General features: G+C 74.0%; 49 protein-coding genes (2 of these 49 only partly in view). 31 read left to right on the forward strand and 18 right to left on the reverse strand.

Annotated features, from left to right (window positions below; all coding sequences use genetic code 11):
• The 7 genes from ACF1BN_RS33110 to adhE form a co-directional block, all read left to right on the forward strand.
• Window positions 1-529: the 3' portion of an amino acid ABC transporter permease gene (locus ACF1BN_RS33110; protein ID WP_392335281.1), read on the forward strand. It extends 377 nt beyond the left edge of the window; the window shows 529 of its 906 coding nt (coding positions 378-906); the start codon falls outside the window, past its left edge; it ends in the stop codon at window positions 527-529.
• A complete protein-coding gene (locus tag ACF1BN_RS33115) occupies window positions 526-1320 on the forward strand; it encodes an amino acid ABC transporter ATP-binding protein (RefSeq protein ID WP_392335282.1) in 795 nt (264 codons plus the stop codon). Before ACF1BN_RS33110 ends, ACF1BN_RS33115 begins: the two co-directional genes overlap by 4 nt.
• Window positions 1321-1352: 32 nt before the next feature.
• On the forward strand, window positions 1353-2321 hold the full coding sequence (locus ACF1BN_RS33120) for an ABC transporter substrate-binding protein (RefSeq protein WP_392335283.1): 969 nt from the start codon (window positions 1353-1355) through the stop codon (window positions 2319-2321).
• Between the two features lie 44 nt (window positions 2322-2365).
• On the forward strand, window positions 2366-3391 hold the full coding sequence (locus tag ACF1BN_RS33125; protein ID WP_392335284.1) for an LLM class flavin-dependent oxidoreductase: 1026 nt from the start codon (window positions 2366-2368) through the stop codon (window positions 3389-3391).
• A complete protein-coding gene (locus ACF1BN_RS33130) occupies window positions 3388-4707 on the forward strand; it encodes an NtaA/DmoA family FMN-dependent monooxygenase (protein ID WP_392335285.1) in 1320 nt (439 codons plus the stop codon). The genes ACF1BN_RS33125 and ACF1BN_RS33130 overlap by 4 nt, the downstream gene beginning before the upstream one ends.
• Window positions 4704-5516 carry a DUF1684 domain-containing protein gene (locus tag ACF1BN_RS33135; protein WP_392335286.1) on the forward strand — a complete coding sequence of 271 codons (813 nt, stop codon included), beginning with the start codon at window positions 4704-4706 and terminating at the stop codon, window positions 5514-5516. Before ACF1BN_RS33130 ends, ACF1BN_RS33135 begins: the two co-directional genes overlap by 4 nt.
• A 189-nt stretch (window positions 5517-5705) precedes the next feature.
• The gene (adhE, locus tag ACF1BN_RS33140) at window positions 5706-8300 is read left to right on the forward strand and encodes a bifunctional acetaldehyde-CoA/alcohol dehydrogenase (protein ID WP_392335287.1); all 2595 of its coding nucleotides are present in this window, start codon (window positions 5706-5708) and stop codon (window positions 8298-8300) included.
• A 155-nt stretch (window positions 8301-8455) separates the two neighbouring features.
• On the opposite strand, the gene ACF1BN_RS33145 is transcribed toward adhE, so the two are convergent.
• Window positions 8456-9493, reverse strand: a complete 1038-nt coding sequence (locus ACF1BN_RS33145; protein WP_392335288.1) for a DUF3533 domain-containing protein — start codon at window positions 9491-9493, stop codon at window positions 8456-8458.
• Window positions 9494-9681: 188 nt separating this feature from the next.
• On the opposite strand from ACF1BN_RS33145, the gene ACF1BN_RS33150 reads away from it, so the two are divergent.
• The 3 genes from ACF1BN_RS33150 to ACF1BN_RS33160 all read left to right on the forward strand — a co-directional run bounded on the left by ACF1BN_RS33150 (window position 9682) and on the right by ACF1BN_RS33160 (window position 15143).
• A complete protein-coding gene (locus ACF1BN_RS33150; protein WP_392335289.1) occupies window positions 9682-13140 on the forward strand; it encodes a DNA polymerase III subunit alpha in 3459 nt (1152 codons plus the stop codon).
• Window positions 13137-14111, forward strand: a complete 975-nt coding sequence (locus tag ACF1BN_RS33155; RefSeq protein WP_392335290.1) for a hypothetical protein — start codon at window positions 13137-13139, stop codon at window positions 14109-14111. The genes ACF1BN_RS33150 and ACF1BN_RS33155 overlap by 4 nt, the downstream gene beginning before the upstream one ends.
• A gap of 168 nt (window positions 14112-14279) precedes the next feature.
• Window positions 14280-15143: an esterase/lipase family protein gene (locus tag ACF1BN_RS33160; protein WP_392335291.1), complete on the forward strand. Its 864-nt coding sequence runs from the start codon at window positions 14280-14282 to the stop codon at window positions 15141-15143.
• A gap of 88 nt (window positions 15144-15231) precedes the next feature.
• Here the strand turns inward: ACF1BN_RS33160 and ACF1BN_RS33165 are convergent, their stop codons facing one another.
• The gene (locus ACF1BN_RS33165; protein ID WP_392335292.1) at window positions 15232-16281 is read right to left on the reverse strand and encodes a lytic polysaccharide monooxygenase; all 1050 of its coding nucleotides are present in this window, start codon (window positions 16279-16281) and stop codon (window positions 15232-15234) included.
• A gap of 153 nt (window positions 16282-16434) precedes the next feature.
• A complete protein-coding gene (locus ACF1BN_RS33170) occupies window positions 16435-17103 on the reverse strand; it encodes a response regulator (protein ID WP_392335293.1) in 669 nt (222 codons plus the stop codon).
• 149 nt (window positions 17104-17252) lie between these two features.
• On the opposite strand from ACF1BN_RS33170, the gene ACF1BN_RS33175 reads away from it, so the two are divergent.
• The 4 genes from ACF1BN_RS33175 to ACF1BN_RS33190 all read left to right on the forward strand — a co-directional run bounded on the left by ACF1BN_RS33175 (window position 17253) and on the right by ACF1BN_RS33190 (window position 20950).
• The gene (locus ACF1BN_RS33175) at window positions 17253-18236 is read left to right on the forward strand and encodes a Bug family tripartite tricarboxylate transporter substrate binding protein (RefSeq protein ID WP_392335294.1); all 984 of its coding nucleotides are present in this window, start codon (window positions 17253-17255) and stop codon (window positions 18234-18236) included.
• A 113-nt stretch (window positions 18237-18349) separates the two neighbouring features.
• Window positions 18350-18859, forward strand: a complete 510-nt coding sequence (locus ACF1BN_RS33180; protein ID WP_392335332.1) for a tripartite tricarboxylate transporter TctB family protein — start codon at window positions 18350-18352, stop codon at window positions 18857-18859.
• Window positions 18860-18862: 3 nt separating this feature from the next.
• The gene (locus ACF1BN_RS33185; protein WP_392335295.1) at window positions 18863-20356 is read left to right on the forward strand and encodes a tripartite tricarboxylate transporter permease; all 1494 of its coding nucleotides are present in this window, start codon (window positions 18863-18865) and stop codon (window positions 20354-20356) included.
• Between the two features lie 144 nt (window positions 20357-20500).
• A complete protein-coding gene (locus ACF1BN_RS33190) occupies window positions 20501-20950 on the forward strand; it encodes a DUF6299 family protein (protein ID WP_392335296.1) in 450 nt (149 codons plus the stop codon).
• A gap of 101 nt (window positions 20951-21051) precedes the next feature.
• On the opposite strand, the gene ACF1BN_RS33195 is transcribed toward ACF1BN_RS33190, so the two are convergent.
• Window positions 21052-21549 (reverse strand): DUF402 domain-containing protein, encoded by a 498-nt coding sequence (locus tag ACF1BN_RS33195; protein WP_392335297.1) that lies wholly within the window; start codon window positions 21547-21549, stop codon window positions 21052-21054.
• Window positions 21530-22450, reverse strand: a complete 921-nt coding sequence (locus ACF1BN_RS33200) for a GNAT family N-acetyltransferase (protein WP_392335298.1) — start codon at window positions 22448-22450, stop codon at window positions 21530-21532. The genes ACF1BN_RS33195 and ACF1BN_RS33200 overlap by 20 nt, the downstream gene beginning before the upstream one ends.
• A gap of 73 nt (window positions 22451-22523) precedes the next feature.
• On the opposite strand from ACF1BN_RS33200, the gene ACF1BN_RS33205 reads away from it, so the two are divergent.
• Window positions 22524-22901, forward strand: coding sequence for a GntR family transcriptional regulator (locus tag ACF1BN_RS33205; RefSeq protein ID WP_392335299.1), 378 nt, complete (start codon window positions 22524-22526; stop codon window positions 22899-22901).
• Window positions 22902-22944: 43 nt separating this feature from the next.
• Here the strand turns inward: ACF1BN_RS33205 and ACF1BN_RS33210 are convergent, their stop codons facing one another.
• The 4 genes from ACF1BN_RS33210 to ACF1BN_RS33225 all read right to left on the reverse strand — a co-directional run bounded on the left by ACF1BN_RS33210 (window position 22945) and on the right by ACF1BN_RS33225 (window position 26807).
• Entirely contained in the window at window positions 22945-24054 is a 1110-nt protein-coding gene (locus ACF1BN_RS33210; protein WP_392335300.1) for a DUF5925 domain-containing protein, read from the reverse strand.
• Between the two features lie 73 nt (window positions 24055-24127).
• On the reverse strand, window positions 24128-24892 hold the full coding sequence (locus tag ACF1BN_RS33215) for a polysaccharide deacetylase family protein (protein WP_392335333.1): 765 nt from the start codon (window positions 24890-24892) through the stop codon (window positions 24128-24130).
• A 29-nt stretch (window positions 24893-24921) separates the two neighbouring features.
• Entirely contained in the window at window positions 24922-25974 is a 1053-nt protein-coding gene (locus ACF1BN_RS33220) for a glycosyltransferase family 2 protein (RefSeq protein WP_392335301.1), read from the reverse strand.
• Window positions 25971-26807 carry a glycosyltransferase family 2 protein gene (locus ACF1BN_RS33225; protein ID WP_392335302.1) on the reverse strand — a complete coding sequence of 279 codons (837 nt, stop codon included), beginning with the start codon at window positions 26805-26807 and terminating at the stop codon, window positions 25971-25973. Before ACF1BN_RS33225 ends, ACF1BN_RS33220 begins: the two co-directional genes overlap by 4 nt.
• 629 nt (window positions 26808-27436) lie before the next feature.
• On the opposite strand from ACF1BN_RS33225, the gene ACF1BN_RS33230 reads away from it, so the two are divergent.
• Complete coding sequence (locus ACF1BN_RS33230) at window positions 27437-28243, forward strand: SGNH/GDSL hydrolase family protein (RefSeq protein WP_392335303.1); 807 nt, start codon at window positions 27437-27439, stop codon at window positions 28241-28243.
• Here ACF1BN_RS33230 and ACF1BN_RS33235 read toward each other — a convergent pair.
• Window positions 28227-29237, reverse strand: a complete 1011-nt coding sequence (locus ACF1BN_RS33235) for a hypothetical protein (RefSeq protein WP_392335304.1) — start codon at window positions 29235-29237, stop codon at window positions 28227-28229. The genes ACF1BN_RS33230 and ACF1BN_RS33235 overlap by 17 nt on opposite strands.
• A gap of 297 nt (window positions 29238-29534) precedes the next feature.
• Between ACF1BN_RS33235 and ACF1BN_RS33240 the strand changes: the two genes are divergently transcribed.
• Complete coding sequence (locus ACF1BN_RS33240) at window positions 29535-29807, forward strand: hypothetical protein (protein ID WP_376597463.1); 273 nt, start codon at window positions 29535-29537, stop codon at window positions 29805-29807.
• 129 nt (window positions 29808-29936) lie between these two features.
• Here the strand turns inward: ACF1BN_RS33240 and ACF1BN_RS33245 are convergent, their stop codons facing one another.
• From ACF1BN_RS33245 to hmgA, 4 genes are all read right to left on the reverse strand, one after another.
• Complete coding sequence (locus ACF1BN_RS33245) at window positions 29937-31133, reverse strand: CaiB/BaiF CoA transferase family protein (RefSeq protein ID WP_392335305.1); 1197 nt, start codon at window positions 31131-31133, stop codon at window positions 29937-29939.
• 370 nt (window positions 31134-31503) lie between these two features.
• Window positions 31504-32703, reverse strand: a complete 1200-nt coding sequence (locus tag ACF1BN_RS33250) for a type ISP restriction/modification enzyme (protein WP_392335306.1) — start codon at window positions 32701-32703, stop codon at window positions 31504-31506.
• 198 nt (window positions 32704-32901) lie between these two features.
• On the reverse strand, window positions 32902-33651 hold the full coding sequence (locus ACF1BN_RS33255) for a GntR family transcriptional regulator (RefSeq protein WP_392335307.1): 750 nt from the start codon (window positions 33649-33651) through the stop codon (window positions 32902-32904).
• 45 nt (window positions 33652-33696) lie between these two features.
• Complete coding sequence (gene hmgA, locus ACF1BN_RS33260) at window positions 33697-35010, reverse strand: homogentisate 1,2-dioxygenase (RefSeq protein WP_392335308.1); 1314 nt, start codon at window positions 35008-35010, stop codon at window positions 33697-33699.
• Window positions 35011-35175: 165 nt separating this feature from the next.
• Between hmgA and ACF1BN_RS33265 the strand changes: the two genes are divergently transcribed.
• The 10 genes from ACF1BN_RS33265 to ACF1BN_RS33310 all read left to right on the forward strand — a co-directional run bounded on the left by ACF1BN_RS33265 (window position 35176) and on the right by ACF1BN_RS33310 (window position 48915).
• Window positions 35176-37254 (forward strand): right-handed parallel beta-helix repeat-containing protein, encoded by a 2079-nt coding sequence (locus tag ACF1BN_RS33265; RefSeq protein ID WP_392335309.1) that lies wholly within the window; start codon window positions 35176-35178, stop codon window positions 37252-37254.
• Between the two features lie 305 nt (window positions 37255-37559).
• Window positions 37560-38384 carry a hypothetical protein gene (locus ACF1BN_RS33270; RefSeq protein WP_392335334.1) on the forward strand — a complete coding sequence of 275 codons (825 nt, stop codon included), beginning with the start codon at window positions 37560-37562 and terminating at the stop codon, window positions 38382-38384.
• Window positions 38381-39664 (forward strand): hypothetical protein, encoded by a 1284-nt coding sequence (locus ACF1BN_RS33275; RefSeq protein WP_392335310.1) that lies wholly within the window; start codon window positions 38381-38383, stop codon window positions 39662-39664. Before ACF1BN_RS33270 ends, ACF1BN_RS33275 begins: the two co-directional genes overlap by 4 nt.
• A gap of 19 nt (window positions 39665-39683) precedes the next feature.
• Entirely contained in the window at window positions 39684-40331 is a 648-nt protein-coding gene (locus tag ACF1BN_RS33280) for a TetR family transcriptional regulator (protein ID WP_392335311.1), read from the forward strand.
• 111 nt (window positions 40332-40442) lie between these two features.
• Window positions 40443-42659 (forward strand): molybdopterin oxidoreductase family protein, encoded by a 2217-nt coding sequence (locus ACF1BN_RS33285; protein WP_392335312.1) that lies wholly within the window; start codon window positions 40443-40445, stop codon window positions 42657-42659.
• A gap of 118 nt (window positions 42660-42777) precedes the next feature.
• Window positions 42778-44253 carry a CitMHS family transporter gene (locus ACF1BN_RS33290; protein WP_392335313.1) on the forward strand — a complete coding sequence of 492 codons (1476 nt, stop codon included), beginning with the start codon at window positions 42778-42780 and terminating at the stop codon, window positions 44251-44253.
• A gap of 124 nt (window positions 44254-44377) precedes the next feature.
• On the forward strand, window positions 44378-45274 hold the full coding sequence (locus tag ACF1BN_RS33295; RefSeq protein WP_392335314.1) for a hypothetical protein: 897 nt from the start codon (window positions 44378-44380) through the stop codon (window positions 45272-45274).
• Window positions 45275-45329: 55 nt separating this feature from the next.
• Window positions 45330-46127 (forward strand): class F sortase, encoded by a 798-nt coding sequence (locus tag ACF1BN_RS33300; RefSeq protein WP_392335315.1) that lies wholly within the window; start codon window positions 45330-45332, stop codon window positions 46125-46127.
• Window positions 46128-46412: 285 nt separating this feature from the next.
• Window positions 46413-47804: an aldehyde dehydrogenase family protein gene (locus ACF1BN_RS33305; protein WP_392335316.1), complete on the forward strand. Its 1392-nt coding sequence runs from the start codon at window positions 46413-46415 to the stop codon at window positions 47802-47804.
• Window positions 47805-47835: 31 nt separating this feature from the next.
• A complete protein-coding gene (locus tag ACF1BN_RS33310) occupies window positions 47836-48915 on the forward strand; it encodes a Zn-dependent alcohol dehydrogenase (protein ID WP_392335317.1) in 1080 nt (359 codons plus the stop codon).
• Window positions 48916-49098: 183 nt separating this feature from the next.
• Here ACF1BN_RS33310 and ACF1BN_RS33315 read toward each other — a convergent pair whose 3' ends face one another.
• Window positions 49099-50037 (reverse strand): DMT family transporter, encoded by a 939-nt coding sequence (locus tag ACF1BN_RS33315; protein WP_392335318.1) that lies wholly within the window; start codon window positions 50035-50037, stop codon window positions 49099-49101.
• Between the two features lie 344 nt (window positions 50038-50381).
• On the opposite strand from ACF1BN_RS33315, the gene ACF1BN_RS33320 reads away from it, so the two are divergent.
• A complete protein-coding gene (locus ACF1BN_RS33320) occupies window positions 50382-51002 on the forward strand; it encodes a TetR/AcrR family transcriptional regulator (protein WP_392335335.1) in 621 nt (206 codons plus the stop codon).
• Here the strand turns inward: ACF1BN_RS33320 and ACF1BN_RS33325 are convergent.
• The 3 genes from ACF1BN_RS33325 to ACF1BN_RS33335 form a co-directional block, all read right to left on the reverse strand.
• On the reverse strand, window positions 50952-51950 hold the full coding sequence (locus ACF1BN_RS33325; RefSeq protein WP_392335319.1) for a DMT family transporter: 999 nt from the start codon (window positions 51948-51950) through the stop codon (window positions 50952-50954). The genes ACF1BN_RS33320 and ACF1BN_RS33325 overlap by 51 nt on opposite strands.
• Window positions 51951-52155: 205 nt before the next feature.
• Window positions 52156-52851 (reverse strand): ArsR/SmtB family transcription factor, encoded by a 696-nt coding sequence (locus tag ACF1BN_RS33330; RefSeq protein ID WP_392335320.1) that lies wholly within the window; start codon window positions 52849-52851, stop codon window positions 52156-52158.
• An 18-nt stretch (window positions 52852-52869) separates the two neighbouring features.
• The gene (locus ACF1BN_RS33335; protein WP_392335321.1) at window positions 52870-53535 is read right to left on the reverse strand and encodes a TetR/AcrR family transcriptional regulator; all 666 of its coding nucleotides are present in this window, start codon (window positions 53533-53535) and stop codon (window positions 52870-52872) included.
• Between the two features lie 98 nt (window positions 53536-53633).
• Here ACF1BN_RS33335 and ACF1BN_RS33340 point away from each other — a divergent pair, with 98 nt between their 5' ends.
• From ACF1BN_RS33340 to ACF1BN_RS33350, 3 genes are all read left to right on the forward strand, one after another.
• Window positions 53634-54785, forward strand: a complete 1152-nt coding sequence (locus tag ACF1BN_RS33340) for an acyl-CoA dehydrogenase family protein (protein WP_392335322.1) — start codon at window positions 53634-53636, stop codon at window positions 54783-54785.
• Window positions 54786-55058: 273 nt separating this feature from the next.
• Window positions 55059-55349: a YiaA/YiaB family inner membrane protein gene (locus ACF1BN_RS33345; RefSeq protein ID WP_392335323.1), complete on the forward strand. Its 291-nt coding sequence runs from the start codon at window positions 55059-55061 to the stop codon at window positions 55347-55349.
• A 98-nt stretch (window positions 55350-55447) separates the two neighbouring features.
• Window positions 55448-55927, forward strand: partial view of a TetR/AcrR family transcriptional regulator gene (locus tag ACF1BN_RS33350; protein ID WP_392335324.1) — the 5' portion only. It continues 153 nt past the right edge of the window; 480 of the gene's 633 nt are visible here — the first part of the coding sequence; the start codon lies at window positions 55448-55450; its stop codon lies off the right edge, out of view.

Consider the following 55927-nt stretch of genomic DNA (forward strand, 5'->3'; position numbering starts at 1 on the left):
CTCCATCCCGCTCATCGTCCAGCTCCTCTTCTGGTTCAACCTCGCCTACCTGTACGAGGAGCTGAGCATCGGCATCCCGTTCGGGCCCGGATTCGTCTCCTTCGACACCGTGGGCCTGGTCGGCGCCATGAGCGCGGCCGTCCTCGGCCTCGCCCTCCACCAGGCCGCCTACGCCGCCGAGATCGTCCGCGGCGGGGTCCTCGCCGTCGACGGCGGACAGCTGGAGGCCGCCGCCTCGCTCGGCATCCCGCGGCTGCGCCGACTGCGCCGGATCGTGCTGCCGCAGGCCATGCGGTCGATCCTGCCCAACGCCGCCAACGAGATCGTCTCCCTCTTCAAGGGCACCTCGATCGTCTCCGTCATGGCCATCGGCGAGCTCTTCTACCAGGTCCAGGTCGTCTACGGCCGCACCGGCCGGGTGGTGCCCCTGCTGATGGTCGCCACCGTCTGGTACGTGCTGCTGACCACCGCGCTCTCCGTCGTCCAGCACTACGTCGAACGCCACTACGCGAAGGGGAGCACCCGATGAGTGCCGCCACCGCCACCCCGCCCGCCGCCCCCGTCCCCAAGGTCGAACTCCGTGCCGTCCGGAAGAGCTTCGGCACCACCGAGGTGCTCCGCGGCATCGACCTCGACGTCGCCGCCGGCGAGGTCACCGTCGTCCTCGGCCCCTCCGGCTCGGGCAAGTCCACCCTGCTGCGCACCATCAACCACCTGGAGAAGGTCGACGGCGGCACGGTCAGCGTCGACGGCGCCCTCGTCGGCTACCGCCGCTCCGGGAACAAGCTGTACGAGCTGCGCGAGCGCGAGGTGCTGCGGCAGCGCACCCGGATCGGCTTCGTCTTCCAGAACTTCCACCTCTTCCCGCACCTCACCGTGCTGGAGAACATCACCGAGGCGCCCGTCTCGGCGCTCGGCCGCCCCCGCCGGGCCGCCGAGGAAGCGGCCAGGAAGCTGCTCGCCCGGGTCGGCCTCGCCGACAAGGAGACGGCGTACCCCAAGCAGCTCTCCGGCGGGCAGCAGCAGCGGGTGGCGATCGCCCGCGCCCTGGCCCTCGAACCCGGCCTGCTCCTCTTCGACGAGCCGACCTCGGCGCTCGACCCCGAACTGGTCGGCGAGGTCCTCGACGTCATCCGGGACCTGGCCGCGGCCGGCACCACCATGATCGTCGTCACGCACGAGATCGGCTTCGCCCGTGAGGTCGCCGACACCGTGGTCTTCATGGACGAGGGCCGGATCGTCGAGCGGGGCACGCCCGCCGAGGTCCTCGACAACCCCGCGCACGAGCGCACCCGCGCCTTCCTCTCCAAGGTCCTCTGACCAACCACCCCTTCCGGAAAAGGAGTTCCGCCATGCCTGTCCGCCGTACCCTCCTCGCCGTCGTCACGCTCACCGCCCTCGGGGCCCTCACCGCCTGCGGCTCGGGCGACCCCGCCACCGAGATCAAGCCGGAGGGCAAGCAGGGGAAGGGCGTGAACCTCGGCCCGGACCAGCAGCGGATCCGCGCCGACAAGGTGGACGCCGTCGCCGCCAAGCTGCCCGAGGCCGTCCGGAAGAGAGGCACCCTCGTCGTCGGGGTCAGCGCCGGCGGCTACCCGCCGCTCAACTTCTACGCCACCGACGACAAGACCCTCATCGGCGTGGAGACCGACCTCGCCACCCTGGTCGCCGACACCCTCGGCCTGGAGGCCGACTTCCAGGCGGTCTCCTGGGAGAACCTCTTCGTCGGCCTCGACAGCGGCAAGTTCGACGCGGCCTTCTCCAACGTGACGGTGACCGAGGAGCGCAAGGACAAGTACGACTTCGCCACCTACCGCCTCGACGACCTCGCCTTCGAGGCGAAGAAGGGCTCCGGCTGGACGGTGAAGGGCCCCGAGGACGTCGCGGGCAGGACGATCGCGGTCGGCTCCGGCACCAACCAGGAGAAGATCCTCGTCGACTGGTCGAAGGAGAACGAGAAGGCCGGGCGCGAGGGCGTCGACATCAAGTACTTCCAGAACCCCACCGACTACTACCTCGCCCTCCAGTCCGGCCGCATCGACGGCTACCTGGGCCCCAACCCGGCCGTCGCCTACCACGTGACCTCCGCCGGACAGAGCGAGGTGGTGGGGAAGTTCTCCGGGGCGGGCGCCGGGCTCCAGGGCAAGATCGCCGCCACCACGAAGAAGGACAGCGGCCTCGTCGAGGCGTACGCCGCCGCGCTCGACCACGTCATCGCCGACGGCTCCTACGCGAAGGTCCTGGAGCGCTGGGGCCTGTCCACCGAGGCCGTCACGAAGTCCGAGATCAACCCGCCCGGCCTGCCCCGGACCGCGAACTGACCACCCGTCGCACCACGACGCCACCACCGCATCGAGGACCCCGTATGACGACCGGAGTACGACCGCTCCACCTGGCTGCCGAACTCGCCCCCCTCCCCGCGCCCGCCGGCGCCGGGTCGCGCACCGTCGCCGGGACGGTGGCGCTCGCCCGCCTCGCCGAGGACGCCGGGCTCGACTTCCTCACCCATGACGACTCCTTCGCCCGGCCCGGCCTCGACGCGCTCGCCGTGCTCGCCCGGATCGCGCCCGAGACCCGCGCGGTCGGCCTGGTGCCGACCGTCACCACCACCCACACCGAGCCCTTCCACGTCCAGGCCGCGGTCGCCACCCTCGACTGGGTGAGCCGGGGCCGGGCGGGCTGGCGGGTCGCCGTCTCGCCGGGCGAGGCCGAGGCGCGGCTCTTCGGCCGCCGCTCCGCCCCGGCCGCCGACGCGCTCTGGCAGGAGGCGGGCGAGACCGCCGAGGCGGCCCGCCTGCTGTGGGACAGCTGGGAGGACGACGCCGAGATCCGGGACGTGCCCACCGGCCGCTTCGTCGACCGCCACAAGCTGCACCACGTCGGCTTCGAGGGCGCCACCTTCTCCGTCAAGGGCCCCTCGATCGTGCCCCGGCCCCCGCAGGGCAACCCGGTCGTCGTGGTGGACGCCACCCGCCCGGCCGCCCGGGAGACCGCCGCACGCCACGCCGACGTGGCGCTCGTCCGGGCCTCCTCGCCCGAGGAGGCGGCCGGCCTCCGGGCCGAACTGCACCGGGCCGCCCGGGCGCACGGCCGCGATCCGGGGCTGCTGCGGGTGCTGCTGACCCTCACCGCCGACCTGGACGCCCATCCGGGAGGGCCCGCCGCGCTGGCCGGGCTCGTCGCCGACTGGCACGGCGGCGGCGCCGTCGACGGCCTGCACCTCGTCCCCGCCGACCCCGGGCGCGACCTGCCCCGGTTCGCCGCCGAGGTCGCCGGGCCGCTGCGGGACCGGGGCCTGTTCCGTACCGCCTACGAGGGCATCACGCTCCGCGACCACCTCGGGCTGCCCCGGCCCGTCAGCCAGTACGCCCCGAAGGGAGCCGACGCGTGACCGAGTCCCGTCCGGCCAGGAAGCAGATCCACCTCGCCGCGCACTTCCCCGGCGTCAACTCCACCACCGTGTGGTCCGATCCGCGCTCCGGCTCCCAGATCGACTTCTCCTCCTTCGAGCACCTCGCGCGGACGGCCGAGCGCGGACTCTTCGACTTCTTCTTCCTCGCCGAGGGCCTGCGGCTGCGCGAGTACGGCGGGCGGATCCACGACCTCGACGTGGTCGGGCGGCCCGAGTCGATCACCGTCCTGAACGCGCTCGCCGCCGTCACCGACCGGCTCGGCCTGGCCGCCACCGTCAGCTCCACCTTCAACGAGCCCTACGAGCTGGCCCGCCGGCTCGCCTCCCTCGACCACCTCAGCGGCGGCCGGGCGGCCTGGAACGTCGTCACCTCCTCCGACGCGTTCACCGGCGAGAACTTCCGGCGCGGCGGCTTCCTGGACCGGGGCGACCGGTACACCCGGGCCGCCGAGTTCGTCGCCACCGCGCGCGAACTGTGGGACTCCTGGCCGGAGGGCGGCGAGCGGCGCCGCTTCGCGCACGACGGACAGCACTTCCGGATCGAGGGCGAGGTGACCGTGGAGCGGCCCCCGCAGGGGCACCCGGTCGTCATCCAGGCCGGGGACTCCGACGAGGGACGGGAGTTCGCCGCCTCCGCCGCCGACGTGGTCTTCTCCCGGCACTCCACCCCGGAGGCCGGCCGCGCCTTCCACGCCGACGTCAAGGGGCGGCTGGCCCGGTACGGCCGGCGGCCCGAGGACCTGAAGATCATGCCGGGCGTCACCTACGTCCTCGGCGACACCGAGGCGGAGGCGAGGGAGCGGGCCGCGCTGATCAGCCGGCAGCAGATCTCCCCGCAGAACGCCCTGCTCGCCGCGGAGCAGGTCTGGGGCCGGGACCTGTCAGGACACGACCCGGACGGGCCGCTGCCCGAGGTCGACCCGGACCCGGAGTCGACGCTGGTACAGGGCCGGGTGCGGGTCGCCGACCCGTTCGCCGTGGCGGCCCGCTGGCGGGCGCTGTCCGAGGCCAAGGGGCTGTCGACCAGGGAGACGGTGATCGAGGCCACCGGCCGGCACTCCTTCGTCGGCACCCCGGAATCGGTCGCCGCCGCCCTGGAGGAGCACGTGGCGACGGACGCCGCCGACGGCTTCATCCTCGTCCCGCACCTCACCCCCGGTGGCCTGGACGACTTCGTGGACCGGGTGGTGCCGCTGCTCCAGGAACGCGGCGTCTTCCGTACGGAGTACACGGGCACGACGCTCCGGTCGCACCTCGGGCTTCCGACGCCGGTGTGGAAGGGTGGAACACCATGAGCGACACCACGAGCAGCACCGAGACCGCCGACGCCGCCGGGGAGTGGCGGCACTGGCACGAGCGGCGCGAGGCGGCGGTGGCCTCCTCGTACGGCCCGCTCTCCCTCACCGGCACCCACTGGCTCGCCGACCATCCCGGCGGGCGCCTGCCCGGCCTGCCGGGGGAGTGGCGGGAGGACGGCGACGAGCTCGTCCTGACGGCGGGCGCCGAGGACGGCGTCACCGTCGACGGCGAGCCCTTCACCGGCAGCGTCCGGCTCGGCGCCGACCACGCGCCGATCCACGAGTCCCGCGTCGGGTCGGCGGGGCGCCGGATCGTGGTGCTGCGCCGCGAAGGGCTGTGGGCGGTACGGGACTTCGACCCCGAGTCGGCGGCGCGGCGGGCCTTCCGGTCCATCGAGGCCACGCCGTACGACCCGCGCTGGGTGGCGCCGGGGGTCTACCGGCCGTACGAGGAGGAGCGCAGCGTCCGGGTGGAGAACGCCGACGGCAGGGAGCGCGGGCTCGGTCTCTCCGGCGAGCTGGTCTTCGAGATCGACGGGCGGGTGCACGCGCTCCAGGTGGCGGTGGAGGCGGACGGCACGCTGTGGGCGGTCTTCGCGGACGCCACCAGCGGTGACTCGACCTTCCGCTTCCGGTTCCTGCGTCCTGCGGCGCCGGCGGAGGACGGCTCGGTGACGGTGGACCTCAACCGGGCGCTGCTCCCGCCGTGCGCCTTCGTGGACCACTTCATCTGCCCCTTCCCGCCGCCGGGGAACACGCTGGACCTCGCGGTGGAGGCGGGGGAGCGGCGGGTGGTGACCGCCTGACCTCCGGCGGTCCTCTGCGGGACGCCCCCGGCCGGACAGCCGGGGGCGCCCCTTCCCAAGATCTTGTGAATCCGTTCACAAAAGGACTTCCGGCCCCGTCCCCAGGGTCTTTCCGCGCCCCTTCTCGCAGGTCATCGGGTGTCGAATGGAGACATCGAAGAAATAAGGGACCGGTGAAGGAGGCCCGTCATGGAGGCCAAGGAGATGGTGGAAGGACTCGTCGGCCGGGCGCTCGGGGCGCTCGCGGAGTTCGAGGCCCTCGACCAGGAGCAGGTCGACCACATCGTCCGGAAGGCGTCGCTCGCCGCGCTCGCCGCCCACGGCGAACTGGCCCGCCTCGCCGTCGAGGAGACCGGCCGAGGCCTCTTCGAGGACAAGGCCGTCAAGAACCTCTTCGCCTGCGAGCACGTCACGAACTCGATGGCCGGCCTGAAGACCGCCGGCGTCGTCTCCCGCGACGAGCTGAACGGCATCACCGAGATCGCCGAACCGGTCGGCGTCGTCTGCGCGATGACCCCGGTCACCAACCCCACCTCGACCACCGTCTTCAAGGCGCTGATCGCCCTCAAGACCCGCAACCCGATCGTCTTCGCCTTCCACCCCTCCGCCCAGCGCTGCTCCGCCGAGGCCGCCAGGACCGTCCGCGACGCCGCCGTCGCCGCCGGCGCCCCCGCCGACTGCGTCCAGTGGATCGAGGAGCCCTCGATGGAGGCCACCGGCCTCCTCATGCGCCACGACGGCGTCTCCACCATCCTCGCCACCGGCGGCAACGCCATGGTCGAGGCCGCCTACTCCTGCGGCAAGCCCGCCCTCGGCGTCGGCGCCGGGAACGTCCCCGCCTACGTCGCCAAGGACGCCAGGCTCCAGCGGGCGATCCACGACATCGTGCTCTCCAAGGCCTTCGACCACGGCATGATCTGCGCCTCCGAGCAGGCCGTCATCCTCGATGCCGAGGTGTACGAGGCGGGCATCGCCGAGTTCGAGCGGCTCGGCGCCCACGTCGTCACCGCCGCCGAGAAGGCCAAGCTGGAGGAGTACCTCTTCGGCGTCACCGCCCACGGCAGCGACTGCGGCGGGGCGAAGCTCAACGCGGCCGTCGTCGGCAGGTCCCCGGTGTGGATCGCCGAGCAGGCCGGCTTCGAGGTCCCCGAGGGCACCTCGATCCTGCTCGCCGAGTGCGCCGAGGTCGGCGAGAACGAGCCGCTCACCCGGGAGAAGCTGTCTCCGGTCCTCGCGGCCCTGCGCGCCGGCACCACCGAGCAGGGCCTCGAACTGTCCGCCGCCATGGTCGAGTTCCACGGCCTCGGGCACAGCGCCGCCATCCACACCGAGGACGAGGCCCTCGCCGAGGAGTTCGGCCGACGGGTCAAGGCGGTCCGGGTCATCGTCAACGCCCCCTCCACCTTCGGCGGCATCGGCGACGTCTACAACGCCTTCCTCCCCTCGCTCACCCTGGGCTGCGGCTCCTACGGGCACAACTCCGTCTCGAACAACGTCACCGCGGTGAACCTGATCAACATCAAGCGGATCGGACGGCGCAACACCAACATGCAGTGGTACAAGATCCCGCCGAAGATCTACTTCGAGCGCAACGCCATCCGCTACCTCGGCGAGATGGAGGACGTCCACCGGGTCACGATCGTCACCGACCGGACCATGGGCGAGATCGGCCTCGTCGCCAAGGTCACCGGCATCCTGAACGGGCGCGCCGAGCCCGTCGCCATCCAGGTCGTCGACGACGTCGAGCCCAATCCCGAGCTCGCCACCGTCCGGGCCGGCGCCGCCGCCATGCGGGACTTCCGGCCGGACACGATCGTCGCGCTCGGCGGCGGCTCCCCGATGGACGCGGCGAAGATCATGTGGCTGATGTACGAGCGGCCCGAGGTCGAGTTCGCGGACACCAAGGAGAAGTTCTTCGACATCCGCAAGCGCGCCTACCGCTTCCCGAAGCTCGGCGAGAAGGCGAAGCTGGTCGCGATCCCGACCACCTCGGGCACCGGCAGCGAGGTCACCCCCTTCGCCGTGATCTCCGACCCGGAGGCCGCCCAGAAGTACCCGCTCGCCGACTACGCGCTCACCCCGGACGTGGCCATCGTCGACCCGGTGCTCCCGCTGCACCTCCCGCCGAAGGTCACCGCGGACTCCGGCTTCGACGCGCTGACCCACGCCACCGAGGCGTACGTCTCGGCCTACGCCAACGACTTCACCGACGGGCAGTGCCTCCAGGCCGTCAGGCTGATCTTCGAGAACCTGGAGACCTGTGTGAAGGAGGGCGCGAAGGCGCCCGAGGCGCGCGAGAAGATGCACAACGCCTCCACCATCGCCGGCATGGCCTTCGCCAACGCCTTCCTCGGCCTGGTCCACGCCATGGCCCACACCCTCGGCAACACCTTCCACGTCGCCCACGGGCGCACCAACGCGCTGCTCCTCCCGCACGTGATCCGGTACAACGGCACCGTCACCCACAAGGCCGTCCCGTGGCCCAAGGCCGAGGTCTACCGGGCGCCCGAGCGCTACCAGGAGATCGCCCGGACGCTCGGTCTGCCGGCCGCGACCCCCGAGGAGGGCGTGGAGTCCTACGCCCGGGCCGTCGAGGAGCTGCGCGAGCGGTGCGGGATCCCGGCCGGCTTCCAGGCGGAGGGCGTCGACGAGGCGGCCTTCATGGAGGCCCTGCCGCAGCAGGCGATGAACGCCTACGCGGACCAGTGCGCCCCCGCCAACCCGCGGATGCCGATGATCGACGACATGAAGGAGCTGATGGTCCGGGCGTACTACGGCGAGTAGGTCCGGGACACGAGGAGGCCCCCGCGGCGGCGGGGGCCTCCTCGTGCGTGCGGTCGGCCGGTGTCGCGGGGGCCTCCTCGTGCGGTCGGCCGGTGTCGCGGGGCCTCCCCGCGTCGTCGGCCGGGATCGCGGACCTCCCCGCGCCGCCGGCCGGGTCAGGCGCGGGGCTCGCCCAGCTCCGCCGCGATCGGCTCGCCCTCCGGCTTCCGCTTCAGCGAGGACATCACCAGCGTGACCACTGCGCCGACCACTGCCCAGGCGGAGAGCACCAGCATCGAGGCGGTCATGTCGTTGCCCTTGAAGTAGGCGATCGAGCGGGCCGCCCAGGTGCCCGCGCCCGGCGGCAGGGCCGGGCCGATCGCCTTCCAGAACGGCGGCAGCATCGGCGCGGGGAAGGCGCCGCCGGCGCTCGGGTTGCCCAGGACCACCACGAGCAGGATCGCCAGGCCGATGCCGACGATCCCGAAGACCGACTGGAGGGCGAGGGTGGCCGCGCCGACGGCGAAGACGACCAGGGTGCCGAGCCCCCACAGGGCGGCGACGGAGCCGGGCAGGGCGTCCAGGACCGGGCCGACGATGACCGCGCCGCCGAGGCCGCCGAGGACGGAGTAGAGCGCGAGGACGCCGAGCCGGATGATCGCCCGTTCGCGGTTGGCGGGCCGGGAGCCGGCGCTGATGGCGAGGATCGCGGCGCAGATGTAGCCGCCGACGCACCAGCCGACGACGAGGTAGAAGGCGGAGAGTCCGTCGAAGTCCCGCGGCGAGGCGGGGGCCACGTCGACCGTCCGCACCTGCCGGTCCTGGGCCGCCTCCACCCGGGTGAGGATCTGCTCCAGGGCGGAGGAGAGCACGGTGCCGCCGCCGGAGGCGACGAGCAGGGTGTCGGTCCGGGACGCCGGGTTCACGATCAGGGCCCCGTCGATCTCCCGGTTCATGATCTGGTCCCGGGCCTGGTCCGCGTCGGCCACCGCCCGCGGGTCGAGCGGGTCGCCGGGCAGTCTCTCCAGCTCGCCGACGAGGGTGGCGGACACCTGCCGGGGGGCGGCCACGCCGAAGGGCACGTCCGACGGCTTCGGGTTGTGCAGGGCTCCGACGTACGAGGTGATGAAGAGGAGCTGGAGGGCGAAGACCCCGACGACGAGCAGGGCGGCTCGGGGGGTGACGGCGCTTTTCAGTTCGTCGACGAGACTCATGCCCCCCAGGCTCCGGGGGAGGGGGCGTCCGCGCAGGTGGGAAGGGGCCGAACGGCTGACGGGGGCAGGTGTGCGCCGCTTATCGTACGCACGTTCGAAATGAGTTAGGGTGGTCGGTGGGGGTGGGAACGTCTGTACGAATACCGGTGCGGGAAGCACCGCCGGAGCAGGAACGCGGGAGGTGCGCCATGACGGGCTTCACCCATCTGCACGCCGCCTCGGGGCACTCCCTCCGGTACGGCGCCTCCCACCCCGCCGCCCTCGCCGCCCGCGCCGCCGAGCGGGGCCTGGACGCCCTCGCCCTGACCGACCGCGACAGCCTCGGGGGCGCGATCCGCTTCGCCAAGGCGTGCGAGAAGGAGGGCGTCCGCCCCCTCTTCGGCGTGGACCTCGCCCACGAACCCCTGACCGCCCCGGCCGGTGAGCCGGGCGACGGGCTCACCTCCGCACGCCGGGTCCCCGTGCGCGGCGGCGCCTTCGTCGACGAGTCCGCGCCCCGGGCCGTCTTCCTCGCCCGCTCCCGGGCCGGCTGGGCCTCCCTCTGCGCCCTCGTCACCGCCGCCCACGCCCGGACCGGGGAGGACCGCCGCCCCCTGCTGCCCGCCTCCGCCGACCCCGGCACCGGCCTCCTCGTCCTGCTCGGCCCCGACTCCGACGTCGGCCGCGCCCTCGCCGCCGGCCGCCCCGACCGGGCCGCCCGGCTGCTCGCCCCCTGGCGCGACCGGTACGGCGACGCGCTCCGCCTCGCCGCCGTCGACCACGGACGCCCCGGCGCCGGCCCCGGCTCCCTGCGGCTCGCCGCCCGCACCGTGGGCTTCGCCGCGGAACAGGGCGTCCCGCCCGTCCTCACCAACGCCGTCCGCTACGCCGACCCCGGCCAGGGCCCGGTGGCCGACGTCCTCGACGCCGCCCGCCGGCTCGTCCCGGTCGACCCCCGCAAGGGCCTCGACAGCGGCGAGGCGTGGCTCAAGGACGCCGCCGCGATGACGGCCGCCGCCGAGCGGATCGTCGAGGCCGCCGGCTTCCGCCCCGACGCGGCCCGCCGGCTGCTCGACCGGACCGCCGAGACCGCCGCCGGCTGCCTGGTCGACCCCGAGGACGACCTCGGCATCGGCTCCGCCCACTTCCCCGAGCCGCACCTCGTCGGCGCCGCGCACCGCACCGCCCAGCGCGTCCTCGCCTCCCGGGCCGCCGCCGGCATGGTCCTCAAGGGGTACGAGAAACGGGGCGCCTACTGGGACCGGATGCACCGCGAGCTCGACATCATCGCCCACCACGGCTTCGCCACCTACTTCCTGACGGTCGCCCAGGTCGTCGACGACGTCCGCTCCCTGGGCATCCGGGTCGCCGCCCGGGGCTCCGGCGCCGGCTCCCTCGTCAACCACCTCCTCGGCATCGCCCACGCCGACCCCGTCGAGCACGGCCTGCTCATGGAGCGCTTCCTCTCCAAGCGCCGCACCGCCCTGCCCGACATCGACGTCGACGTCGAGTCCGCCCGCCGCCTGGAGGTCTACCGGGCGGTCATCGGCCGCTTCGGCGCCGAACGGGTCGCCACCGTCTCCATGCCCGAGACCTACCGGGTCCGCCACGCCGTCCGGGACGTCGGCGCCGCCCTCTCCCTCGACCCCGCCGAGACCGACCGGATCGCCAAGGCCTTCCCGCACATCCGCGCCCGGGACGCCCTCGCCGCCCTCGACGAACTCCCCGAGCTGCGGGAACTCGCGGGCGAGCGCGAGAAGTTCGGACGCCTCTGGGAACTGGTCGAAGCCCTCGACGCGCTCCCGCGCGGCATCGCCATGCACCCCTGCGGAGTGCTCCTCTCGGACGCCTCGCTGCTCACCCGCACCCCCGTGGTCCCCACCAGCGGCGAGGGCTTCCCGATGTCCCAGTTCGACAAGGACGACGTGGAGGACCTCGGACTGCTCAAGCTCGACGTGCTCGGCGTGCGGATGCAGTCCGCGATGGCCCACGCCGTCGCCGAGGTCGAACGTGCCACCGGCACCCGCCCGGACATCGACGCGGTCCCGGCCGGCGACCCCGACACGTACGCCCTGATCCGCTCCACCGAGACCCTCGGCTGCTTCCAGATCGAGTCCCCCGGCCAGCGCGACCTGGTCGGCCGGCTCCAGCCCGCCACCTTCCACGACCTCGTCGTGGACATCTCGCTCTTCCGCCCGGGGCCGGTCGCCGCCGACATGGTCCGCCCCTTCGTCGAGGCCCGGCACGGCCGCGCCCCCGTCCGCTACCCCCACCCCGACCTGGAGGAACCCCTGCGCGAGACGTACGGCGTGGTCGTCTTCCACGAGCAGGTCATCGAGATCGTCCGGATCATGACCGGCTGCGACCGGGCCGAGGCCGACCAGGTGCGGCGCGGGCTCTCGCACCCCGAGTCGCAGGGCCGGATCAAGGCGTGGTTCGCCGAGCTGGCGAAGCGCCGGGGGTACGCGGACGAGGTCGTCGCCCGCACCTGGGAGATCGTGGAGGCCTTCGGCTCGTACGGCTTCTGCAAGGCGCACGCGGTCGCCTTCGCCGTGCCCACCTACCAGTCGGCCTGGCTCAAGGCCCACCACCCGGCCGCCTTCTACGCCGGGCTGCTCACCCACGACCCGGGCATGTACCCCAAGCGGCTGCTGCTCGCCGACGCCCGGCGGCGCGGGGTGCCGGTGCTGCCGCTGGACGTGAACCGGTCGGCGGTCGCCCACCGTATCGAACTGGTGTCCGATGGGCCTCCGGTGTGGGGGCTCCGGCTCGGACTCGCCGACGTCCACGGCATCAGCGAGGCCGAGTCCGCCCGCATCGAGACCGGCCGCCCCTACGCCTCCCTGCTCGACTTCTGGGAGCGCGCCCGCCCCGCCAGGCCCGTCGCCGAACGCCTCGCCCAGGTCGGCGCCCTCGACGCCTTCGGCGCCAACCGCCGCGACCTCCTCCTGCACCTCACCGAACTCCACCGCACCCAGCGCGGCGCCGCCTCCTACGGCGGCCAACTGCCGCTCGCCCAGGGCCGGAAGACCGCGCCCATCGGCCTGCCGGACCTCGACGAGTCGGAGCGCCTCAGCGCCGAACTCGGCATCCTCGGCATGGACGCCTCCCGCCACCTCATGGGCGACCACCACGCCTTCCTCCGCGAACTCGGCGTCGTCTCCGCCGAGCGGCTGCGCTCCACCCCCCACGGCCGGACCGTCCTCGTCGCGGGAGCCAAGGCCGCCACCCAGACCCCGCCGATCCGCTCCGGGAAACGCGTCATCTTCACCACCCTCGACGACGGCACCGGCCTCGTCGACCTCGCCTTCTTCGACGACGCCCACGAGCGGTGCGCCCACACCGTCTTCCACTCCTGGCTGCTCCTGGTCAGGGGCGTGGTGCAGCGGCGCGGCCCGCGCAGCGTCAGCGTCGTCGGCGCCGCCGCCTGGAACCTCGCCGAACTGGTCGAACTGCGGTCCGCCGGAGGCCTCGACGCGGTGGGGGAGCGGCTGTCCGAGCAGCGGGTGCCGGAGCGGACGGATTCCGGCCCGGCCGACAACGGGCGCCGGATCCGCATGGAGACCGGCTACGAGATGAACCCCTGGGCCGACCTCCGGCCGGCCGGGGACGGCGCCGCCACCCCCGCGCGGAAGCTCTGGCACAGCAGCCCGGGGAGCGCCGGATGATCCTCTGCGTACGCTTCGGACCGGAGGCGGGGGAAGCGCTCCTGCCCCGACTCGTCGACCTGCTGGGCGAGTTCACCCCCGTCGTGGAGGCCGCCCCGCCCCACGAGGCGCTCGCCGACGTGCGCGGCGCGCTGCGCTACTTCGACCGCACCCCCGCCGAACTCGCCGCCGTGATCCGCGTCCGGGCCCTCGCCCTGTACGGCGTCGACTGCGTCATCGGCGCCGGGCCCAACCCGATGCTCGCCCGCATGGCCGCCCGCGAGGCCCGGCCCGGCCTCACCCTGACCGTCGACGACCCGGAGGCCTTCCTGCGCGACCGCCCCGTCGTCGCGCTCGACGGCGTCGGCCGCACCACCGCCCGCGCGCTCTGCGGCTACGGCCTCGACTCCGCCGGACGCGTCGCCGACGCCCCGCTCGCCGTGCTCCAGCGGCTCGTCGGCGCCAAGGCCGGCCGCGAGCTGTGGGAGCGGGCCCGGGGCATCGACCGCACCCCCGTCGTACCGAACGCCGCCGCCCGCTCGCTCGCCGCCGAGCGCTCGCTCGCCGCCGAGCGCTCCTTCCCGCACGACGAGACCGACCGCACCGAACAGCGCCGGGCGCTGCTCTCGCTCGCCACCGAACTCGGCGCCCGGCTGCGGACCGAGGCCCAGGTCTGCCGGTCCCTCGCGCTCACCGTGCGGTACGCCGACCGGAGCACCACGAGCCGGAGCCGTACCCTGCCCGAACCGACCGCCCACACCACGGCGCTCACCGCCCTCGCCTACGGGCTCCACGACTCCCTGGGTCTCCAGCGGGCCCGGGTGCGGGGCGTCGCGCTGCGGGCCGAGGGCCTGGGGCCGGCCGAACGGGCCGCGCACCAGCTCACCTTCGACCCGGCCGACGAGAAGGCCCGGCGGATCGAGGCGGTGGCCGACCGGGCCCGCGCCAGGTTCGGTCCGCGCGCGATCCTCCCGGGCTCGCTGGCCGCCTGAACGACCCTCCTATCAGGAAAGTCTGACGACACGCCAGTTTTTACCGACGCGTAACTTCCCAGTCGGTAACACCCGTGCGTAACTTGGCCGGAGAGCATCCCCACTTGTGGTCCGGACCGCAGGGCACAGCACCCCCACCATCCCCTTGAGCCGCAAGGAGATCGCCCGATGCTGCCCCGGAACCCCTGGAAGCACCTCGCCAGAGTCCTGTCCGTCCTGCTCCTGACGGCCGCCGCCGTCCTCGCTCCCACCGCCGCCGCCCACGCCGCCCCGAGCCGGGGCTGGAACGACTGGTCCTGCAAGCCCTCCGCCGCCCACCCGCGCCCGGTCGTCCTGGTCCACGGAACCCTCGGGAACTCCGTCGACAACTGGCTCGTCCTCGCGCCCTACCTGGTGAACCGCGGCTACTGCGTCTACTCGCTCGACTACGGCCGGCTGCCGAACGTGCCCTTCTTCCACGGCCTCGGCCCCATCGAGAAGTCGGCCGGCGAGCTCGACGCCTTCGTCGACCGGGTCCTCGCCGCCACCGGCGCCCCCGAGGCCGACCTCGTCGGCCACTCGCAGGGCGGCATGATGCCCCGCTGGTACCTCAAGTTCCTCGGCGGGGCCGAGAAGGTGAACGCGCTCGTCGGCATCGCCCCCGACAACCACGGCACCGACCTGCTCGGCCTCACCAGGCTCCTGCCGTACTTCCCCGGCGCCGAGGGCCTGATCAAGGCGACGACGCCGGGCCTCGCCGACCAGATCGCCGGCTCCGCCTTCCTCACGAAGCTCAACGCGGGCGGCGACACCGTGCCCGGCGTCCGCTACCACGTCATCGCGACCCGGTACGACGAGGTCGTCACGCCGTACCGCTCGCAGTTCCTCTCGGGGCCGAACGTCACCAACGTCCTCATCCAGGACAAGTGCGCCCTCGACCTCTCCGAGCACGTGGCCATCGGCACGGTGGACCGGGTCACCTTCCACGAGGTGGCCAACGCCCTCGACCCGGCCCGCGCCACCCCGACCACCTGCCTGTCGGTGATCGGCTAGCCCCGGGACCCGGTCCCGCGCCTGATCCCGGACCCGGCCTCGGTCTCGGTCCCCAGGCCCGGCCTCAGGATCGGCCTCAGGATCGGCCTCAGCCCCGGCGGGTCCGCCGCCGGGTCGTGCCGAAGAGCACCGCCGCTCCGGCCGCCAGCACGCCGGCCCCGCCCAGCGCGAGGTACGGCGTGAGGGCGTCCCCACCGGTCTCGGCGAGCTCCACGGACTCGCCGGCACCGGCGGCGGCGGGCGCGTTCGCCGCCTTCGTCGCGGTCGCGGCCGGCGTGCCCGCGGGGGCGGCCTCCGTCGCCTCCGCGGTCGGCTCCGGCCGCGTCTCCGCGCTCGCCTCCGCGCTCGGCCGCGTCGTCGCCCCGGCGGTCCGCTCGGGCGCCGCCGCCGTGGCCTCCGCCCCCGTCGAGGCGTCGTGGTCGCCGTGTCCGCCGTGCTCGACGGAGGACTCGTCCTTCCCGTCCTCGATCTGACCGTCGCTCGGCGCGGAGGCGGACGGCGCCGCCCCGCCGCTGTCGGAGCCGAACACCACGTCGGAGCAGGTGTAGAACGCCTCGGGGGAGTCGGACCGCTGCCAGATCGAGTAGATCAGGTGCCGGCCCGACTTCTTCGGCACCGTTCCCTCGAAGAGGTAGTCACCGTTCTGCATCCCGGGGTCGGTCACCGTCACGAACGGCTGCGCCTCCAGGTCCGACCACTTCAGCGGCTTCGACGGGTCGTAGCCGTCCTTCGTCACGTACAGCTCGAACGAGCCCTTGTGCGGCGCCGTCCCCTTGTACCGGAAGGTGTGCTTGCCGGACGCCAGCTTCGACGCCGGCCAGTCCGCCCGGGCGAGGTCCAGGCCCCGGTACTTGTCGTTCCCGGCGCTGCACAGCTTCCCGTCCGCGATCAGCTGCCGGTGCTGCCCGGCCGCGTTCGCGATGTTCACCGCGTTCCAGTCGTAGAACGCCTGCGCCCCGCTCGCCGCCACCGCCGCCTTGCACGCCGCCGACGACGGCGACTCGGGCCCCTCCGCGTAACAGGCCGCGACCCGGCTCACCGGATCGGTCATCGAACCGTGCGCGAAGGCGGGGGCGCCGGCGAGCCCGGCGAGGACCAGAGCGGTGGTGGCGACAGCGACCGTACGACGAGACGTCATGGGGGGAACACTCCTGGAACGAGGGCGGTGTGGGGGGTGGTGCCCCGCACGCTAGCCCCGGAGATCCCCGAAGAAGGGCCCGCAGAAGGCGAGATCGCGATTCTTAGGGCCGCTTTAAGGTCCCCGAAAGAGCCCCCTCAGGAACGGCCCGCCTCACCCCGCCGGCCGGTACCTCCGCTCCGGGCGCCCCGTGCCTCCGTAGCGGAGGGTCACCTCGGCGCGGCCCGTGGCCGCGAAGTGCTCCAGATAGCGCCGGGCGCTGACCCGCGAGAGCGAGCCCGCCTCCGCGCACTCCGAGGCCGACAGCCCCTCCGGACGGGCCCGCAGGATGCCCTCCACCAGCTCCGCCGTGTGCGCCGCGAGCCCCTTCGGAAGCTCCCGGGAACCCCGCGGACGGGTACCGAAGACCTGGTCCACGTCCTCCTGGCGGGCCTCGTCCAGACCGTCCAGCCGGGATCGCAGCGAGGCCACGTGCCGCAGCTGCTCGTGGAGCGCCGACTGGTGGAAGGGCTTGATCAGGTAGTGCAGCGCGCCGGCCCGCAGCGCCTCCCGCACCATCCCCGCGTCCCGGGCCGCCGTGATGAAGAGCGCGTCCATCGCCAGACCGGCCCCGCGCAGCTCCCGCAGCACCCCGATGCCGTCCATGTCCGGCAGGAAGATGTCCAGGAGCACGAGGTCGGGGCGCAGCAGGTGGGCGGCGCGCAGCGCCTCCGCCCCGGTGTGCGCGACACCGACGACGGAGAAGCCCGGCACGGCCGACACGTAGCGGCTGTGCAGCTTGGCCACCATGAAGTCGTCGTCGACCACCAGCACCTTCGTCACGCCGGACACGGTAGGTCGCGACCACAAGGACCACAACGTCCGTTGGTTGCGGAAGAGCGACAGCTTCCTCACGCGCGGGCAACATGTGGCCCACTTCACTTCTCCCGGGCCCGTCCCGGAACCCACCCCATCATCGAGAGGCGGCCGCGTTGCGTCTTCGCACCCCCTTCGCCCTGCTCGGGGCGGCGCTGCTGGTGCTCGTCGGTCCGCCGCTGCTCACCCCCGGCAGCGGCTCCGACACCGGCACCGACATACCCGGCCTGCGGTTCATGGTCCCCAACACCCCCGGCGGCGGCTACGACATCACCGCCCGCACCGCGGCGAAGAACGCCGAGGAGGCCGGTCTCACCGGCGACATCGAGGTCTTCAACCTGCCCGGAGCGGGCGGCACCGTCGGCCTCACCCGGCTCGTCGGCGAGCGCGGCGACGGCCGCCTCGCCATGTCGATGGGGCTCGGCGTCGTCGGAGCCGTCCACACCAACAAGACCCCCAGGACCCTCGCCGACACCACCCCGATCGCCCGGCTCACCGAGGAGCAGGACATCGTCGTGGTCTCCAAGCACTCCCCGTACCGCACGATCCAGGAGCTGCTCGCGGCCTGGAGGAAGGAGCCCGGCAAGCTGCCCGTCGGCGGCGGCTCCTCGCCCGGAGGCCCCGACCACCTCGCCCCGATGCTGATGGCCCAGGCCGCCGGCATCCCGCCGAAGGAGGTCAACTACATCCCCTTCGACGGCGGCGGCGAACTCCTCGCCTCCATCCTCGGCGACAAGGTCGCCTTCGGCGTCTCCGGCGTCGGCGAGTACCTGGACCAGATCGAGGCGGGCGAGCTGCGCCTGCTCGCCGTCACCGGCGCCGAGCGGGTCCCCGGCCTCGACGCCCCCACCCTCCGCGAGGCCGGCCTCGACACCGAGTTCACCAACTGGCGCGGCATCGTCGCCCCGCCCGGCCTCACCGACGCCGAGCGGGACAAGCTCGTCGCGCTCGTCACGAGGCTGCACGACTCGCCCCAGTGGCGCGAGTCCCTGAAGACCCACGGCTGGACCGACGCCTTCCTGCCCGGCGAGGAGTTCGGCGCGTTCCTCACCGAACAGAACACCCGTGTCGACACGGTGCTGAAGGAGCTGGGACTGTGACCACCCCGCCGCCCCCCTCGCCCGAGGACCGACCCACGGACCGGCCCACGGACCCGCCCAAGGACCGGCTCACGGACCGGCTCACGGACCGGCCCACGGACCGGCCCGCGGACCTGCCCAAAGGCCGGCTCAAAGACCGGCTCAAGGACCGCTCCGAGCTCGGTGTCAGCGCCCTGCTGCTGCTCCTCGGAGTCCTCGTCCTCACCGACGCCCTCACCCTCGACGTCGACCTCACCGCCCGCGGCCCCGTCGGCCCGGCGACCGTCCCCCTCGTCGTGGGCTGCGGCCTCCTCGTCGTCGCCGTCCTCCTCGCCCTCGACGTGCTCCACGGAGGCCGGGGCGAGGCCGAGGGCGGCGAGGACATCGACCTCGACGCCCCCGCGGACTGGCGCACCGTCCTGCTCCTCGTCGGCGTCTTCCTCGGCTTCGCCGTCCTCATCGGCCCGCTCGGCTTCCCGGTCTCCGGCGCCCTGCTCTTCTGGGGCGCGGCCTACGCCCTCGGCAGCCGCCACCCCGCGCGCGACCCGCTGATCGCGGCCGTCCTCTCCCTCCTCACCTACGGCGTCTTCGACCGCCTGCTGGGCGTTCCGCTGCCCGGCGGGCCGCTGATGGGAGTGCTCTGACCCATGGAATCCCTCAACTCCCTGATGGACGGCTTCGGGACCGCCCTCACCCCGGTGAACCTGCTGTGGGCCGCCGTCGGCGTGCTCCTCGGCACCGCGATCGGCGTGCTGCCCGGCATCGGCCCCGCCATGGCCGTCGCCCTGCTCCTGCCGGTGACGTACGGCCTCGAACCCACCGGCGCCTTCATCATGTTCGCCGGCATCTACTACGGCGCCATGTTCGGCGGCTCCACCACCTCGATCCTGCTCAACACCCCCGGCGAGAGCGCGGCCGTCGTCGCCGCCATGGAAGGCCATCCGATGGCCAGGGCCGGGCGGGGCGCGCAGGCGCTCGCCGCCGCCGCGATCGGCCACTTCACCGGCGGCATGATCGGCACCGTCCTGCTCGTCGCCCTCGCCCCCGCCGTCGCGGCGCTCGCCGTCGACATCGGCGCCCCCGACTACTTCGCCCTGATGGTCCTCGCGTTCATCGCGGTGACCTCGGTCCTCGGCTCCTCCCGGATCCGCGGCGTCGCCTCCCTGCTCATCGGCCTCACCATCGGACTGGTCGGCCTGGACCAGCTCACCGGCCAGCAGCGGCTCACCTTCGGCTCGCTCCAGCTCGCCGACGGCGTCGACGTCGTCATCGTCGCGGTCGGCCTCTTCGCCATCGGCGAGGCCCTCTGGGTCGCCGCCCACCTGCGCCGCACCGCCGGCCGGCCCGTCCCGGTGGGCCGCCCGTGGCTGGGCCGCGAGGACCTGCGGCGCACCTGGAAGCCGTGGCTGCGCGGCCCGTTCATCGGCTTCCCGTTCGGCGCGATCCCGGCCGGCGGCGCGGAGATCCCGACCTTCCTGTCGTACGTGACGGAGAAGCGGCTCTCGAAGCACAAGGACGAGTTCGGCAGGGGCGCCGTCGAGGGCGTCGCGGGACCCGAGTCGGCCGCCTCCGCCTCCGCAGCCGGCACCCTCGTCTCCATGCTGACGCTCGGCCTGCCGACGACGGCTGTCGCCGCGGTGATGCTCGCCGCCTTCCAGCAGTACGGCATCCAGCCCGGCCCGCTGCTCTTCGAGCGGGAGCCCGAGCTGGTGTGGGGCCTGATCGCCTCGCTCTTCGTCGGCATGGTGCTGCTGCTCGCGCTCAACCTGCCGCTCGCGCCCGTCTGGGCGAAGCTGCTGCGCATCCCGCGCCCGTACCTCTACGCCGGCATCCTGTTCTTCGCCGCCGTCGGGGCGTACGCGGTCGGCGGCGAGGCCCTGGACCTCGTCGTCCTCCTGGTGGTCGGCCTCCTCGGCCTCGGCATGCGCCGCTACGGCCTGCCGGTGCTGCCGGCGGTGATCGGCGTCATCCTCGGCCCGGCGGCCGAGCAGCAGCTCCGCCGCGCCCTCCAGATCAGCGACGGCTCCGTCACCGGACTGGTGAACACCCCGTTCTCGGTGACCGTCTACGCGATCGTGCTCCTCCTGCTGGTGTGGCCGGTGGTACGGAAGGCGGTGACCCGCGCGCGGACCGAGGCGTGAGCGCCGGGGGCGTACGACGATACGACGGTAGGGGTGAGCTTCGGCCAACGCGCCGATGAAGGAGTGAGTTTCGGACAGCGGGCGGCGGGATCCGGTATCCCTGGCGGGCGTAGTCTCCCCCCACCTCGAAGGGACACCCCCCCCATGCGCGTCCGATTCGCCCTCGCCGTCACCGCCCTCGTCGCCGCGACCGCCGCCCCGCTCGCCCACGCGGGAGGGGCGGACGGCCGCACGGCCGACCCGGCCGGACGGTTCGCCGACCTCCTGACGGTCGACCGGGCCGGCCTCCTCGGCGCCGACGGCACGATCACCCTCTCCGGCACCTACCGCTGCCTCGACGACAGCGCGGGCCCGGTGCTCGTCGGCTCCACCCTGCGCCAGCAGGACCGTTCCGCCGGGATCGGCGGCACCCGCGCGGTCTGCGACGGCGCGCTCCACACCTGGACCAACACCGCGGTGGTGAAGGACCCCGCCTACCAGCCCGGCGACGCCCGCGTCGAGGCCACCCTGACGCAGCTCACCACCCAGGGCGGCCTCGGTCTCCCCACCCCCGGCCTCCTCGCCGCCGAGGAGGCCCCGGTCACCCTCGCCTGAGCCGCCCCCGGCCACCCTCGCCCGACCCGCCCCCGGTCATCCTCGCCCGAGCCGCCCCCTCCGGATCCCGCCGCGCCCGCGGCGCGGCCGCTCCGCCCGGATCAGGCGGCGGGGGCGGGCCGGCCGAGCAGGGCCACCAGGCCGTGCCGACCCAGCTGTTCGAGCTCGTCGAGGGCGGCCACGGCCCGCCGGGCCGCCTCCGGATCGGCGGCGGTGAGACCGCTCGCCGCGAACTCGTCCTCGTCGAGCCGCAGCACCTCGCTGCCGTCCGCCGACACCCACAGGTCCAGGTCCAGGTCCTCGACCGTCACCCCGGCCGCCCCGAACTCGGCCGGCCGGGTGATGTCGCAGTACCAGCCCTTGAGCCGGCCCTCCGCCGACCACACCTCCTTGACGGTGAACCAGCGGTCCGTCCAGTAGTGCTCGACGAAGACGTCACCCGGCTCGAAGCGGACGAACCCGAAGTCCCGCACCCCCTCGGCGGCCCACGGGGCCCGCACCGACAGCCGCGTCGCCGTCTCCGCCACCACCTCGGCGGGATAGCGGATCTTCAACCGGCCCGCCTTCCACAACGCCACCTCAACCGAGCGTCCTGACATACCGCACCTCCGTCGCGTCGACCGTGTACCCGAACCACTCGTTGATCGCCAGCATCGGCCCGTTCCCGGCGTCGTTGCCGGTGAACGCCTCCGTGCAGCCCGCCGCCCGCGCCCGGTGCAGCGACGCGTTCTTGGCGAGCTTCGCCAGCCCGCGCCCCCGGAAGGCCGGGGCCGTCCCCGTCATCCCCGAGGAGTACCGGCCGAGCCCGTCGGTCCGCGCCGCGCTGAACGCGGCCGGCACCCCCTCCACCACCGCCACCGTCGTCAATGAACGGGCGTGCAGCGGGTGGTCCCAGGTGGTCTCCAGCCAGTGCGGGTAGTCGTCCAGCTCGGCCTGCACGTCGCTCGGCTCGTCGGCGGTGGTCGCCGCGTCCAGCTCGAAGAGCGGCCGCGGATCGGCCGCGAACTCCTCGGCGGAGACCAGCTCCACGCCCGCCGGCGGCTCCTGGAGCGGCGGCAGCCCCGCCGTCAGGTCCAGCCGCAGGAAGTGCGCCGACCGGCTCGGCGCGTACCCCCGCCGCTCCGCGAACGCCCGGTTCCACGGGGCGTCGAGGATCCAGCTGTAGAGCGCCGTCGCACCCCGCTCGACCAAGTGCTCCTCGGCCGTGCGGACCAGCAGCGATCCCGCGCCCAGCCCCCGACGGGCCGGATCCACGTACACGTTGAGACTGCCGATGCCGGGCTCCGGGGAGTCGTGGGCGAGGGAGACCTGGGCGGTCCCGATCACCTCGCCCTCCTCGGTGACCGCCACCAGCGGCCGGCTGTGCGCCTCCGGGTGCGCGTGCGCCCAGTCGAAGGCCACCTGCTCCGCGGTGGCGAGCATGCAGGGGAGGGCCGCGCGGCGGACGCGGGCGAAACCCTCGGCGTCCTCGGGCCGTACGTCACGGACGATCACAGTCATGGGGCCGCACGCTACGGCCGGGGCCACGCCGCCGCCTCCCATTTTCCGGTGGGGTGGGGGCAGAATCGGGTGGGTGACACTGACACTCGCCGTGGACCACCAGTCCACCACCGCCCCCTACGAACAGCTGCGCGCCCAGATCTCGGAGCGCGCCCGGTCGGGCAGACTGCCGGTCGGCTACAAGCTGCCCACGGTCCGGGGACTCGCGGAGCAGCTGGGGCTCGCCGCGAACACGGTCGCCAAGGCGTACAAGGCCCTGGAGTCGGACGGGGTCATCGAGACCCGCGGCCGGCACGGCACCTTCGTCGCGGCGGCCGGCGACGCCGCCAGCCGCAGGGCCGCCTCCGCCGCCGCCCAGTACGCCGAGGAGGCGTACCGCCTGGGTCTCACCCGGGACGAGGCCCAGGCCGCCGTACAGGACGCGCTGCGGGCCGCCTACGACTCCGAGTGAGGCCGGCGGGTCCGTCCGGACGCCCCGGCGGACCCGTCACGGCTCACAGGTAGAGGCCGGCCGCCGGGGAGCGCTGCTCCGGCAGCTCGGCGGGGGAGGCGCCGCGCCGCAGCGCGAACAGCTCCGCGAGCGTGGCGCCCCCGGACGGCACCCCGTCCTCCCGGCCGAGCCAGGCCACCGACTCGGCCCGGGTCAGCGGCCCGACCTCGATCCGCGCCAGGCAGCGGCCGGGGCGCACGATGGCCGGGTGGAGGCGCTCCAGGTCCTCGTTGGTGGTGAGGCCCACCAGCACGTTCCGCCCCTGGCCGAGCAGGCCGTCGGTCAGGTTGAGCAGCCGGGAGAGGGCCTGGCCGGTGGCCTCCTTCGCCCCGCCCCGGATCAGCTCGTCGCAGTCCTCCAGGAGCAGCAGCCGCCACCGCTCCTTCTCGGTGCCGTCGTCCTCGCCGATGGCGATGTCCATCAGGTACCCGACGTCGTTGAAGAGCCGCTCGGGGTCGAGCACGCAGTCCACCTGGCACCAGTCCCGCCAGGAGCGGGCGAGGGTGCGCAGGGCGGAGGTCTTCCCGGTGCCGGGCGGGCCGTGCAGCAGCAGGAGCCGGCCGGTGACGTCCTCGGGGGTCAGCTTCATCAGCCGGTCCATCGACTCGGCCACCGGCGCCGTGTAGTTGGGGCGGGCCCGCTCCCAGGTGTCCGCGCTGATCGGGCGGGTCATCCGGCGCGGTCCGCGCTGCGGGGCCAGGTACCAGAAGCCCATGGTGACGTCCTCGGGCTCCGGCTCGGGCTCGTCCTTGGCGCCGTCGGTGGCCTCGGCGAGGATCCGCGCGGCCAGCTCCGGATCGGTCGCCGTCACGGTGACGTCGGCGCGGTGCTTCCAGCGGGAGGCCAGGATCGTCCACCCCTCCCCCTCGGCCAGGACGGAGCTGCGGTCCTCCTCCTTGGCCCCCCACAGCACGCGGGCGCCCGGCGGCAGCAGGGTCGCGTCGGACCGGGCCCGGTCCAGGGTGAGGCCGTGCGCGTGCGGCTGCGTCCCGGTGGTGAACCGGTCGAGGAAGAGCGCGTCCATGACGTCGCTCGGCGAGTCGCTGTCGTCGAGGTTGACCACGACCGGCAGCGGTTCGCGCGGCCCGGGCGGTACGGCGGGGGTGTCTGGCATGCCGCCATGATCCACCGCCCGACCGGGCCGCGCACCGGGTTTTGCCCGCCGGGCCGCGCTCCTCCGGGCAGGGTCAGATCCAGTGCCCGCGCACCGCTCCGCGGGCCCGGCGGGCGAGCGCGTACCCCTTCGTCAGGGCCCGGTCGGCGGCGAAGTCCCGGGCCACGGAGCTTCCTTCGACGTGGCGGACGAACTGCTCGACCGTGGTGGACCGGCGCACGGTCACCCGCTCCAGGGCGTACGGCCCCTGGTGGCGGCGGGCGAGCGCGTTGCCGACCGCGAGCGCCTGGGCGAAGCCGGCCTCCCGGACGGCGCTCCGCACCCGCCGGCTGGAGTAGCCGTACGGGTAGGCGAAGGAGTCGGGCGCGGTGCCGAGCTCCTCGCCGACCAGCTCCCGGCAGCGCAGCGCCTCGAACCGCAGCCGTCGCGCGTCGAGCTGGTCCAGCTGCGGGTGGCTGTGGCTGTGCCCGCCGATCTCGGTCCCGGCGGCGGCGAGTTCGCGGACCTGCCCCCAGCTGAGCATGGTGTCGAGTTCGCCTCCGGTGGCGTGCCGCCCGGGCAGCCAGCCGCTGGTGACGAAGACGGTGCTCACGAAGGAGTGCTCGGCGAGCACCGGCAGGGCGTGGCGGTGCACGCCCTCGTAGCCGTCGTCGAAGGTGACGAGCACCGGCCGCGCGGGCAGCTCCGCGCCGGTCCGCCAGGCGGCGGCGAGCGCGGCGGTGGTGACCGGCGTGAAGCCCCGCTCGGCCAGTACGGCCATCTGCGCGGCGAACGCCTCGGGGGTCACGGAGAGCCCGAGCGTCGCGGGCGCCGGATCGTGGGCGACCGCGTGGTACATGAGGATCGGTACGGGGGCGGGCGGCGCGCTCACGCGACCGCCTCCCTCGCACCGGCGTCCCGGTCCTCCCCGGGGACGTGCGCCGGCTCGATCGGCCCCCAGGAGAAGGAGGGGGAGTGGCCGCGGCGGGCGCGGAGGGTGCCGAGGGCGTAGCCCCCGGCGGCGAGCGCCACGCCCGTGACGATGGCCCCGGCCCGGCCCGCGCCGCCCGGCCGGCCGAGCAGGGTGTCCCGCACCCCGCGCAGCACCCCGGCGGGGAGCACCCGGCTGGTGTAGCGCCGCTCGGACTCCAGGCCCTTGCCCGCGCCGACGCTCTGGGCGACGAGCGCCTTGGACAGGCCCTCGGCGTAGACCCGGGTGCGGAAGTAGGCGAAGCGCTCGCGGGCGGCGGGCACCTTGTGGTGGATGACCGCTCGGTCGTCGATGAGCAGGACCGCGTCCGGCACCGCGTTCGCGAGCCGGATGCACAGCTCGGTCTCCTCGCAGCCGAGCGGCCGCCGGTCGCCGTCCCGTCCGATGCCGGTGGCGAAGCCGCCGGCCGCGTCGAAGGCGGTGCGCCGGAAGGAGGCGTTGCCGCCGAGCACGTTGCGGACCCGTACCCGGCCCGGGGGCAGTCCCCGGTAGGTGCAGCCGACGACCCAGTCGAACTCCTCGGGGAACCAGGCGGGCCGGCGGCCGGAGGCCCAGGCGGGCAGTGTGCGCCCGCCGACGGCGACGACCTCCGGGTCCCGGTAGCCGGCGGCGAAGTGGTGGAGCCAGTCGCGCTCGGCCACGGCGTCGTCGTCGAGGAAGGCGACGAACTCGCCGCGGGCGGCGGCGATCCCGGTGTTGCGGCCGGAGGAGAGGCCGCGGGGGCCCGCGTTGGCGAGCACCCGCACCTCCTCGCGGTTCCGCGCGTCCGCGTACTCCTCGGTGAGCCGGTCCAGGAGCCGCTCGTTGTGGTCGACGACGAGCAGGGTCTCCAGGGGGGCCAGCGACTGTTTCCGGACGGAGTCGACGGCGGCGAGGATGTCCCCCCACCGCTCCTCCGTGTAGACGCAGATCACCACCGAGAAGCGGGGCGGGGTGGTGCCGTCGCTCAAGACGTCTCTCCCCGGGGGACGTTGACGGAGAAGGCGGCGGGGCGGCGGAGCGCCCGGGCGGCCTTGGTGACGCGCTTCTCGCGGAGGATCACCTTGAGGACCCGGATGCCGTCGCGCACCGCGTTCAGGTTGCTGACGCCGTGGATCCGCAGGTACTCGTGGCTCGGGACCTCCTGCACCTTCAGGCCGGCCTTGACGACCCGGATGTTGATGAGGGTCTCGATCTCGAAGCCGGTGCAGTCGAGGGTGATCTTGTCGAGGCAGTGCTTCCAGAAGGCGTTGTAGCCATAGCAGAGATCGGTGTAGCGGGCGCCGAACTTCCGGTTGACGAGGGCGCAGAGTGCCCAGTTCCCGAGCCGGCGGATGCCGGTCATGTCGTCGGTGCCGCCGCCGTTGGCGAAGCGCGAGCCCTTGGCGAAGTCGGCGCCGCCGACGAGGGCGGAGACGTAGGAGACGATCTCCTGGCCGTCCGCCGAGCCGTCGGCGTCGACCATCACGATGATGTCGCCGGTGCAGGCGGCGAAGCCGCTGATCAGGGCGTCGCCCTTGCCCTTGCCGACCTGTTTGACGACCTTCACGTCGGGCCGGAGTCCACGGGCCACCTCGACGGTGTCGTCCGTCGAGTTTCCGTCGACGAGTACGACTTCGTGAATCCATTCCGGCAGCGACTTGAACACGTACGGAAGATTTTCCGCCTCATTCATCGCGGGAATGACGACGCTGACAGGCGGAGTGATCGCCAGATGCGAAGTGATGGCCCGGTACTGGGCCGCTATTCGACTCGGCTCGGTGAATTCATGGCCCGTGACGGCCGGGCGCAGGAACGAGCTCATGGTCGGTTTCCCTCTCGTCCGGTGGGCGCCCACCCCTGGGCCGCCCGATCGTGTGTCCGGTTCGAAAGGGGGGTTCTCGCCATCCCCGCACGAAAGCGATCTCCTTGCGGGATCGGTGAGTTGGCATGACTGGCCGCGCGGTACCCGCGACCCGGCGCACAGCGCACCGGGCACGGCACCCCCCTACCGCGCCCCGCTCCGGTGCCAACGGGACTATGGCGGCTCTCCCCTGAGCCGCCTTGCCGATGAACCGATGCGGGTGAGATGTACGACGGTATTGATGAATGGGACTGTATGGCAAGTGCCGCTTGTACGGCCCGGTTTCTGGCACTTTGGCGAGCAAACTGTGATCGAAAGCGCTGTCTCCTTGATCGGATTGGACCAATCCGTTTCCGCTATGAGGACAGGGAGGAGCGGGCGCTCTCCCGTGGAGGGTCGGGCGGATGTGCCGCGGTCCCGTTCGGTCAGAAGCGGGACCGGATCCTCCGGTTCCTCAGATGTCCGGAAAGTGACAGTCTCTGAGGCGGCATCACTCGCTCCTCGGAGGCAACTTTGACATGAACACTTCCGGTGTGGCCGATCCGATGCTACTTCCTGGTAGCGCAGAGATCCTGCTACAGGGAGGTTTCATGAAACTGTCGCGCATCGCGGCCTTCGCGTCCTCGCTCCTGCTCGGTTCCGTCCTCGCCCTGACCGGGGTGGGGACCGCGCAGGCCGCCGAGAGCGCCGCCCTCGACTACGTGGCCCTCGGCGACTCGTACTCCTCCGGCGTCGGTGCCGGCAGCTACGACAGCGCCAGCGGCGACTGCAAGCGCTCCACCAAGGCGTACCCGCGCCTCTGGGCCAACGCCAACTCCCCCTCCTCCTTCGCCTTCACCGCCTGCTCCGGCGCCGTCACCACCGACGTCACCGGCAAGCAGCTCGGCCCCCTCTCCTCCGCCACCGACCTCGTCTCGATCACCATCGGCGGCAACGACGCCGGCTTCGCCGACGTCATGACGACCTGTGTGCTCCAGTCGGAGACCACTTGCGTCAACCGGGTGAACCAGGCGAAGGGATACGTCGACACGACCCTGCCCGCCCGGCTCGACGCCGTGTACAACGCCATCCGGGCCAAGGCCCCGGCCGCCCGGGTCGTCGTCCTCGGCTACCCGCGCTTCTATCAGCTCGGCGGATCATGCGTCGCCGGGCTCAGCGAGAACGAGCGCAGAGCCATCAACGGCGCCTCCGACCACCTCAACGCCGCGGTCGCCAAGCGCGCGGCCGACCACGGCTTCGCCTTCGCCAGTGTCGTGCCGGCCTTCACCGGCCACGAGATCTGCTCCGGCTCGGCCTGGCTGCACAGCGTCAACTGGCTCAACATCGGTGAGTCCTACCACCCGACGGCCGCCGGCCAGTCGGGCGGCTACCTGCCCACGTTCAGGAACGCGGCGTAACAGCGGACCCCCCGCCCTCCGCACCCGTACCCGCGGCGCCGGGAACGGCAGGAGCGGTGCTCGACGCCCCGCCCCCGCCCGGACCGGCGCCCCGACCCTCGTCCCTGATGGCCTGCCAGACCAGCGCCGCCAGGATCACCAGCAGCCCCGCGATCCCCGCCGCGAGCACCACGCCCCTGCGGGGACGTCGCCGCCGCACACCGGAGCGCGCGGGCTCCTCCGTACGCGCCCCGCGCACCCCCGCGGGGCCGTCGTGCTCCCGATGCTCCGACCGCTCCCGATGCTCCGGATCGCGCTCCGGCGCGCCCGTCGGAGCGCTCCCGCGAGGCCGCTCCCCGGCCCCGGCCGCCCGCTCCAGCTCCCGTACGGCCCCGGCCCGCACCTCCGCGTCCCCGTCGGCCAGCCCCCGGACCACCGGCGCCAGCGGCCCCGACCGCGGATCCGCGACCATCGCGGCGAGCAGCGCGCCCAGCGACCGCAGATCCTCCTCGGGCCCCGGCGGCGGGGCCTCCGGTGCGGAGGTCCCGGTGGCCACACCGGTCACCACGACCCGCCCGTCGTTCGCGAGCAGGACCCGGTCCGGGGCGAGCCCGTGATAGGGGACACCCGCCTCCCGGGCCGCCCGCAGCGCCGCCAGCACGCCGAGCGCCACCCGCGCCGCCTCCCGGTCAGGCAGCTCCCCGTCCGCCTCCAGGGTCTCCGCCAGCGTCAGCCCGCGGACCAGCTCCATCACGATCCACGGCCGGCCCCGCTCCACGGCCACGTCGTACACCTCGGCCACGCCGGGGCCCCGGATCGCCTCCGCCGCCCGCGCCTCGCGCTCCACCCGCGCGTACAGCAGCCGCTCCTCCGCCTCGGGAGTCCCCGGCGGGGCGTGCACCTCCTTGACGGCCACCTCGCGGCCGAGCGCCTCATCCCTGGCGCGCCAGACGATCCCCGCCGCGCCCTCCGCGAGGGCGTCCAGCAGCCGGTAACGGCCCGCGATCAGCGTCATGGACCCACGGTAGCCGCGCCCCCGCCGGGTGGCGACCCGCTCGAACGGACCTCGGTGGCGTAGATCACACCGGCCTTCGGAGCCGCAGGTGGACGGCCGGGGTGCAGGATGGTTCATGACGGTTCGGCAGGTGTTCGAACCCTGTCCAACTCGCCCTGGAATCAGACGGATTCGTAGAGTGACCGTCAACCCCCGTACGAGTGCAGTCGATCCGGACGGCGGGATACACGGGTGTCACTGTGGGGCGATAGGGTTAACCTGCCCGGGCCGGGTGCCCTCGTACGGGTGGGGAGTGACATGGAACAGATAACGATGCGAAGCAGGCCGCGTGTGCCTGCCATCACCTGCGGGAGCAGCGCGACCAGTTCGCGCCTCGACCGCCATCTCGCGGTGCTCGGCGGACCCGCCGTGCCGCAGCGCGACGTGGCCGAGGCGACCCTGCTCATGCGGGAACTGACGACGCGTCGCCACGAGGCGCCGGCCCAGAGCGGCCACGCCGGCCGTGCGCGGGTCTCGCTCTTCGCCCCGCTCCGCCGTCTGCGCCGCACCCTCTTCGGCGCCCGCCACTAGCCGGTCCGCCGCGCCGCGTCCCCGACGCGGTCCACCGACGGGCCCGCAGCCCACATCCACCCGCAGACCGAGAGCGCCGGACGTGTCCCCGCCCGTCCGGCGCTTCGTCGTGTCCGCGCCCGGCCCCGCTCAGGCGATCACGCCCGCGGCCCGCAGCTCCTTCACCTCCGCCGCCCCGACACCCAGCTCCGCGAGGATCGCGTCGGTGTGCTCGCCGAGTGCCGGGATCCCGCCCATCGGCGCCTCCGGGGAGCCCGGGAAGCCGACCGGCGGCAGCAGTGACGGCAGCGGTCCCACGGGGGAGTCCACCGGGCGCCAGCGGTCCCGGGCGGCGAGCTGAGGGTGGTCCACCAGCTCCGCCACCGAGTTGAGCCGCGCGCAGGCGACGCCGGCCGCGTCCAGGCGCCGTACCGCCTCGTCGGCGGGGAGCGCGCCGAGCGCCGCCCCCACCGCCGCGTCGGTCGCGGCCCGGCCCGCGACCCGGGCCGCGTTGGTCGCGAACGCCGGGTCACCGGCGAGTTCCGGCCGCTCCAGCACCTGCTCGGCGAGCCGCCGCCACTCCCGGTCGTTCTGCACGGAGAGGAGCACCAGCCCTCCGTCCGCCGTCGGATAGGCGTCGTAGGGCGCGATCACCGCATGCGCGAGCCCCGTGCGCGCCGGGGCCGTACCTCCATGCGCCCCGTGGTGCAGCGGATGCCCCATCCACTCCGCGAGCGCGTCGAACAGCGAGACCTCCACCGGTCCGCCCCGGCCCGTCGTGCCGCGCCGGACGAGGGCGGCGAGGACGCCCGCGTACGCGTACATCCCGGCCGCGATGTCGGCGGCCGGGATGCCGGACTTGACGGGTTGTCCGGGCGTGCCGGTGACCGAGACGAGTCCGGTCTCGCACTGCACGAGCATGTCGTACGCCCTCCGGTGGGCGTAGGGGCCGTCCGGCCCGTACCCGGAGACGTCCACGGCGATCAGCCTCGGGTGCGCGGCGCAGAGGGTGGCCGCGTCGAGGCCGAGCCGGGCCGCCGCCCCGTGCGCGAGGTTCTGCACGAAGACGTCGGCGCCCGCCACGAGCCGCCCCAGCAGCTCCCGTCCGCGCGGCGCCTTCAGGTCGAGGGCGACCGACTCCTTGCCGCGGTTGCACCAGACGAAGTGCGAGGCCAGGCCCCGGGCGGCGGTGTCGTAGCCGCGGGCGAAGTCGCCGCCGTCGGGGCGCTCGACCTTGACCACCCGGGCGCCGAGGTCGGCGAGCTGCCTCGTGGCGAAGGGGGCGGCGACGGCCTGCTCGACGGAGACGACGGTGATCCCGTCCAGGGGGAGTGGCTGAGTGCTCATGCCCGTCTGCCTACCGCGCGCGGACGGGCCCTGTCACCAGGAGCCGCGTCACACCGCCCGCTCAGCGGCGCGCGCACCGCCGGAGGGCGAGCGGCCCGCCGGAGGGGGCGGAGAGGTCGGAGGGGGCTGAGGGTCCGGTGGGGGTGGAGAGGGTTGAGGGGCCGCAGGGGGCCGAGAGGTCGGAGGGGACTGAGGGGGCGGAGAGGTCGGAGGGGGCCGAGAGGTCGGAGGGGATTGAGGGGCCCGGGGGGACTGAGGGGGCGGGGGTACTGGGGGCCCGGGGGTACTGAGGGGGCGGGGGTACTGGGGGCCCGGGGGTACTGAGGGGGCGGGGGTACTGGGGGCCCGGGGGTACTGAGGGGGTGGGGCGTCACACCAGCATGAACTGGCCCTCCGGGCCCTCCTCCTGATGGTCGAACACCGAGGCGGGCCGGCGCGCGCGGTCCGGCACCGGCAGAACCCCGGCCGCGCGCAGCGCCGACCGGCTGGGCCCGCCGCCCGCCGTGAACGGCGCGCGCTCCGCCTCCCGCGCGCCGAGCAGCGCCAGCACCGTGACCAGTTCGAGGAGTTCGGAGGTCCACTCCTGAGGCCAGGCGGAGGGGCCGATCGCCTCCAGGGTCCCCGGTTCGGCGGGCGCCGTACGGCGGGCGAACCACTGCTCCAGGACCCGCACCCCGCCCACCCGGTACTCCCAGGCCGCCTCGGGGACCGGCGAGATCCGGCCCTCGCCGACGCTCAGCACCTCGCCCTCGGAGTCGTACGAGAGCGACTCGGGGCGCGGCGGGATCGCCGCCCGCACATAGGGGCGCCGCCCGCCCGGCAGCCGCGGCCGCGCCCCCGTCAGCGCGCCCCGCAGCTGGACGTCCAGCAGCTCCCGGCCGCAGGCCACGCCCGCCGCCCACACCGCCGGGCCCGCGGGCAGCGGCACCCTGCAGCCGGCGGGGGAGGGGACCGCCGCCGCGACGGTCCAGGCGAGCCAGCGGTACGGGTCGGCCGACCCGTACCGCTCGCGGAGGAAGCCGGCCAACCCCGGTGCCAGATTCGGCTCCGCGCCGCCGGGGCGACGGAACAGCGGTCGGATCCGGCCCGGGCGGCCCGCGGGGGAACGCCCCTCCGGCAGCGCGCCGCACACCAGCAGCGCGGGACCGGCCGCCCCCGGCACCTGCCCCTGCTCCACCGCGAAGAGCTGCGGATCGCCCGCCACCCGCCACAGCTCGGGGCGGGCGGTGTCGATCAGCCGGTGGTCGGGGAGGAGCCACTGCTCGTCGAAGGGTCCGGCCAGCACCCGCACCGGCTCGGGGCAGGGACCGCTCTCGCGGGCGAACCGGCCGGTCCCGGTCCGCTGCCCCGGCAGTGCCGCCACCGCCGTGCCCGTGGTGCGCGCCCGGCTCGGCCGGAACAGCGTCTCCCGCTCGCCGCCCTCCGCGGCGACCAGCCGGTCCCAGCGCCGCCGCAGCGTCCGCGCGTCGGGCGCCACCACCCACGCCCGCCCGAACCGCAGCGGCGCCACCGACCACGGCATCAGCTCGTCCAGGAGGGGGATGTCGTCGGCGTCCGTCACGCCCCGCATGCTAACGAGCGCCGTCCGTACGGAGCCAGCGCCGTCCGTACGGTGCCCCGTACGGGGCCGGCGCCGCCCGTGCGGTGCTGGTGCCAGCCCGTACGGTGCCAGTGCCGTCGTGCGGGGTCGGCTGCGTCGTACGGAGCGGCTGGCGGCGTCCGTGCGGGCCGCGGCGTCCGTGGGGGCCGGGGGCGCGAGGGAAGGGCCTCAGTGGGCCTCGACCGTCACCGTGAAGGAGAAGCGGTCGCCGCGGTAGCGGATGCGGGCGACGTCGACGACCCGCCCGTCCTCGTCGTAGGTGACGCCGGTGTAGTGGAGGATCGGCGAGAGCAGCGGGACCTTGAGGAGTTCGGCGGTCTCCGGGTCGGCGAGGCGGGCCTCGACGGTGTCGGTGATCCGGCTGATCCGTACGCCGACGACGTCCCGGAGCACCTTCGTCATCGGCCAGCGCTCCAGGTCCGCCGGGTCGATCGCGGCGGCGAATTCCGGCCGGACCGCGTTCTCCGCCCAGTTGGTCGGTTCGTCGCTCTCGCCGTCGGACCGCAGCCGGCGGTAGGTCGCGACCTCGGCCATGTCCGGGAAGTACTCGGCGAGATCGCCGGGCACCGGTTCCGGGCCGTGGCCGAGGACGGTGGTCCGCTCGCCGGACTGCTGGGCCACGATCGCGTCGATCGAGCCGAGCAGCCGGCGCGGGGTGGAGCGCCGGGCGCCCGGCTCGATGAAGGTGCCGCGCCGCCGGTGCCGGCTGATCAGCCCCTCCTCCTCCAGCTCCTTCAGCGCCTGCCGCATGGTCAGCACGCTGACGCCGTAGTGCGCGGCGAGCTGCTCCTCGGTGGGCAGCCGCAGCGAGGCGTCAGGGGTGCGGCCCAGTATGGAGGCGCGCAGGGACTGCGAGACCTGGTACCACAGCGGGAGCTTGCGGTTCAGGACCAGCGAGTCGGGGGCGAAGGCGGTCACGGCGTTCTCCGTACGACGACGGGGTGGGGCGGCTGAGCCAGGACTCTACGGCCGGAAATGACGCTCCAGACCCTGCCATACGTCGTCGTAACCGTGCTGGAGGTGGTCGGCCCCGGCCGCCTGTCCGGTCGCCGTCACCGGCCAGCGGGTCTCGAACATGAAGGCCAGGCCGTCGTCGATCCTCTGCGGCTTCAGCTCGGCGGCGCTCGCCCTGTCGAAGGTCTCCCGGTCGGGACCGTGCGCGGACATCATGTTGTGCAGCGAGCCGCCGCCCGGTACGAAGCCCTCGGCCTTGGCGTCGTACGCGCCCTCGATCAGGCCCATGTACTCGCTCATCACGTTCCGGTGGAAGTACGGCGGCCGGAAGGTGTCCTCGCCGACCAGCCAGCGCGGGGCGAAGACCACGAAGTCGACACCGGCCAGGCCGGGGGTGTCGGAGGGCGAGGTGAGGACGGTGAAGATGGAGGGGTCGGGGTGGTCGTAGGAGATCGTCCCGATGACGTTGAAGCGGCGCAGGTCGTAGACGTACGGCGTGTGGTTGCCGTGCCAGGCGACGACGTCGAGGGGCGAGTGGCCGTACGTCGCCGTCCAGAGGTTGCCGCAGAACTTGTTGACCACCTCGACGGGGCCCTCGACGTCCTCGTAGGCCGCGACGGGGGCGCGGAAGTCCCGGGCGTTCGCCAGGCCGTTGGCGCCGATCGGGCCGAGGTCGGGGAGCTGGAACGGGGCGCCGTAGTTCTCGCAGACGTATCCGCGCGCGGTCTCGTCCAGCAGCTCGACGCGGAAGCGGATCCCGCGCGGGATCAGTGCCACCTCGCCCGGGTGGGCGGCCAGCAGGCCCAGCTCGGTGCGGAGGAGGAGGCCGCCGCGCTCGGGGACGATCAACAGCTCGCCGTCGGAGTCGCCGAAGACCCGCTCCATGGAGGCGTTGGCGTGGTAGAGGTGCACGGCCATGCCGGTGCGCTGGGTCACGTCGCCGTTGCCGCCGAGGGTCCACAGGCCGGCCAGCCAGTCGGTGCCCGGCGCCGGGTCGGGCAGCGGGTTCCAGCGCAGCCGGTTGGGGTCGGCGACGGTCTCGGTGAAGGGCGCGGTGCGGACCGCGCCGTTGTCCGTCCGGACGAACGGCGGGTGCGCCGCCGACGGGCGGATCCGGTACAGCCACGAGCGGCGGTTGTGCGCCCGCGGCTCGGTGAACGCGCTGCCGCTGAGCTGCTCGGCGTAGAGCCCGAGCGGGGCGCGCTGCGGCGAGTTGCGGCCCTCCGGGAGGGCGCCGGGCAGCGCCTCCGAGCCGTGCTCGTTGCCGAACCCGGTGCTGTAGGTGAGGGCCTCGGCCGTCTTCCTGGCCTGCTCGGTCGTCATCGCCCGCTCCTGTCCTGAACCTGTCCTGGATCTGACCCGAAAAGAATCCTATGGATGACCGTAGGATTCCGCGACCGCTCCCGTCAACGGGGCGGCGGCGAAGGGTCTGCGATCGGTTCGCGCACGGCGGGGTCAAAAAGATGAACAATGCTCTACTCTCCCGCCATGTCGTGGACCAGAAGGCTCGTCTCCGTGCTCTCGGTCGTGCTCGCGGTGCTCGCCGCGGCCCTGCTCACCGCTCCCGGCGCCCAGGCGCACGAGGAGCGGCCCGTCACCTTCCCCGACGGCTCCGGCAGCGTGCCGCAGCTCCGCACGGGCGAGCCCGACCTCCTCGTCTGCAAGACGGACCGGGCCGACTTCGACCGCCGGATCGCAGGCTTCCCCGCCGGCCTCAAGACCCGCAACCTCGACCTCTTCGCCCGCTGCGGACGCTCCGGCTTCCGCCACCTCCAACAGGCCGTCGACGCCGTCGACCGACCCGGCATGACCATCGCGATCCTGCCCGGCCTGTACGAGGAGGAGCCCTCACTGCCCGCACCCACCGGCGCCTGCGCCTCCCTGGACGCCCCGAAGTCCTCCTTCGGCTACCAGATCCTGTCCTACGAGCAGCAGGCGCGCTGCCCCCACAACCAGAACCTCGTCGCCATCCTGGGCAAGAAGAACCTCCAGATCGAGGGCACCGGCTCCTCCCGCCTCGACGTCGTCATCGACGCGAAGTACACCAAGCTCAACGCGATCCGCGCCGACAAGTCCGACGGCGTCTACTTCCGCAACTTCACCGCCCAGCGCACCACCTTCAACTCGCTGTACGTCCTCGCCGCCGACGGCTTCGTCATCGACGACGTCCTCACCCGCTGGAACGACGAGTACGGCTTCCTCACCTTCGCCTCCGACCACGGCCTCTACAAGAACTGCGAGTCCTACGGCAACGGCGACTCCGGCATCTACCCCGGTTCGGCCTCGAACATCAACGACGGGCGCGGCTACGACGTCCCCCGCTACTCCATCGAGATCACCGGCTGCCGCAGCCACCACAACATGGTCGGCTACTCGGGCACCGCCGGAGACTCCGTCTGGGTCCACGACAACGAGTTCGACCACAACATGGGCGGCGCCTCCATGGACTCCGCCTTCCCCGGCCACCCCGGCCTCCCGCAGAACCACGCGAAGTTCGAGCGGAACCTGATCCACGACAACAACCAGGACTACTACCGCCACGTGGCCGACGGCACCTGTGCCCGTCCCCCCGCCGAACGCGGCTACGAGAACGGCGTCGTCTGCCCCCAGATCTCCATGCCGCCCGGCAGCGGCATCATCACCGCGGGCGGCAACTGGAACCTCTACGAGGACAACTGGATCTACGGCCACGACCGCACCGGCTTCTACCTCAACGCCGTCCCCGCCTTCATCCGCGGCGAATCCGCCTGGTCCAAGCAGACCGACACCTCCCACCACAACCGCTACGCGAACAACCGCCTCGGCATCGACCGGGCCGGCAACTTCCGCCCCAACCGCACCGACGTCTGGTGGGACGGCCAGGGCCGCGCGAACTGCTGGCAGGACGACACCGGGGCCTCCAGCCCCCGCACCCTCCCCGCCTGCGGCGCCGCCCGCGGCGAGGTCTCCGCCCCCACGGCCCGGCTCGTCGGCGAGCCCGTCAAGCTCGCCCAGCTCCTCGTCTGCGCCGACTACAACGTCCAGGCCCGCCGCCTCCCGGCCGGCTGCGACTGGTACGGCGCCCGCGGCCTCCAGCGCGTCGAGACCCAGATCGCCCTCGCCGCCTCCCTCCTCCTCGCCCTCGTCGGCACCGCCCTCTGGTGGCGCCGCCTGCGCGGCCACCGCCTCGCCGCCGTCGCCCTCGCCGCCGGCCTGGCCGGACTCGCCCTCGACGTCGCCGGCGCCACCCTCACCCTCGCCTCCACCTACGTCCCCGCCCTCGCCCTCCTCCTCACCGGCGCCTGGTGGACGACCACCGGCCTGCTCCTGCGTCCCACCCGCCCCGTCTTCGCCTGGACCACGGTCGTCCTCGGCGTCCTCACCCTCCTCGACGCCTTCGACAAGGCCGTCCTGATGATCCCCGGCATCCCCGTCAGCCCGGCCTGGCTGCGCCTCCTCCTCGGCGTCGTCTGGGTCCTCTGGGCCGTCGTCGCCGCCGGCGCCCGCCCCGCCCCGACCCCCACCGCCGACTCCGCACCCGACCCCGAGCGCCCGGCCGAGGACCGCCCCGAGGAGATCCCCGCATGACCCCCTCAGCCCCCACCCCCGCCACCCCCCTACCGCCCACCACCCCCACCCCGCCGGCCACCCCTGCCCTGCCCGCCACCCCCACCCCGTCGGTCACCTCCGTCCTGCCCGCCACCCCCGTTCTGCCCACCACCCCCACCCCGTCGGCCACCCCCGTTCTGCCTGCCACTCCCACCCCGTCCGCCCGCACCCGTGGCGCCGCCCCGTCCGCCCCTGCCACTCCCTCCGCCCGCGCCCGTGGCGCCTCCGCGCCCGCCGCCCGCCGTCGTACGGCCTCGCTCGCGGCGGCCGTCGTCGCCGGCGTCCTGCTGCTGGCCGCCGGGTGCGGCGGCCGGGCCACCACCCACCACAAGCCCGGCACCAGCCACGAGCAGGCCACCGGCTCCCACGGCACCGTGCTCGCGGACCGCGACGAGTCCGGCCACCGCCTCCGTGAACTCCCTCCCGCCGAGGCGCCCTCCGTCCGCGCCGAGGCCCGCCCGGACAGCGAGGGCGGCTGGAACGTCCACCTCACCGTGGAGAGGTTCCGCTTCACCCCCGAGTCCACCGGCGGCGGCGCCCTCACCGGCCGGGGTCACGCCCGCCTCCTCGTCGACGGGCGCGAGGCCGCCCGCGCCTACGGCCCCTGGTTCCACCTCCCGCCCGGCGCCCGCACCCTCACGGTCCGCCTCCACGCCGACGACCACACCGTCTGGGCCGTCGCCGGCGAACCCGTCCAGACCACCCTCGCCCTCACCCCGACCCCGCCTTCGCCCCCTTCCCCGTCCTCGCCTCCGACCCCTTCCCTCGCGCCGACCGCCTCGCCCACGCCCGCCCCGCCTTCCACCCCGCCTCCCACCTCGGCCCCCGCTCCGGACCCCACCCCCACCGGCCGCACCCTCGACATCCGGGTCTCCGGCTCGACGGTCACCCCGGCGCCCTCGCGCGTCGAGGTGAAGAAGGGAGAGCGGGTCACCCTCCGCATCACCTCGGACCGTGCCGACACGCTCCACGTCCACGGCTACGACCGCGAGGCGACCCTCGCCCCCGGCGTCCCGGGAACCCTCACGCTGACCGCGGACCGCACCGGTCTCTTCGAGGTGGAGACGCACGAGTCCGGACTCGTGCTCACCCAACTGGTCGTCCGATGATCGCCGTCCAGGATCCGCTCCTCCCGCTCGCCCACGGCGTCGGCGCCCAGCACGACCTGCCCCTGTCGCCCTTCTACGCCTACGCCGGCGCCTTCACCGCCCTCCTCGTCTCCTTCCTCGGCCTCGCCCTGCTCTGGTCCACCTCCCGCTTCCGGGGCGACCGCGCCGGCCGCCCCCTGCCCGCCTCCCTCCAGCGCCTCGCCGACGCCCCCGCCACCCGTGCCGCGCTCAGACTCCTCGGTGCCGCCCTCGCCCTGTTCTTCCTCGCCCACCTCCTCCTCGGCCCCGACGACCCCGACCGCAACCCCGCCCCCGGCGCCCTCTACGTCCTCCTCTGGGTCGGACTCGTCCCCGCCTCCCTCCTCCTCGGCCCCGTCTGGCGCCTCGTCAACCCGCTCCGCGCCCTCCTCTCCCTCCACCCGCCCGCGCACCCCCGGCCGGTCCCCGCCGCCGTCGGCATCCGCCCCGCCGCCGGAGGCCTCCTCCTCTTCGCCTGGCTCGAACTCGTCGCCCCCGACAACACCTCCCGCTCCGTCCTCCTCACCGCCCTCGCCGTCCACCTCGCCGTCCAGCTCCTCGGCGCCGCCCGCCACGGCGCCGCCTGGTTCGCCCACGCCGACCCCTTCGAGGTCTACTCCTCCCTCCTCGCCCGGCTCTCCCCGCTCGGCCGCCGCGCCGACGGCCGGCTCGTGCTCCGCTCCCCCTTCAACGGCCTCGACTCCACCCCCGAGACCCCCGGACTCGTCGCCACCGTCTGCGTCCTCCTCGGCACCACCGCCTACGACGGCCTCTCCGACAACCCCCGCTGGATCACCGCCCTCCAGACCTCCTCCCTCGGCCCCACCGTCACCGCCACCCTCGGCCTCCTCGCCGCCGTCGCCCTCGCCGCCGCCTGCTACGGACTCTGCGCCGGCACCCTCCGCCTCCTGAACCGCGCCCTCGCCAAGCCCCTCACCTCCTTCGCCCACTCACTGCTGCCCATCGCCCTCGGCTATCTCGTCGCCCACTACTTCTCACTCCTCGCGGTCGAAGGACCACGTACCGTCATGATGGCAGCGGGCACTGACAACGCCCCCTCGCCCGCCCCGCCGCTGGGCCCCGGGGGCCTCGCGGTCCTCCAGGTGTCCGCGATCGTCACCGGCCACGTCCTCGGTGTCGTCGCCGCCCACGACCGGTCCGTCCGCCTCTTCCCGCCCGCCCGAGCCGTCGCCGGCCAACTCCCGCTGTTCGCGCTGATGATCGCGTACACCCTCGGCGGCATCGGACTGCTCATCGCCTGAACAGGATCGGAACGGCATCATGGACCCCGTGCCCCAGACCCGCCCGCACGACCCGCCGCCCGCGCTCCGCCGCACCCCGGTCCAGCAGCGCAGCGCCGAACGGCTCGCCCGCATCCTCGACGCCTGCGCCGGGCTCCTCGACGAGACCGGCTACGAACAGCTGAGCACCCGGGCCGTCGCCGTCCGCGCCGGCGTCCCGATCGGCTCGGTCTACCGCTTCTTCGGCAACAAGCGGGCCATGGTCGCCGCCCTCGCCCACCGCAACCTCGACCGGTACGCCGAGCGGATCGCCGCCCGCTTCGAGCGGACCCCCGCCCTCGACGCGCACTCCGCGATCGACGGCGTCCTCGACGAGTTCATCGCGATGAAGCGGAGCGTGCCCGGTTTCGCCCTCGTCGACTTCGGCGTCCCCGCCGCCGAGGAGAGCGGGGGAGGGGCCGTCGAGGATCCCAACGGCCAGGTCGCCGAGCGGATCTGCGCCCTGCTCGCCACGCACCTCGGCCGCACCTCCGACGAGACGCTGCGGCGCAAGGTCCTCGTCGGCGTCGAGACCGCCGACACCCTCGTCCGCCTCGCCTTCCGCTCCGATCCCGACGGCGACCCCGCCCTCATCGACGAGACCCGCCGGCTCCTCCACGCCTACCTCGCCCCCTCCCTCGCCGCCTGACCGCCGGACACGGCTCGCGCGAACCCCTCCCGGACGTGCCTACCGGTCGGTATGCTCACGTCGATCCGCCGCACCGCCGCCTGCCGCACGCCGCCGTCCACGGGAGACGTCATGACCACGGCCCCGCGCATCTGCCCTCTCTGCGAAGCGACCTGCGGACTCGTCCTGACCCTCGACGGCAGCCGTGTCACCGGCGCCCGAGGGGATCGCGACGACGTCTTCAGCCGAGGCTTCGTCTGCCCCAAGGGCGCCGCCTTCCCCCAGGTCGACGCCGACCCGGACCGCCTGCGCACCCCGCTCGTCCGGGAGGACGGCCGGCTGCGGGAGGCGAGCTGGGAGGAGGCGTTCGACACGATCGCGGCGAGAATCCGCCCGCTGATCGAGGATTACGGCCCCGACGCCCTGGGCATCGTCCTGGGCAACCCCAACGTCCACACGATGGCCGGAGCGCTCTACCCGCCCCTCCTCCTCCGCGCCACGGGCACGAGCAACCTCTTCACGGCCTCCACGCTCGACCAGATGCCCAAGCACGTCTCCAGCGGCCTCCTCTTCGGCGACCCCTTCGCGATCCCCGTCCCCGACCTCGACCGCACCGACCACCTCCTGGTCATCGGGGCCAACCCGCTGGACTCCAACGGAAGTCTCTGCACCGCCCCCGACTTCCCCGGCCGGCTCGCCGCGCTGCGCCGCCGCGGCGGCACCCTCACCGTCGTCGACCCCCGCCGCACCCGCACCGCCCGCCTCGCCGACCGCCACCTCGCCCCCCGGCCCGGCACCGACGCCCTCCTCCTCGCCGCCCTCGTCCACACCCTCTTCGCCGAGGACCTCACCGCCCCCGGCGCCCTCGCCGACCGCGCCGACGGCATCGACCGGGTCCGGGACGCCGTGAGGGAGTTCACCCCCGAGGCCGTCGCCCCCGTCTGCGAGCTCGACCCCGACACGATCCGCGCCGTCGCCCGGGAACTGGCCGCCGCGCCCACCGCCGCCGTCTACGGGCGGATGGGCAGCTCCACCGTGGCCCACGGCACCCTCGCCAACTGGCTCGTCGACGTCCTCAACGTCCTCACCGGCAACCTCGACCGGCCCGGCGGCGTCCTCTTCCCCCGCTCCGCGACCGCCCCCGCGCCCCGGCCCGCCGGACCCGGCCGCGGCTTCGCCCTCGGCCGCCGCCGCAGCCGCGTCTCCGGACACCCCGAGGTCAAGGGGGAGTTCCCGCTCGCCGCCCTCGCCGAGGAGATCGACACCCCGGGGGAGGGCCGCGTCCGGGCGCTGATCACCATCGCCGCCAACCCCGTCCTGTCCGCCCCCGACGGGCTCCGGCTCGACGCCGCCCTCGCCGGCCTCGACCTGCTGGTCTGCGTCGACCCCTACCTCAACGAGACCACCCGCCACGCCGACGTCCTGCTGCCCCCGCCGCCGCCCTCCCGGAGCGCCCACTTCGACTTCGCCTTCAACGGGCTCGCCGTCCGCGACCAGGCCCGCTTCACCCCGGCCGCCGTCCCCCTGGAGGCCGACGGCATGGACGAGTGCGAGATCCACGCCCGGCTGGTCCTCGCCGCGTCCGGCATGCACGGCGCGCCGCCCTCCGCCGTGGACGACCTGGCGATCGACACCCTCGTCGCCAAGGCGGTCACCCAGCCGCACTCGCCCGCCCACGGCGCCGACCCCAAGGAGTTCGCCGCGGGACTCACCGGGGAGAGCGGGGCCGAGCGGCGGCTCGACCTGATGCTGCGGCTCGGACCGTACGGGCTCACCCTCGACGAGCTCAAGGCCCACCCGCACGGTGTCGACCTCGGCCCGCTCAAGCCCCGCCTGGACGAGGTGCTGCGGACCCGCAGCGGCCGGATCGAACTCCTCCCGGAGCCGATCGCCGCCGACCTTCCCCGGTTGCGGGCCGCCCTCACCGCCGTGCCCGAGCCCGGAACCCTCCAGCTGGTGGGCCGCCGCCACCTGCGTTCCAACAACAGCTGGCTGCACAACACCCCCGCCCTCACCGGGGGGTCGAACCGCTGCACCCTCCAAGTGCACCCGGACGACGCCGGCCGGCTCGGACTCGCCGACGGCGCCCCCGCCCGGATCAAGGGCGACGGCGGCGAGCTCACGGCGGAGGTCGAGGTCACCGACACGGTACGGCCCGGGGTCGTCAGCCTCCCGCACGGCTGGGGCCACGACCGCCCCGGCACCCGGCTCACCGTGGCCGCCGCCCGCCCCGGCGTCAACGTCAACCAGCTCCTCGACGGCTCCCTCCTCGACCCGCTCTCCGGGACCGCGGTCCTCAACGGCTTCCCGGTGGAGGTGACCCCGCTGGAACCGGCCCCACTGCCGTGACCTGGGGTTTTGCTCGTATTGCTCACGCGTGGACCCCTTGTTGAGGCCGGAAGGGGGCACCTACGGTCATCCGGACCGCCGCTCGGCGGCTGTTCAACGGTGAACGTGAGGTGCCTCCATGCTGACCGTCCTCGGCTTCGCCATGATCGCGACCTTCCTGGTCCTGATCATGATGAAGAAGATGTCGCCGATCGCGGCGCTCGTCCTGATCCCCGCCCTCTTCTGCGTCGCCGTGGGACAGGGAGCACAGCTCGGCGACTACGTCATCGACGGCGTGGGCAAACTGGCCCCCACCGCGGCGATGCTGATGTTCGCGATCGTCTACTTCGGCGTCATGATCGACGTCGGACTCTTCGACCCGATCGTCCGGGCCATCCTGCGCTTCTGCAAGGCCGACCCGGTCCGCGTGGTCGTCGGCACCGCCCTGCTCGCCGCGATCGTCTCCCTCGACGGCGACGGCTCCACCACCTTCATGATCACCGTCTCGGCGATGTACCCGCTCTACAAGCGGCTCGGCATGAGCCTGGTCGTCCTCACCGGCGTGGCGGCCACCGCCAACGGCGTCATGAACACCCTGCCCTGGGGCGGCCCCACCGCCCGTGCCGCGACCGCGCTCAAGCTCGACGCCGGCGACATCTTCGTCCCGATGATCCCCGCTCTCGCGGTCGGCCTGCTCTTCGTGATCGCGCTCGCGTACGTCCTCGGCCGCCGCGAGCGGAAGCGGATCGGCTACCTCACCCTCGACGAGGCGCTCGCCGGCGACACCGGGACCGTCCTCGTCGGGGCCGGCGCCGGAGGTGCGGGAGGGGTCGTGGACAGGGGTGCGGGCAAGGGCGCGAAGCCGGTCGGAGCCGCAGGCCGGGCCGACGGGGTGGGCGGCACCTCCGGTGACGCCCCGGCCTCGGGCGGCGAGCCCGCCGGTACGCGGGGCGAGGACTCCGCCGTCCCCGGCTTCCAGGGCCTCGACCCGAACCGCGCCACCCTCCGCCCCCGGCTGTACTGGTTCAACGCCGCCCTCACCGTCGCGCTGCTCACCGCGATGATCCTCGAAGTGCTGCCGATCCCGGTCCTCTTCCTCATCGGCGCCGCGCTCGCCCTCACCGTGAACTACCCCCGCCCCGCCGACCAGAAGGAGCGGCTGGCCGCCCACGCGGAGAACGTCCTCAACGTCTCCGGCATGGTCTTCGCCGCCGCTGTCTTCACCGGCGTCCTCACCGGCACCGGCATGGTCAAGCACATGGCGGACTGGCTGGTCGGCGCCATCCCGGACGGGATGGGCCCGCACATGGCGCTCGTGACCGGCCTGCTGAGCCTGCCGCTCACCTACTTCATGTCGAACGACGGCTTCTACTTCGGCGTCCTCCCCGTCCTCGCCGAGGCCGGCGCCGCCCACGGCGTCTCGCCGCTGGAGATCGCCCGCGCCTCGCTCGCCGGACAGGCCCTGCACATGTCGAGCCCGCTGGTCCCGGCCGTGTACGTGCTGGTCGGCATGGCGAAGGTGGAGTTCGGCGACCACACCCGCTTCACCGTGAAGTGGGCGGCTCTGACCTCGCTGGTCGTCCTCGCGGCGGCGGTCCTCTTCGGGATCGTCTGACCTCCTGGGCCGGACGGGGGACGAGGGTGCGCCGCACGCATGTCGATACCGTGCGTGTTCGGAATGTGACGGATAGTCGGATTATCGGTCAACTGCCTGACGACATCCTCGTGGAGGAATCCGCATGCACGCCCGCACCGCCCGCCCTCTCGCCGCCGCCTCCGGTCTCGCCCTCGCCGGCCTCGCCCTCGCCGGCGGGACCCCCGCCGCGTACGCCGCCCCCGGTGACAACGGCGACGTGAAGATCCACAGCGTCGGCACGCCCTTGGACGACCAGCGCAACGAGCCCAAGGTGTGCGACTTCTACCTCGCCGCCTCCAACTTCGAGAGCGTCCAGAGGGTGCGGTGGGAGATCACCGCCCAGCCGGCCAGTGCGAGCGCCCGCAGTGTGGACGGCACCCTCAGGCTCACCACCGGCGCCGGCCGCAGCAGCCGGATCGCCCTGCCGGACGGTACGTACCGGCTCACCTGGACCTTCGAAGGGTCGCAGGCGACGGGCAGGTCCAAGGTCTTCCAGGTCGACTGCCCAGGCGGCGGCAACGGAGCCAACGGCAACGGAACCAACGGCCAGACCCCCAACGGCCAGACCCCCAACGGCCAGACCCCCAACGGCCAGACCCCCAACGGCCAGACCCCCAACGGCCAGACCCCCAACGGGCAGACGGCGAACGGCCAGACCCCCAACGGCCAGAACAGCAACGGCCAGACGGCGAACGGCCAGGCCCCCAACGGCCAGAACAGCAACAGCTGGAACGGCAGCGGCCAGAACAGCAGCGGCCAGAACAGCAACAGCTGGAACGGTGGAGGTGAGAACGGCAATGGGGGCAACGGCGGCGGCTGGAACGGCCAGCGGCCCCCGCAGGGTCCGGTCGGCGCCGGCGGCGGAGGCAGCGCGGAGCTCGCGGCGGCCGAGGACGGCTCCTCCTTCGGCGTCGGCGCGGCCGTCGCCGCCGGCCTCGCGGGCACCGTCGGCCTGGTGCTGATCCGCCGTTCGCGCCGCCGCAACGATGGCGCGGCGTAACGCCCGTCTCTCGCGTCGGCAGCGGCGGCTCATCCGGCTCGGCAGGACCGTGGCGGTGGCCGCGGTCCTGGTGACCGGGGGTGTCTGGTGGAGCGGGGACGGGGATCCCGCCGACCGGCAGACCCTCGCCGGAGTCGACGCCAAGTCCGACGCGGCGGCCCCGGCCGGGACGCCCGCCCCGGCCGCCGGTGCCCCCGCATCTGCCGGTGCCCCCGCGTCCGGCGGCGGCCCCCGCGTCGCCGACGGCAAGGAGGAGGCCGCCCGGCCCCCTGCCGACGCCACCGGGAGCCGTGGCGGCGCCACCGGGAGCCGGGCCGGCGCCGCTGGCGCTCGCGCCCCGGCCGGGACCGCGAGAACCCCCGCGCCGACGCCGTCGCACGCGCCGCTCTCCCGCTCCCGCCCCACCCTCGTCGCCGTGCCCGCGATCACCACGGAAGCGCCGGTCCTGGACATCGGGCTCGACCGGGCAGGACGGCTCGGCGTGCCGCCGGTCGACGACCCGCAGAAGGTCGGCTGGTACGAGGGAGGCCCCGCGCCCGGCGAGCGCGGCACGGCCGTGGTGGTCGGACACCGGGACACCCTCACCGGGCCGGCCGTCTTCCTCGACCTCGACTCGCTCGGCCCCGGGAACACCGTCCGGGTCGCCCGCGCCGACGGGCGGGTCGCCGTCTTCACCGTGGACAAGGTGCGCACGTATCCGAAAACCGCCTTCCCCGACAAGGAGGTGTACGGCTCCACGGGTCGACCCGAGCTGCGGCTGCTGACCTGCGGCGGAGCCTACGACCGGGGCGCCGGCTACGACGCCAACATCGTCGTCTTCGCCCACCTCACCGGTGTCGACAAGACGATCTGAAGCGCGAGGACCGGCACCGGCCCCGTGTCGGGTACCGTCGCCCCCAGCGGGGCCGGGCGGACCCGGCGCGGGGCCGCTCGGCGTGCCCCCGCCGTCAGTCATGCGGCGGGCGGTCGGGGGCGCCACCCGGCGACGGGGGCCGCGGCGGGACCGGTGATGAGATCCGCCCCACTCCGGCAGACCCTGGCGCCCTAAAACTAACAGCGCTAGTTTGGGTGGGCGGGGTCGCTCGGATCGCCCCGCCGCAGGCGAGCGGTCGAGCGGACCGGGAATGGGGAAGCGCTGATGAAGGCCCACGACGCGATGTACATCGGTGGGGAGTGGCGCCCCGCGGCCTCCTCCGAGACGATCCCCGTGGTGGATCCCGCCACCGAGCAGGTCATCGCCCAGGTGCCGGCCGGCACCGCCGAGGACGTCGACGCGGCCGTACGTGCCGCCCGTGCCGCGCTGCCCGGCTGGGCCGCCACGCCCCCGGCCGAGCGGGCCACCCGGATCGGCGCCCTGCGTGACGCGCTCGCCGCCCGCGCCGAGGAGATCGCCGCCACCGTCACCGCCGAGCTCGGCGCCCCGCCGAAGATCGCCGCGGCCGTACACGCCGGACTGCCGGTCACGGTGGCCGGCACCTACGCCGAACTCGCCGCCACCCACCCCTTCGTGGAGAAGGTCGGCAATTCCACCGTCTACGCGGAGCCGGTCGGCGTCGTCGCGGCCATCACGCCCTGGAACTACCCGCTCCACCAGATCGTCGCCAAGGTCGCCCCGGCCCTCGCCGCCGGCTGCACCACCGTCCTCAAGCCCGCCGAGAACACTCCGCTCTCCGCCCAGCTCTTCGCCGAGGCCGTGCACGAGGCGGGCATCCCGGCCGGTGTCTTCAACCTGGTCACCGGCATCGGCACGGTCGCCGGCCAGGCCCTCGCCGAACACCCCGGCGTCGACCTGGTCTCCTTCACCGGGTCCACCGCCGTCGGCAGTCGCATCGGAGCCCTCGCCGGCGGCGCGATCAAGCGGGTCGCCCTCGAACTCGGCGGCAAGTCCGCCAACGTCATCCTGCCCAGCGCCGACCTCGCCAAGGCCGTCGCCGCCGGCGTCGGCAACGTCATGGCCAACTCCGGCCAGACGTGCAGCGCCTGGACCCGGATGCTGGTCCCCGCCGAGCGCTACGAGGAGGCCGTCGCCCTCGCCGCCGAGGCCGCCGCCAAGTACGTCCCCGGCGAGCGCCTCGGCCCGCTGGTCAGCGCCCGCCAGCGCGACCGGGTCCGGGACTACATCGAGCGGGGCGTCGAGGAGGGCGCGCGGCTCGTCGCCGGCGGCCCCGAGGCCCCGCTGGAGACCGGCTACTACGTCTCCCCGACGGTCTTCGCCGACGTCATCCCCGATATGACCATCGCGCGGGAGGAGATCTTCGGCCCCGTCCTCTCGATCCTCCGGTACGAGGACGAGGAGGAGGCCCTCGCCCTCGCCAACGGCACCGACTACGGCCTCGGCGGCGCGGTCTGGGGCGAGGAGGGCGAGGCGGTCGCGTTCGCCCGCCGGATGGAGACCGGCCAGGTCGACATCAACGGCGGCCGGTTCAACCCGCTCGCCCCCTTCGGCGGCTGGAAGCGCTCCGGCGTCGGCCGCGAACTCGGCGCGCACGGTCTGTCCGAGTACCTCCAGACCAAGTCCCTCCAGTTCTGAGCCCCGACCCGCCCGCAGTCAGGAGACACCCGTGATCCGTGCCGCCGTCCTGCCCGCCGTCGGTGCCCCCCTGGAGATCACCGGCATCGAGCTGCCCGAGCCCGGCCCCGGCCAGGTCCGGGTCCGGCTCGCCGCCGCCGGGGTCTGCCACTCCGACCTGTCGCTCTCCAACGGCACCATGCGCGTCCCGGTCCCGGCCGTCCTCGGCCACGAGGGCGCCGGCACCGTCGTCTCCGTCGGCGAGGGGGTGACCCGGGTCGCCCCCGGCGACGGCGTGGTCCTCAACTGGGCGCCGTCCTGCGGCGCCTGCCACCCCTGCTCGCTCGGCGAGGTGTGGCTCTGCGTCAACGCCCTCAACGGCGCGGCGAACGTGCACGCCCGCGCCGCCGACGGGCGCGAGCTCCACCCGGGCCTCAACGTGGCCGCCTTCGCCGAGGAGACGGTCGTCTCCGAGAGCTGCCTGCTGCCCGTCCCGGAGGGCGTACCACTCACCGACGCCGCGCTGCTCGGCTGCGCCGTCCTCACCGGCTGGGGCGCCGTGCATCACGCCGCCCGGGTCCGTGAGGGCGAGACCGTCGCCGTCTTCGGCGTCGGCGGCGTCGGCCTCGCCACCCTCCAGGCCGCCCGGATCGCCGGGGCGTCCACGATCGTCGCCGTGGACGTCTCCCCGGAGAAGGAGCGGCTGGCGCGGGCCGCCGGAGCCACCGAGTACGTGGTGGCCTCGGAGAACACCGCCCGGGAGATCCGGAAGCTGACCGGCGGGCACGGTGTCGACGTGGCCGTGGAATGCGTCGGCCGGGCCGTCACCATCCGGACCGCCTGGGAGTCCACCCGGCGCGGCGGCCGCACCACCGTCGTCGGCATCGGGGGCAAGGACCAGCAGGTCTCCTTCCACGCGCTGGAGATCTTCCACTGGGGCCGCACCCTCGCCGGCTGCGTGTACGGCAACTCGGACCCGGCCACCGACCTGCCCGTCATCGCCGGTCACATCCGGGACGGCAGCTTCGACCTCGGTGCGCTCGTCACCGAGCGGATCACCCTCGACGGCATCCCCGGCGCCTTCGACGCGATGCTCGCGGGCAAGGGCGGCCGTGCCCTGGTGATCTTCTGACCCACTCGACGCCCGGAGCCGTCGCCCCGGGCCTCCCCGTCGGACCCGGGGAGGCACGCCCGACGACGGCGCGGTCGACGACGGCGCGGTCGGCCCGGGGAGCCCGGTGCGAGGGGGGGCCGGTCCCGGTCGGGCCGGTGCCGGTCGGGCCCGTGGCGGCGGGGTCGGTGAGGGAGGGCCGGTTCAGGCGAGCTGGATGGTGAGGGAGCCGGCGAGCAGCAGGGCGAGTCCGAGCGCGCGCGGTCGGGTGAGCGGGCGTCCGGGCAGCCGGAAGAGCCCCTTGTGGTCGATGAGGGCCGAGGTCAGCTGCTGGCCGGTCACCGTGAGCGCGATCGTCACGGCCGCGCCGATGGCCGGTATGAGCAGGAAGGTGCCCGTCACATAGGCGGCGGCGCAGGCCCCGCCGAGCCACCCCCACCAGGGCATCTTCCGCAGCGGGGCGACGCGCGGCGCCGGGGTCCGCCGGGTGGCCCGGAGCACCAGCAGGACGACGGCGATCGTGAAGGTCGCGACGGCGAAGCTGATGACGGCCACCGTGAGCGGCGCGTGGAGCCGTTCCCTCAGCTGTGCGTTGACCGCGCCCTGTACCGGCAGGACCCCGCCCGCGACGATCCCGAGGGCGAGCCAGCCCGTACGGGCGGCCGGGGACAGGGCGGGGGAGCCCGCGGGGGTCGTCCCGCTCCCGCCCCGGATGATCACGACGATGCCGGCGAGGACGGCGGCGGCGCCGAGGACGATGCCGGGCCCGAGCGCCTGCCGCTCCAGGCCGAACAGGCCGAGGAGGTCGAGGGCGAGCGAGGCGAACATCTGGCCCGTGACGAAGAGTCCGACGCTCGCCAGGGCGCCGAGCCGGGGGAAGAGCAGGATGCCGCTCGTGATGTAGAGCGGACTGGCCAGTCCGCCCAGCAGTTGCCAGGGCGGCACGTCCGGCAGCGCGCCCAGCGCGCCCAGAGTTCCGGCGGTGAGCGCCAGGGCCGTCAGCAGGGCGGTGGCGAGGCCGAGTTGGAGGGTCGAGGCGCCGTACGGAGTGCCGACGGCGGCGTTGAGCTGGAGGTTCGCCGACGCCTGGACTGCCAGGAGGCAGCCGACGAGCAGGGCGACGGCGAGCAGTGCGGTGTGCATCGGGGGACTCCTCGTGGACTCCTGAGCAGGACGGAGCAACGACGCACGCCTCACAAGCGGACGCCGTGTCCGTTTAGAGTCCCATGGATGCGCGCAAGCGGACAAGGTGTCCATTTGAGTGAAGGGGAAGTAGGGTCGTATCCATGAGCGACCACGAGCGGCGCGGCCCGGGGCCGGACCCGGTGCGGCCGACGAACGAGACGGCCCGCCCCCCGGCGGACCCCTCCCGCGCCGACCATTCCTCCCGCGCCGACCGCCCCTCCCGCGCCGAGCGCGAGTTGATCGACGCGCTCGGGACGGCCGGAGACCCGCTGCCCTCGGGAGATCTCGTCGCGCCGGGTGAACTGCTGATCGGCGGCGACCTCCAGGCCCCTGGTGCGCGCCCGGCCCCCGGCCCGCGCCGCCGCGCCGACGCCGAGCGCAACCGCGCCCAGATTCTCGCCGCGGCCGAACGCCTCTTCGCGGAGGGCGATCCCCGGACGATCACCATGGACCGCATCGCCAAGGCCGCCGGCGTCGGTCGCGCCACGCTCTACCGCAGCTTCCCCGACCCGTCCTCGGTGGCGGTGGCCCTGCTCGACAGCCACGAGCGCCTGCTCCAGGGGCAACTCGTCCACGGGCCGCCGCCGTTGGGCCCCGGCGCGCCCGCGGGGGAGCGGCTCGCCGCGTTCTACCTCGCGATGCTCGACCTCCTGGAGCGGCACCTGCCGCTGGCCCTCGGCGCGGAGACCGGCCCCGAGCGCTTCCGGACCGGCGCGTACGGCTTCTGGCGCGTCCACGTCCGCACCCTGCTCGTCGCCCACGGCGCCGACGACCCCGACGCGCTGGTCGACACCGTGCTCGCCCCCCTCGCGCCCGAGCTGTTCGCTTTCCAGCGACACGAACTCGGGCTCCCCGTCGAGCGGATCGGCGCGTCAATGACGGCTTTCGCCCGCGGCCTCCTTCCGGCCGCCGCCCGCTCCTGACGCCGGCGGCGCGGACGGGCGCGGGCGGGAGCGGGAGACCGCGACCCCCGCCAGGCACAGCGCGCCGCCCACCAGGGTCAGCGCCCCCGGCAGTTCGCCCAGCAGCGCCCACGCCATCACCACGACCAGGGCGGGCACCGCGTACGTGGTCGCGCCCATCCGCCCCGCGGTCGTCCGCGCCAGCGCGTACGCCCAGGTCGTGAAGGCGAGCGCGGTCGGGAACACGCCGAGGTACACCATGTTCGCGGTCGCCGGCCATGGCGCCCTCGCCGCCTCGGCCACCAGCTGCCCCGCGAACGGCAGGCAGGCGACCGCGCCGATAGCGCAGCCGAAGGTCGTCACCTGGAGCGCACTCGCGTGGACCAGCGCCGGCTTCTGCGCGACGACCCCGCCCGCGTACGCCACCGCCGCCAGCAGGCAGAGCGCGACGCCCAGCACCGAGGCGTGTCCGTCCTTGCCGGACATCGACAGGCCCACGGCCACCGCGCCCGCGAAGGAGACCGCCATGCCGGCCAGCAGCCGCGGCGGCAGCGCCTCGCCCAGGAAACGGGCGCCGAGCAGGGCGATCAGGATCGGGCCGATGTTGACGAGCATCGCGGCCGTCCCCGCGTCCACCTCCTGCTCGCCCCAGTTCAGCGCCACCATGTACACCCCGAACCACAGCAACCCGGAGACGAGGATCCCCGGCCAGGCGGCCCGGGGCGGCAGCCCCTCGCGCCGGGCCAGGAGGACGACACCGAGGACCAGCGCCCCGGCGAGCAGTCGCCCCAGCGCGAGCGCGCCGGGGGAGTAGGCGGTCCCGGCGCTCCGGATGGAGACGAAGGCGGATGCCCACAGGACGACGGTGACCCCGGCGGCGACGAGCGCGAGCCGCGCGGAGGCGGGAGGGGAGGCGGAGGAAGGACCGGAGGAAGGGCCGGAGGAGGCGGAGGCGTCGGATTTCGGCATGCCCCGACGGTAGGACGCGCACCCTTCGGCCCACACCGCAATATCGCCCCCCGCCCCATGGCGCCCGCGCCGCGCTCCATGGCCCCCGCATCGTGCCCCGTGGTCCCGACGGCCCCCGCATCGTGCCCCGTGGTCCCGACGGCCCCAGCCTGCTGTCCCAGAGCCCCCGTCCCGCTGCCCCAGGGCCTCGCCCCGGGGCCCCGGCTCACCGCAGTGCGTCCGCCGGGATGCCGAGCTCCCTCCGCAGTGCCCGCTCGCCGGCCGGGGTGACCTTCACCGCGCGCCCGGACCCGATCCGTACGCACCAGCCGCTGTCCAGTGCGTGCGCGCAGAGCGCCGCTCCGGCGAGTCCCGCGAGGTGCGGCCGGCGCTCGGTCCAGTCCAGGCAGTCGCGCGCGAGGGGCCGCCGTCCCTTGGCCGCGAGGGGGATGCCGAGGCCCGCGAACCACTCCAGGCCCCGGTCCGTGAGCGCGAACCCGGTGTCCTGCCGCAGGAGTCCGCGCGCGGTCAGCGCGTCCGTGACGGCGATCCCGAGCCGCCCGGCGAGATGGTCGTAGCAGGTACGGCCCCGGGCCAGCGCCCGTCCGGCGTTCACCGCCGCCAGCGACCGGGGCGGCTCGTCCGCGCCCGGACCCGCGAGGGCGGCCAGCTCCTCCACGAGGTGCGCGATCCCGGGCCCGGCGAGCCTCACGTAGCGGTGCCGGCCCTGCCGTTCCTCGGTGAGCACCCCGCCCGCGACCAGCTTCCCCAGGTGCTCGGTCGCGGTGGACGGTGCCACGCGCGCGTGCCGGGCGAGTTCCCCGGCCGTCCAGGCCCGGCCGTCGAGCAGGGCGAGCAGCATCGCGGCCCGGCTCTCCTCCGCGAAGAGTGCCGCGAACGCGGCGAGATCACTGGCTCCCATGGCCCCAGCATCCCCCGCTCACGCTTCGGTGCCGCCCGAAACATGGGCGCCCAGGGCGGCGTACTGCGCGCCCAGGCCGTCGAGCAGGGCGCGCAGACCGGTGGCGAAGGCGCCCTCGTCGACCTTCTCGCGGTGCTCGGCGAGGCGGTGCGCCTGGCCGAGGTGGGGGTAGTCGGCGGGGTCGTACGCCGCCTCGTCGTCGACGAAGCCGCGCGCGAAGGAGCCGAGGGCCGAGCCGGTGACGAAGTACCGCATCAGGGCGCCGATGTGGGTGGCCTGGGCGGGCGGCCAGCCGGCCCTGACCATGGCGCCGAAGACCGCGTCGGCGACCTTGAGCCCCGCCGGTCGGCGGCCGGGTCCCTGGGCGAGGACCGGGACGATGTGCGGGTGGTCGGCGAGTGCGGCCCGGTAGGAGAGCGCCCAGTCGTGCAGGGCCGTGCGCCAGTCCCGGGGGTCGTCCGGCTCGAACATCGACAGGTCGATCTTGGCGCTCACCGCGTCCGCCACCGCGTCCAGGATCTCGTCCTTGGTGCGGAAGTGGTTGTAGAGCGAGGGTCCGCTCACCCCGAGCTCGGCCGCGAGCCGCCTGGTCGAGAGGGCGGCGAGCCCCTCCGCGTCCACGAGCGCGCCCGCCGTCTCGACGATGCGTTCTCGGCTGAGCAGGGGCTTGCGCGGTCGGGCCATGGCGCACATAGTAGGCCCGTACCAAGAAAACTAGCAGTGGTAATTAAAGGGTGAGGTGCTCGGCCTGGACCGAGCGGACCGGGTGAGGTGGCGTCGCGGTGGATCTGGGACTGAACGAGGAGCAGGAGGCCGTACGGCGGCTGGCGGCCGATTTCGTCGCCCGCGAGGTGGCGCCGTACGTCGTCGAGTGGGACCAGGCCGAGAGCGTCGACCGGGCGCTGGTGAGGAAGCTCGGCTCGGTCGGCTTCCTCGGGCTCACCCTTCCGGAGGAGTACGGGGGTTCGGGCGGCGACCATCTCGCGTACTGCCTGGTCACCGAGGAGCTCGGGCGCGGCGACTCCTCGGTGCGCGGGATCGTCTCCGTCTCCCTCGGTCTGGTCGCCAAGACCATCGCCTCCTGGGGCACGGAGGAGCAGAAGCGGACCTGGCTGCCCCGGCTCGCCTCCGGCGACGCACTCGGCTGCTTCGGCCTCACCGAGCCCGGTACCGGCTCCGATGCGGGAAACCTGAGCACACGCGCGGTTCGCGACGGCGACGACTACGTGATCGACGGCGCCAAGATGTTCATCACCAACGGCACCTGGGCCGACGTCGTCCTGCTCTTCGCGCGGACGAACGACACCCCCGGCCACAAGGGCGTCTCCGCCTTCCTCGTCCCCGCGGACGCCCCCGGCCTCACCCGCCACACCATCCACGGCAAGCTCGGACTGCGCGGCCAGGCCACCGCCGAACTCGCCCTGGAAGGCGTTCGCGTCCCCGCCTCCGCGATGCTCGGCCCGGAGGGCAAGGGCTTCTCGGTCGCCATGTCCGCCCTCGCCAAGGGCCGCATGTCGGTCGCGGCCGGCTGCGTCGGCATCGCCCAGGCCTCCCTCGACGCCGCCGTGCGGTACGCGGGGGAGCGCGAGCAGTTCGGCAAGCCCATCGCCTCGTACCAGCTCGTGCAGGAGCTGATCAGTGACATCGCCGTCGACGTGGACGCGGCCCGGCTGCTGACCTGGCGGGTCGCCGATCTGATCGACCGGGGCGAGGACTTCGCCACCGCCGCCTCGAAGGCCAAGCTGTTCGCGTCCGAGGCCGCCGTCCGCTCCGCCAACAACGCCCTCCAGGTCTTCGGCGGCTACGGCTACATCGACGAGTACCCCGTCGGCAAGCTGGTGCGGGACGCGCGCGTGATGACCCTCTACGAGGGCACCAGCCAGATCCAGAAGCTGATCATCGGACGGGCGCTCACCGGGGTCTCCGCCTTCTGAGCCCCCCGGGCAGCCGACGCCGGGTCCCTGGCCGGTCGGCGGCGAGCCCCCGGAGCGTCGGCGGTGACCCCGAAGCGCCGATGGTGACCCCGAAGCGCCGATGGTGGCCTCGAAGCGCCGGCGGTGGCCCCGGAGCGGTGGCGGCGAGGCCCGGCGCGGTGGCGGTGAACCCCGGACGGGCGGGGGGTGAGCCCGCGTGCGCAGCCGGGCTGAGTACCGGCGTGAGTATCCGGGCGGATGTGGCGCCGGCCACATCCGCCCGATGCTTCGTGCATGAGCGAGTCACAGGTCAAGCAGCAGAACACCAACGCCTACCACGCGCAGGCCGTCATCTCCTTCGCTATCGCCCTCGCCGCCGTCGCGATCGGGATCTACCAGCTGGAGGCGAGCGCCTGGGTGCGGGCCTTCATGGCGGTCTCCGTCCTCTACCTCACGACTTCCGCCTTCACGCTCGCCAAGGTGGTCCGCGACCGGCAGGAGTCCGACCGGATCGTCAGCCGGGTGGACCAGGCCCGCCTGGAGAAGCTCCTCGCCGAGCACGACCCCTTCCAGCAGAAGCTCTGAGCGCCCTCCGCCCAGGCGGAGCGCGTCCGCGATCTCTAAGCGCTTGCTCAGCTTCGTTGTATGGTGTTCGTCCTGACCGGTCCGAGGAGGAGTGTGGGATGAGCACGGCGGAGCAGACGCCCGGCGGCGAGGACGTGGCCTGGGGCGAGGTCGCGCCCGAGGCCGCGCGGAGGCTGCTGGTCGCGGCCGTCGAGGCGTTCGCCGAGCGCGGGTACCACGCCACCACCACCCGGGACATCGCCGGTCGTGCCGGGATGAGCCCGGCCGCGCTCTACATCCACTACAAGACCAAGGAAGAGCTGCTCCACCGGATCAGCCGCATCGGTCACGACCGGGCCCTGGAGATTCTCCGGGCCGCCGAGCTGCGGGACGGCGCCGCGTCCGACCGGCTCGCCGACGCCGTCCGCTCCTTCGTCCGCTGGCACGCCGAGCGCCACACCACCGCCCGGGTCGTCCAGTACGAGCTGGACGCGCTCGGTCCCGAGCACCGCGCCGAGATCGTGGAGCTGCGCCGGGAGACCGAGGCGACCGTGCGCCGGATCATCGAGGAGGGCGTGGCGGCCGGCGAGTTCGACGTG

This window comes from Streptomyces sp. NPDC014861 (assembly GCF_043081625.1).
GTDB lineage: Bacteria > Actinomycetota > Actinomycetes > Streptomycetales > Streptomycetaceae > Streptomyces.

Excerpts from the sequence above, each read along its gene's own strand:
- ACF1BN_RS33325 (WP_392335319.1), bottom strand. The coding sequence starts at position 51,950 with ATGCCGAAATCCGACGCCTCCGCCTCCTCCGGCCCTTCCTCCGGTCCT.
- ACF1BN_RS33245 (WP_392335305.1), bottom strand. The coding sequence starts at position 31,133 with ATGAGCACTCAGCCACTCCCCCTGGACGGGATCACCGTCGTCTCCGTC.
- ACF1BN_RS33150 (WP_392335289.1), top strand. The coding sequence starts at position 9,682 with ATGACGGGCTTCACCCATCTGCACGCCGCCTCGGGGCACTCCCTCCGG.
- ACF1BN_RS33230 (WP_392335303.1), top strand. The coding sequence starts at position 27,437 with ATGAAACTGTCGCGCATCGCGGCCTTCGCGTCCTCGCTCCTGCTCGGT.
- ACF1BN_RS33295 (WP_392335314.1), top strand. The coding sequence starts at position 44,378 with ATGCACGCCCGCACCGCCCGCCCTCTCGCCGCCGCCTCCGGTCTCGCC.
- ACF1BN_RS33275 (WP_392335310.1), top strand. The coding sequence starts at position 38,381 with ATGATCGCCGTCCAGGATCCGCTCCTCCCGCTCGCCCACGGCGTCGGC.
- hmgA (WP_392335308.1), bottom strand. The coding sequence starts at position 35,010 with ATGACGACCGAGCAGGCCAGGAAGACGGCCGAGGCCCTCACCTACAGC.
- ACF1BN_RS33185 (WP_392335295.1), top strand. The coding sequence starts at position 18,863 with ATGGAATCCCTCAACTCCCTGATGGACGGCTTCGGGACCGCCCTCACC.
- ACF1BN_RS33190 (WP_392335296.1), top strand. The coding sequence starts at position 20,501 with ATGCGCGTCCGATTCGCCCTCGCCGTCACCGCCCTCGTCGCCGCGACC.
- ACF1BN_RS33335 (WP_392335321.1), bottom strand. The coding sequence starts at position 53,535 with ATGGCCCGACCGCGCAAGCCCCTGCTCAGCCGAGAACGCATCGTCGAG.
- ACF1BN_RS33200 (WP_392335298.1), bottom strand. The coding sequence starts at position 22,450 with ATGACTGTGATCGTCCGTGACGTACGGCCCGAGGACGCCGAGGGTTTC.
- ACF1BN_RS33125 (WP_392335284.1), top strand. The coding sequence starts at position 2,366 with ATGACGACCGGAGTACGACCGCTCCACCTGGCTGCCGAACTCGCCCCC.
- ACF1BN_RS33250 (WP_392335306.1), bottom strand. The coding sequence starts at position 32,703 with ATGCGGGGCGTGACGGACGCCGACGACATCCCCCTCCTGGACGAGCTG.
- ACF1BN_RS33225 (WP_392335302.1), bottom strand. The coding sequence starts at position 26,807 with ATGAGCTCGTTCCTGCGCCCGGCCGTCACGGGCCATGAATTCACCGAG.
- ACF1BN_RS33240 (WP_376597463.1), top strand. The coding sequence starts at position 29,535 with ATGGAACAGATAACGATGCGAAGCAGGCCGCGTGTGCCTGCCATCACC.
- ACF1BN_RS33330 (WP_392335320.1), bottom strand. The coding sequence starts at position 52,851 with ATGGGAGCCAGTGATCTCGCCGCGTTCGCGGCACTCTTCGCGGAGGAG.
- ACF1BN_RS33165 (WP_392335292.1), bottom strand. The coding sequence starts at position 16,281 with ATGACGTCTCGTCGTACGGTCGCTGTCGCCACCACCGCTCTGGTCCTC.
- ACF1BN_RS33265 (WP_392335309.1), top strand. The coding sequence starts at position 35,176 with ATGTCGTGGACCAGAAGGCTCGTCTCCGTGCTCTCGGTCGTGCTCGCG.
- ACF1BN_RS33315 (WP_392335318.1), bottom strand. The coding sequence starts at position 50,037 with ATGCACACCGCACTGCTCGCCGTCGCCCTGCTCGTCGGCTGCCTCCTG.
- ACF1BN_RS33345 (WP_392335323.1), top strand. The coding sequence starts at position 55,059 with ATGAGCGAGTCACAGGTCAAGCAGCAGAACACCAACGCCTACCACGCG.
- ACF1BN_RS33115 (WP_392335282.1), top strand. The coding sequence starts at position 526 with ATGAGTGCCGCCACCGCCACCCCGCCCGCCGCCCCCGTCCCCAAGGTC.
- ACF1BN_RS33290 (WP_392335313.1), top strand. The coding sequence starts at position 42,778 with ATGCTGACCGTCCTCGGCTTCGCCATGATCGCGACCTTCCTGGTCCTG.
- ACF1BN_RS33280 (WP_392335311.1), top strand. The coding sequence starts at position 39,684 with ATGGACCCCGTGCCCCAGACCCGCCCGCACGACCCGCCGCCCGCGCTC.
- adhE (WP_392335287.1), top strand. The coding sequence starts at position 5,706 with ATGGAGGCCAAGGAGATGGTGGAAGGACTCGTCGGCCGGGCGCTCGGG.
- ACF1BN_RS33160 (WP_392335291.1), top strand. The coding sequence starts at position 14,280 with ATGCTGCCCCGGAACCCCTGGAAGCACCTCGCCAGAGTCCTGTCCGTC.
- ACF1BN_RS33135 (WP_392335286.1), top strand. The coding sequence starts at position 4,704 with ATGAGCGACACCACGAGCAGCACCGAGACCGCCGACGCCGCCGGGGAG.
- ACF1BN_RS33285 (WP_392335312.1), top strand. The coding sequence starts at position 40,443 with ATGACCACGGCCCCGCGCATCTGCCCTCTCTGCGAAGCGACCTGCGGA.
- ACF1BN_RS33305 (WP_392335316.1), top strand. The coding sequence starts at position 46,413 with ATGAAGGCCCACGACGCGATGTACATCGGTGGGGAGTGGCGCCCCGCG.
- ACF1BN_RS33195 (WP_392335297.1), bottom strand. The coding sequence starts at position 21,549 with ATGTCAGGACGCTCGGTTGAGGTGGCGTTGTGGAAGGCGGGCCGGTTG.
- ACF1BN_RS33235 (WP_392335304.1), bottom strand. The coding sequence starts at position 29,237 with ATGACGCTGATCGCGGGCCGTTACCGGCTGCTGGACGCCCTCGCGGAG.
- ACF1BN_RS33145 (WP_392335288.1), bottom strand. The coding sequence starts at position 9,493 with ATGAGTCTCGTCGACGAACTGAAAAGCGCCGTCACCCCCCGAGCCGCC.
- ACF1BN_RS33155 (WP_392335290.1), top strand. The coding sequence starts at position 13,137 with ATGATCCTCTGCGTACGCTTCGGACCGGAGGCGGGGGAAGCGCTCCTG.
- ACF1BN_RS33210 (WP_392335300.1), bottom strand. The coding sequence starts at position 24,054 with ATGCCAGACACCCCCGCCGTACCGCCCGGGCCGCGCGAACCGCTGCCG.
- ACF1BN_RS33120 (WP_392335283.1), top strand. The coding sequence starts at position 1,353 with ATGCCTGTCCGCCGTACCCTCCTCGCCGTCGTCACGCTCACCGCCCTC.
- ACF1BN_RS33215 (WP_392335333.1), bottom strand. The coding sequence starts at position 24,892 with ATGTACCACGCGGTCGCCCACGATCCGGCGCCCGCGACGCTCGGGCTC.